The 57,671-nt window shown below is 37.9% G+C and carries 50 protein-coding genes (2 of these 50 cut by a window edge); 40 read left to right on the top strand and 10 right to left on the bottom strand.

What is annotated here, in order from left to right; genetic code table 11:
• Both DES38_RS06340 and DES38_RS06335 read left to right on the top strand, forming a co-directional pair.
• Positions 1-1,392: the 3' portion of a S41 family peptidase gene (locus DES38_RS06340; RefSeq protein WP_110251261.1), read on the top strand. Its footprint begins 72 nt before the window's first position; only the last 1,392 of its 1,464 coding nucleotides appear in the window; the start codon falls outside the window, past its left edge; the stop codon is at positions 1,390-1,392.
• Positions 1,393-1,564: 172 nt separating this feature from the next.
• A complete protein-coding gene (locus DES38_RS06335) occupies positions 1,565-2,737 on the top strand; it encodes a PDZ domain-containing protein (protein WP_245881973.1) in 1,173 nt (390 codons plus the stop codon).
• A 69-nt stretch (positions 2,738-2,806) separates the two neighbouring features.
• On the opposite strand, the gene DES38_RS06330 is transcribed toward DES38_RS06335, so the two are convergent.
• The gene (locus tag DES38_RS06330) at positions 2,807-5,974 is read right to left on the bottom strand and encodes a DEAD/DEAH box helicase (protein WP_110251260.1); all 3,168 of its coding nucleotides are present in this window, start codon (positions 5,972-5,974) and stop codon (positions 2,807-2,809) included.
• A 171-nt stretch (positions 5,975-6,145) separates the two neighbouring features.
• Here DES38_RS06330 and DES38_RS06325 point away from each other — a divergent pair, with 171 nt between their 5' ends.
• The 24 genes from DES38_RS06325 to DES38_RS06210 all read left to right on the top strand — a co-directional run bounded on the left by DES38_RS06325 (position 6,146) and on the right by DES38_RS06210 (position 34,253).
• On the top strand, positions 6,146-7,735 hold the full coding sequence (locus DES38_RS06325; protein ID WP_110251259.1) for a peptide chain release factor 3: 1,590 nt from the start codon (positions 6,146-6,148) through the stop codon (positions 7,733-7,735).
• A 143-nt stretch (positions 7,736-7,878) separates the two neighbouring features.
• Complete coding sequence (gene uvrB, locus DES38_RS06320; RefSeq protein ID WP_110251258.1) at positions 7,879-9,861, top strand: excinuclease ABC subunit UvrB; 1,983 nt, start codon at positions 7,879-7,881, stop codon at positions 9,859-9,861.
• A gap of 6 nt (positions 9,862-9,867) precedes the next feature.
• A complete protein-coding gene (gene uvrA / locus DES38_RS06315; protein ID WP_110251257.1) occupies positions 9,868-12,699 on the top strand; it encodes an excinuclease ABC subunit UvrA in 2,832 nt (943 codons plus the stop codon).
• 72 nt (positions 12,700-12,771) lie between these two features.
• Positions 12,772-12,969 (top strand): PspC domain-containing protein, encoded by a 198-nt coding sequence (locus DES38_RS06310; RefSeq protein WP_110251256.1) that lies wholly within the window; start codon positions 12,772-12,774, stop codon positions 12,967-12,969.
• 3 nt (positions 12,970-12,972) lie between these two features.
• A complete protein-coding gene (locus DES38_RS06305; protein WP_110251255.1) occupies positions 12,973-13,314 on the top strand; it encodes a phage holin family protein in 342 nt (113 codons plus the stop codon).
• 98 nt (positions 13,315-13,412) lie between these two features.
• Positions 13,413-15,161 (top strand): aminodeoxychorismate synthase component I, encoded by a 1,749-nt coding sequence (pabB, locus tag DES38_RS06300; protein WP_110251254.1) that lies wholly within the window; start codon positions 13,413-13,415, stop codon positions 15,159-15,161.
• Positions 15,162-15,330: 169 nt separating this feature from the next.
• On the top strand, positions 15,331-16,281 hold the full coding sequence (hprK, locus tag DES38_RS06295; protein WP_110251253.1) for an HPr(Ser) kinase/phosphatase: 951 nt from the start codon (positions 15,331-15,333) through the stop codon (positions 16,279-16,281).
• Between the two features lie 21 nt (positions 16,282-16,302).
• A complete protein-coding gene (gene lgt / locus DES38_RS06290) occupies positions 16,303-17,130 on the top strand; it encodes a prolipoprotein diacylglyceryl transferase (RefSeq protein WP_110251252.1) in 828 nt (275 codons plus the stop codon).
• A gap of 69 nt (positions 17,131-17,199) precedes the next feature.
• Positions 17,200-18,129 carry a nucleoside recognition domain-containing protein gene (locus tag DES38_RS06285; RefSeq protein WP_110251251.1) on the top strand — a complete coding sequence of 310 codons (930 nt, stop codon included), beginning with the start codon at positions 17,200-17,202 and terminating at the stop codon, positions 18,127-18,129.
• A gap of 41 nt (positions 18,130-18,170) precedes the next feature.
• Positions 18,171-18,812: a pyrophosphatase PpaX gene (ppaX, locus tag DES38_RS06280; RefSeq protein WP_110251250.1), complete on the top strand. Its 642-nt coding sequence runs from the start codon at positions 18,171-18,173 to the stop codon at positions 18,810-18,812.
• Entirely contained in the window at positions 18,813-19,298 is a 486-nt protein-coding gene (locus DES38_RS06275; RefSeq protein WP_110251249.1) for an acyltransferase, read from the top strand.
• A 34-nt stretch (positions 19,299-19,332) separates the two neighbouring features.
• On the top strand, positions 19,333-20,904 hold the full coding sequence (locus DES38_RS06270) for an FAD-dependent oxidoreductase (RefSeq protein WP_110251248.1): 1,572 nt from the start codon (positions 19,333-19,335) through the stop codon (positions 20,902-20,904).
• A 72-nt stretch (positions 20,905-20,976) separates the two neighbouring features.
• Positions 20,977-22,014, top strand: coding sequence for a tetratricopeptide repeat protein (locus DES38_RS06265; protein ID WP_110251247.1), 1,038 nt, complete (start codon positions 20,977-20,979; stop codon positions 22,012-22,014).
• A gap of 84 nt (positions 22,015-22,098) precedes the next feature.
• Complete coding sequence (gene trxB / locus DES38_RS06260; protein WP_110251246.1) at positions 22,099-23,055, top strand: thioredoxin-disulfide reductase; 957 nt, start codon at positions 22,099-22,101, stop codon at positions 23,053-23,055.
• A gap of 439 nt (positions 23,056-23,494) precedes the next feature.
• A complete protein-coding gene (locus tag DES38_RS06255) occupies positions 23,495-23,956 on the top strand; it encodes an NUDIX hydrolase (RefSeq protein WP_110251245.1) in 462 nt (153 codons plus the stop codon).
• Positions 23,957-23,970: 14 nt separating this feature from the next.
• Complete coding sequence (rapZ, locus tag DES38_RS06250; RefSeq protein ID WP_110251244.1) at positions 23,971-24,843, top strand: RNase adapter RapZ; 873 nt, start codon at positions 23,971-23,973, stop codon at positions 24,841-24,843.
• Between the two features lie 2 nt (positions 24,844-24,845).
• Positions 24,846-25,826, top strand: coding sequence for a gluconeogenesis factor YvcK family protein (locus tag DES38_RS06245; protein ID WP_110251243.1), 981 nt, complete (start codon positions 24,846-24,848; stop codon positions 25,824-25,826).
• 9 nt (positions 25,827-25,835) lie between these two features.
• Entirely contained in the window at positions 25,836-26,792 is a 957-nt protein-coding gene (gene whiA, locus DES38_RS06240) for a DNA-binding protein WhiA (RefSeq protein ID WP_110251242.1), read from the top strand.
• 91 nt (positions 26,793-26,883) lie between these two features.
• Positions 26,884-27,138, top strand: a complete 255-nt coding sequence (locus DES38_RS06235) for an HPr family phosphocarrier protein (RefSeq protein ID WP_110251306.1) — start codon at positions 26,884-26,886, stop codon at positions 27,136-27,138.
• Positions 27,139-27,329: 191 nt separating this feature from the next.
• A complete protein-coding gene (locus DES38_RS06230; protein ID WP_110251241.1) occupies positions 27,330-28,229 on the top strand; it encodes an ABC transporter ATP-binding protein in 900 nt (299 codons plus the stop codon).
• Positions 28,222-29,487: an ABC transporter permease gene (locus tag DES38_RS06225; protein ID WP_110251240.1), complete on the top strand. Its 1,266-nt coding sequence runs from the start codon at positions 28,222-28,224 to the stop codon at positions 29,485-29,487. Before DES38_RS06230 ends, DES38_RS06225 begins: the two co-directional genes overlap by 8 nt.
• Before the next feature lie 124 nt (positions 29,488-29,611).
• The gene (locus tag DES38_RS06220; protein WP_110251239.1) at positions 29,612-30,838 is read left to right on the top strand and encodes a metallophosphoesterase family protein; all 1,227 of its coding nucleotides are present in this window, start codon (positions 29,612-29,614) and stop codon (positions 30,836-30,838) included.
• On the top strand, positions 30,825-33,653 hold the full coding sequence (locus DES38_RS06215; protein ID WP_110251238.1) for an ATP-binding protein: 2,829 nt from the start codon (positions 30,825-30,827) through the stop codon (positions 33,651-33,653). The genes DES38_RS06220 and DES38_RS06215 overlap by 14 nt, the downstream gene beginning before the upstream one ends.
• Before the next feature lie 48 nt (positions 33,654-33,701).
• The gene (locus tag DES38_RS06210; protein ID WP_110251237.1) at positions 33,702-34,253 is read left to right on the top strand and encodes a GbsR/MarR family transcriptional regulator; all 552 of its coding nucleotides are present in this window, start codon (positions 33,702-33,704) and stop codon (positions 34,251-34,253) included.
• A gap of 230 nt (positions 34,254-34,483) precedes the next feature.
• On the opposite strand, the gene DES38_RS06205 is transcribed toward DES38_RS06210, so the two are convergent.
• From DES38_RS06205 to DES38_RS06195, 3 genes are all read right to left on the bottom strand, one after another.
• A complete protein-coding gene (locus DES38_RS06205; protein WP_245881972.1) occupies positions 34,484-35,713 on the bottom strand; it encodes an HD domain-containing protein in 1,230 nt (409 codons plus the stop codon).
• A gap of 156 nt (positions 35,714-35,869) precedes the next feature.
• Positions 35,870-36,814: a peptidylprolyl isomerase gene (locus DES38_RS06200; protein WP_110251236.1), complete on the bottom strand. Its 945-nt coding sequence runs from the start codon at positions 36,812-36,814 to the stop codon at positions 35,870-35,872.
• A gap of 202 nt (positions 36,815-37,016) precedes the next feature.
• Entirely contained in the window at positions 37,017-37,499 is a 483-nt protein-coding gene (locus tag DES38_RS06195; protein ID WP_245881971.1) for a GbsR/MarR family transcriptional regulator, read from the bottom strand.
• Positions 37,500-37,844: 345 nt separating this feature from the next.
• On the opposite strand from DES38_RS06195, the gene DES38_RS06190 reads away from it, so the two are divergent.
• From DES38_RS06190 to DES38_RS12055, 3 genes are all read left to right on the top strand, one after another.
• Positions 37,845-39,041, top strand: coding sequence for a quaternary amine ABC transporter ATP-binding protein (locus DES38_RS06190; protein WP_110251234.1), 1,197 nt, complete (start codon positions 37,845-37,847; stop codon positions 39,039-39,041).
• Positions 39,034-39,876: an ABC transporter permease gene (locus tag DES38_RS12060; RefSeq protein ID WP_211305835.1), complete on the top strand. Its 843-nt coding sequence runs from the start codon at positions 39,034-39,036 to the stop codon at positions 39,874-39,876. The genes DES38_RS06190 and DES38_RS12060 overlap by 8 nt, the downstream gene beginning before the upstream one ends.
• Before the next feature lie 69 nt (positions 39,877-39,945).
• Entirely contained in the window at positions 39,946-40,857 is a 912-nt protein-coding gene (locus DES38_RS12055) for a glycine betaine ABC transporter substrate-binding protein (RefSeq protein WP_211305834.1), read from the top strand.
• A gap of 202 nt (positions 40,858-41,059) precedes the next feature.
• Here the strand turns inward: DES38_RS12055 and DES38_RS06180 are convergent, their stop codons facing one another.
• From DES38_RS06180 to DES38_RS06170, 3 genes are all read right to left on the bottom strand, one after another.
• Positions 41,060-41,416: a YtxH domain-containing protein gene (locus DES38_RS06180; RefSeq protein ID WP_110251233.1), complete on the bottom strand. Its 357-nt coding sequence runs from the start codon at positions 41,414-41,416 to the stop codon at positions 41,060-41,062.
• A 249-nt stretch (positions 41,417-41,665) separates the two neighbouring features.
• A complete protein-coding gene (locus DES38_RS06175) occupies positions 41,666-42,184 on the bottom strand; it encodes a tryptophan transporter (RefSeq protein ID WP_110251232.1) in 519 nt (172 codons plus the stop codon).
• Between the two features lie 107 nt (positions 42,185-42,291).
• Positions 42,292-42,717 carry an HIT family protein gene (locus DES38_RS06170; protein ID WP_110251304.1) on the bottom strand — a complete coding sequence of 142 codons (426 nt, stop codon included), beginning with the start codon at positions 42,715-42,717 and terminating at the stop codon, positions 42,292-42,294.
• A gap of 281 nt (positions 42,718-42,998) precedes the next feature.
• On the opposite strand from DES38_RS06170, the gene DES38_RS06165 reads away from it, so the two are divergent.
• Together DES38_RS06165 and DES38_RS06160 are read left to right on the top strand one after the other, a co-directional pair.
• Positions 42,999-43,742: an ABC transporter ATP-binding protein gene (locus DES38_RS06165; RefSeq protein ID WP_110251231.1), complete on the top strand. Its 744-nt coding sequence runs from the start codon at positions 42,999-43,001 to the stop codon at positions 43,740-43,742.
• On the top strand, positions 43,739-44,953 hold the full coding sequence (locus DES38_RS06160; RefSeq protein ID WP_110251230.1) for an ABC transporter permease: 1,215 nt from the start codon (positions 43,739-43,741) through the stop codon (positions 44,951-44,953). The genes DES38_RS06165 and DES38_RS06160 overlap by 4 nt, the downstream gene beginning before the upstream one ends.
• A 306-nt stretch (positions 44,954-45,259) precedes the next feature.
• On the opposite strand, the gene DES38_RS06155 is transcribed toward DES38_RS06160, so the two are convergent.
• Positions 45,260-46,438 carry a M20 metallopeptidase family protein gene (locus DES38_RS06155; protein ID WP_110251229.1) on the bottom strand — a complete coding sequence of 393 codons (1,179 nt, stop codon included), beginning with the start codon at positions 46,436-46,438 and terminating at the stop codon, positions 45,260-45,262.
• A 409-nt stretch (positions 46,439-46,847) separates the two neighbouring features.
• Between DES38_RS06155 and DES38_RS06150 the strand changes: the two genes are divergently transcribed.
• The 5 genes from DES38_RS06150 (at position 46,848) to lplA (ending at position 52,319) form a co-directional block, all read left to right on the top strand.
• Positions 46,848-47,150: a hypothetical protein gene (locus DES38_RS06150; RefSeq protein WP_110251228.1), complete on the top strand. Its 303-nt coding sequence runs from the start codon at positions 46,848-46,850 to the stop codon at positions 47,148-47,150.
• Between the two features lie 284 nt (positions 47,151-47,434).
• Entirely contained in the window at positions 47,435-48,181 is a 747-nt protein-coding gene (liaF, locus tag DES38_RS06145; protein ID WP_110251227.1) for a cell wall-active antibiotics response protein LiaF, read from the top strand.
• 98 nt (positions 48,182-48,279) lie between these two features.
• A complete protein-coding gene (locus DES38_RS06140) occupies positions 48,280-50,508 on the top strand; it encodes a transglycosylase domain-containing protein (protein WP_245881970.1) in 2,229 nt (742 codons plus the stop codon).
• Positions 50,509-50,574: 66 nt separating this feature from the next.
• Positions 50,575-51,306, top strand: coding sequence for an MBL fold metallo-hydrolase (locus DES38_RS06135; protein ID WP_110251226.1), 732 nt, complete (start codon positions 50,575-50,577; stop codon positions 51,304-51,306).
• Positions 51,307-51,323: 17 nt separating this feature from the next.
• On the top strand, positions 51,324-52,319 hold the full coding sequence (lplA, locus tag DES38_RS06130; RefSeq protein WP_110251225.1) for a lipoate--protein ligase: 996 nt from the start codon (positions 51,324-51,326) through the stop codon (positions 52,317-52,319).
• Between the two features lie 37 nt (positions 52,320-52,356).
• Here the strand turns inward: lplA and DES38_RS06125 are convergent, their stop codons facing one another.
• A complete protein-coding gene (locus tag DES38_RS06125; protein ID WP_110251224.1) occupies positions 52,357-52,809 on the bottom strand; it encodes a DUF3939 domain-containing protein in 453 nt (150 codons plus the stop codon).
• Positions 52,810-52,985: 176 nt separating this feature from the next.
• Here DES38_RS06125 and DES38_RS06120 point away from each other — a divergent pair, with 176 nt between their 5' ends.
• Positions 52,986-53,528 (top strand): competence protein ComK, encoded by a 543-nt coding sequence (locus DES38_RS06120; protein WP_110251223.1) that lies wholly within the window; start codon positions 52,986-52,988, stop codon positions 53,526-53,528.
• Here DES38_RS06120 and DES38_RS12260 read toward each other — a convergent pair.
• A complete protein-coding gene (locus DES38_RS12260) occupies positions 53,465-53,884 on the bottom strand; it encodes a YhjD family protein (protein WP_110251222.1) in 420 nt (139 codons plus the stop codon). The genes DES38_RS06120 and DES38_RS12260 overlap by 64 nt on opposite strands.
• A gap of 186 nt (positions 53,885-54,070) precedes the next feature.
• On the opposite strand from DES38_RS12260, the gene DES38_RS06110 reads away from it, so the two are divergent.
• The 3 genes from DES38_RS06110 to addB form a co-directional block, all read left to right on the top strand.
• Positions 54,071-54,721, top strand: a complete 651-nt coding sequence (locus tag DES38_RS06110) for a TVP38/TMEM64 family protein (RefSeq protein WP_245881969.1) — start codon at positions 54,071-54,073, stop codon at positions 54,719-54,721.
• 13 nt (positions 54,722-54,734) lie between these two features.
• Positions 54,735-55,250, top strand: coding sequence for a signal peptidase I (lepB, locus tag DES38_RS06105; protein WP_146206357.1), 516 nt, complete (start codon positions 54,735-54,737; stop codon positions 55,248-55,250).
• 108 nt (positions 55,251-55,358) lie between these two features.
• On the top strand, positions 55,359-57,671 hold the 5' portion of the coding sequence (gene addB / locus DES38_RS06100) for a helicase-exonuclease AddAB subunit AddB (RefSeq protein WP_110251219.1). It continues 1,149 nt past the right edge of the window; only the first 2,313 of its 3,462 coding nucleotides appear in the window; the start codon lies at positions 55,359-55,361; its stop codon lies off the right edge, out of view.

The raw sequence follows: 57,671 nt of genomic DNA, 5'->3' as shown, positions 1-57,671 counted from the left end.
CTGTTAACTGAACAATTAAACAAGGCAGTTCCAGTAACAGAAAGTACCGGTATAACAGAAGAACGCTATGAAGAGATGTTAAATGAATTAGCAAGTTCTGTGGAATTACCGAAGATTGTTCAAGCTTATAATCTTATTCAAGAAAACTATGTTAATGAGGTTGAAGAAAAGCAATTGATCGAAGGGGCTATTTCAGGGATGCTCAGATCTTTAGACGATCCTTACAGTGAATATTTAGATGAAGAAACAATGGAACAATTCACAGAACAACTTGAATCATCTTTTGAAGGAATTGGCGCAGAAGTCAGCATGATTAATGGTGTGGTGACGATTGTTTCGCCAATCAAAGGCTCACCGGCTGAAAAAGTTGGTCTAAGACCCAACGATAAGATCTTAACAATTAATGGTGATTCAACTGAAGGGCTGGACTTATTAGAAGCCGTCTCAAAAATTCGTGGTGAAAAAGGAACGACTGTTGAAATTGAAGTTGGGAGACAAGGCGTAGAGGATCCTATTCCATTTGAAATCACGCGAGATACGATTCCATTAGAAACAGTTTATGCAGAAACAATCGTAGAAGCTGGGAAAACGATTGGTTATATAGAAATTACGTCATTTTCTGATCAAACCGATGAACGATTCTTAGAAGAAGTAACGCGATTTGAAGCAGAAGGTATCGATGGTTTAATTCTCGATGTCCGAGGGAACCCAGGTGGTTTGTTAGAAACCGTTGAACCGATGCTGAAACAATTTATCCCGAGTGACCGTCCCTACATGCAGTTAGAAGATGGTGAAGGCGAAATTGATCGTTTCTTTTCAAGTACTGAAACAGAGAAAGCCTACCCTATTCATGTGTTAGTTGATGAAGGGAGTGCATCTGCTTCAGAAATTTTAGCAGTTTCTTTAAAAGAAGCAATTGATGCAGAAGTTATTGGTACGACAAGTTTCGGGAAAGGGACTGTCCAGCGCTCGATAGATATGGGCGACGGGAGCGCAGTTAAACTTACTGTTTTAAATTGGCTTTCTGCTGAAGGTAATTCAATTCATCAAGTTGGTGTTGAACCAACAATTGAAGTACAACAACCGGCTTATTACTATGTATCACCGATTACACTTGATGGTAAACGCAGCCAAAATGACTTTGGTGATAACATTCGTTTTATGCAAGTGATGTTAGCTGGTCTTGGTTATAATGTTGATCGTGAAGATGGCTATTTCTCTGAACAGACAGAAACAGCACTTAGTGAATATCAAGCAGATCAAGAAATAACAGTTACTGGTGAACTTGATCAGGAGACAGCAGATACCCTTCAAACTGAAATTATTGAACGGATTCGCGAAGGTACGGATGATAAACAGAAACAAAAAGCAATTGAAACAATCATCGAGTAAATATGTTAGGCATCACCATCGTGTGATGCCTATTTTCGTATCTAACTATCTTTTTTTGCTAAATTGTTGTGAAATATCAGAAAACAGCCAAGAAGGATAAATTTTGTGCTATATTAAAGGAAAGGTGCTAAAAAGTGAGACTTAGCTTTTGAATTTGAACGGAGGTTATATTTTGGTAGATATTTTGATTGATTTTTCGTATGAATTTTTAAAAGCAATCGGACGATTATTAATTAACCCATTATTTTATTGGTTCTTTATTCTTACATACTTGGTGTCAGCGCGACGGGTAGCAAAAGAACGGCGTTATTTTGGACATAAAATCTTTTCGATTTTCGATGAATGGTACGGCGAGAAGATCATGGGCCTCTTTTATGGGATGCTCGTTTCTTTACTGCTTATGGTGGTAGGTGTAGTGATCCCTCCCTTAATGTTGACAAGTCTAATTGTAGTGACATTTATTCTTTCGTTTCCACGACGGATTAAGTACTTATCAAGTGTATATGTATTTGGTACTGCTGCATTTGTTCTCCTGTTTTTACCGCTTTATGAATCGTATCTACCAGATTTGTTAAGTGCCCCAATTGAAGTGATTGATTGGGTTAGTTTCACAACACTAATGGGTATTTTCTTAATCATCGAAACCGTTATGTTGCGTCGCGTAAAAGAAGATCAAACATTTCCAGAAACATTTATTGGTGCCCGTGGTAAAACCCTAGGCCAGCATCGGATAAAACGGATGACCCTGATGCCGTTACTGTTACTATGGCCAACGGGAGATTTGACAATGATAACAGACTGGTGGCCTCTAGTGGATAGTAACCCAGGGGAATTTGGACTTATCCTTTTCCCTGTTATTTTAGGATTTAATTATGTGGTTAAATCGCAATTACCATTGAAGTTTGCAAAACGATATAGCAACCAACTGATGATTTTGGCCTTAATTATTATTAGTGTAAGTTTAGTTGGTTACTTCATACCGATTTTTTCGTTAATCAGCATCGTTATCGCTATTTTAGGGCGAGCACTTCTCGATTACCGTGTAAAAGTTAAAGATCAGCAACAACCGATATATTTCCAACCAACCCCACTAGGCCTCCGGGTATTAGCGGTTGTTCCGCAATCGCCTGCAACAGATATGGGTATACTTGCTGGTGATGTTATTCGAAAAGTAAATGGTGTTTCTGTGCATTCAACCAATGATTTTTATCATGCCTTGCAACGTAATTTAGCTTTTTGTAAGTTAGACGTCCTAGATGAATACGGTGAAGTTCGATTTTGTCAGCGCGCCTATTATCAAGGAGAACATCATAAATTAGGCATGGTGTTTGTTGAAGCAGAATAAAGCAGTTGCGAATAAAAACGTTCATCCATTGTGGATGAACGTTTTTCGATGGGATAGAACTTTCTGTCATTACTTTGGATCAAAAGCGAGTAATGATTGTAACTCTTCTTTAGTTAGCGAAGTAAGCAATGTTTCACCTGGGGCAATTACATCATCAACAAGCTTTCGCTTTTTTTCTTGTAATTTAAAGATTTTCTCTTCAATTGTCCCTTCGGTAATCAGGCGAATCACTTCTACTTTTTTGGTTTGACCAATGCGATGGGCTCTTCCAGCAGCTTGCGCTTCAACAGCAGGGTTCCACCATAAATCGAATAAGATAACCGTATCGGCGCCGGTTAAGTTTAAACCGGTCCCTCCAGCTTTAAGCGAGATAAGAAAAAGATCTCTTTCTCCTTGATTAAAACGTTCACTCATTTCAACCCGCTCTTTTGATGGTGTTTGTCCGTCTAAATAAAAATGGTTTAAGTTTAATGATTCGATTTCTTGAGTGATAATCTTTAACATACTTGGGAATTGGGAAAAGATAAGCACACGTCGGTTTTCCTCTTGTAGTTGTTTTAAAATCGTCATAAATAATTCAAGTTTGCCTGAATGCCCCTGATAATTATCTAAGAAAAGTTTAGGATGACAACAGATTTGTCGTAAGCGAGTGAGTCCTGCCAAAATCTCTAGTTTATTGTTTTCGTTTCCAGGTTGGGTAAGTTTCTGTTCAATTCGTTTAACATAACCAAGGTAGACCTGCTTTTGCTCTTTCGTTAGTTCAGCATACTTTTCAAATTCGAACTTCTCTGGAAGGTCTTTTAACACATCAGTTTTTAATCGTCGTAGAATAAAGGGTCGAATCATTTTTTTCATTAAGTCGCGCTCTAAATGAATAAACTGCTTTTTCGAACCTAAAAATCCCGGGGATAAGGTTTGGAATATTGACCAAAGTTCTTCAACGCGATTTTCAATTGGCGTTCCGCTTAAAGCAAAGCGATATTTAGCCTTAATTAATCGGGTGGCTTTTGCTGTCAATGTTAAATGATTTTTTATCGCTTGAGCTTCATCGAGAATAAAATGATCCAACAAATGTGTCTGATAAAAACTAATATCTTTTCTCAGTAGTGGGTAGGATGTAATCCAAACATCTACTTTCTCACTGTTTAATTGTTCAAGTCGTTGTGTTTGTGTGCCACTAATCACTTTAACAGTAAGCGTGGGTGCGAATTTTTCAAATTCTTTTTTCCAGTTATAGACTAGCGAAGAAGGTGAAATAACCAAACTTGGTCGAGAATCATCCAATGCTTTCTCACTTAACATAAAAGCGATGGCTTGCAGAGTCTTACCTAAGCCCATTTCATCAGCTAAGATACCACCTAACCGGTACCGTGCCAAGGTTTTAAACCATTGGAACCCTGTGTGTTGATAATCACGCAAAGTCGCTTGTAGCTCCTTAGGAAGAGGCTCAGGATCGTGCGTGTTTAATTTTAAATCGTTAAGTAACAATTTGAACGAATCAGAGTATTGTTTCCGTTCTTCAAATACCTCTTCAACCTGTAAGGTACGATGAGGACTGACGGATACCCCTTGGGCTGCAAGGTCTTGTTTTTTTAAATGTAATTGTTCAGCGAATTTTTTAAATTGTTCAAAGGCATCATCATTTAAGTCAATGAGGCGTCCCTCTTTCACATGATGATAACGTTTTTTCTCAATTAAGGCAGCTAGAATATCACTAACCTCATCATCGTTGATGCCTTCGATATCAAAAGCGATGTCAAGCATGCCGGAATCATCATTGTAATTAACTGATGTGAAAAATTGTAAATCATCATCGTTGATCATGTCTTCGACAGGTTGCGATAAGTGCACGGTGTAACGTTCCTTGAAGATCGGAATCAATTCAATGATAAAATGATAAATTGCTGATTGTTTAAAGAGTTGATAGCGTTGATTTAAGTAGTGGAAACCAAGGTGGTTAAGGGTCTGTAATAAACTTTGTTCTTCTTTAATATTACGGACATAGGTTTGATCACTATGGCTAACATCTTCATTCGGATGAAAAATATGCTCACCGTATTTAAAGGTCAGATCCAAACTAACACTTTCTCCAATCAATTCGATGTTCATGATAACTTCAAGCGCGTTAATCTCAAAACTATGGAGGGCGCGCGTACTGTAAGTAACGGTTGCAACCTCCTCAAGTTTAGGAATAACAAAGCTTCGAAAGTGACTAAACTTATCGCGAGAAAGTTTAAATTGATCGCGTTTACGGTAAGGAAGTAAGTCGTATAAACGTTCAAGCGTTTCCGATTCTTGGTCTGTCAATACATAAAATTGGTTATGCTTAACGAGAAGGTGATAATGTGTTAAGTAGTGATAAGCAAATAACGAAGAAAAGTCAATAACATAAACACCTTCATCACTATAGTCAATGGTTACCTCGATGCCTTGATCAAGGTTGTGACATTCAATGGTAGAGAAGCTTTTTTGGGCGACATTAGTAAAGGTTAGCGTTTGGCTTTCGATGCTTCTGAGTAACTCGGCCATAAGGAATCCAGGGATTGCCTGAACCCGTTGTTTTTGCGTTAGGTAATCAGACAGGTATTGTTGATCGTGCTGCATGGCTTTATTTAGTAATTGGAAAATATGCCAGTCTCTATTTGTAAAGGTATCACTACTAGGGTTATACTTGAACTTGTCAGTGATGGTGTGTTCTTTATTATTCAGAACATCATGAATGAAAGTGTGAATATCTTTGACGATGAAAGGCTGAGCTTTTCCTACCTTTAACTCGAGTTCAAATTGACTTTCTCGACTCATGGATTGGTGAACTTCTTTCAGGAAATAATGAACCTCAAGGAGCTCCTTTTCGTTAACTAATGGTTCAAGTGATTGAAAAGCTTCAATCATCCGCATGGGGAAAGGATCAATCGGTTCGGAATCGACGGTTGCCAATTGTTGATCAGGTTGCTGATGTTGGCGAATCGCCAATAATACAGCAGCAATATGCTTACACGTGTAATGCGTCAGATAAGCTGGACACGTACAACTAGCTTCTAAGTCGTCATCTTCAAAGAAGAAGATACGAACGTCATAAGCGTCGCCACCTTTAATTGAAGCACTAAATGATTGAATCGATGAATTATAAGTTAAGTTCTTGACGCGTCCTTTTTTAAAGTAATCAAGACCACGTTTATAAAACCGCTGGCCTGTGATTTTAATGATATCTTTTGTTTCTAAATGGAAATTTAACATAAGTAAAGACTCCCTCATAAAAATAGCTATTCTATCATTATAACAAAAATAGTAATGGATTGATTCATTTATGGAAATAAAAGTTGACTTTAAATCACAAAGTATGCTACTTTCGATTACGTTAACACTGAATAATATATAAAATTGCAAGATAAAGGATTGAGGCAATCAATGAATATAAAACAAGAAGTAGATAAACGAAAAACATTTGCGATTATTTCTCACCCGGATGCGGGTAAAACGACGATGACAGAACGATTACTGATGTTTGGTCAACTGATTCGAGAAGCAGGAACAGTAAAAGGGAAAAAATCTGGGAAATTTGCGACGTCTGACTGGATGGAAATCGAAAAACAAAGAGGAATCTCAGTTACTTCCAGTGTAATGAACTTCCCTTATAAAGACTACAAAGTGAATATTCTTGATACCCCTGGGCACGAAGATTTTAGTGAAGATACTTACCGGACGTTGACGGCAGTAGATAGCGTAGTAATGATTATTGATGCAACAAAAGGAATTGAAGCGCAAACGATTAAGCTTTTCAAAGTGTGTAAAATGCGTGGTATTCCAATCTTTACCTTTATCAATAAATTAGACCGTGAAGGCCGTGATCCGTTAAGTCTTCTCGAACAAATTGAAGAGGTATTAGAGATTGAAACATATCCAATGAACTGGCCAGCTGGTATGGGGAAACGATTCTTAGGGATTTTTGATCGTTATCATGATCAATTCATTAAATTTAATGGTCAAGAAGAAGAAACTTATCTACCGTTAGAGGAATTACGTCAAGGAAGCAATGAAGCCTTGACGAATCATCCGACTTATCAAGAAACCGAAGAAGAGTTAATGCTGTTGAATGAAGCTGGCGATGATTTTAATTTTGATAAAGTCTTGCGCGGAGAGCAAACGCCAGTATTTTTCGGTAGTGCTTTGGCGCCGTTTGGTGTCGAATCTTTCTTTGATACATTTATCGAGATGGCTCCAAATCCTAAAGCAAGACGGACAACTGAAGGTCTGATTTCACCAGATAACGAAACGTTTTCTGGCTTTATCTTCAAAATTCAAGCGAACATGAATCCACAACATCGCGATCGTGTCGCCTTTTTACGCGTTTGTTCTGGTAAGTTTGAACGCGGTATGACAGTGACCCTTCCGCGAACAGGTAAAACAATTAAATTAAATCAAACGCAAGAATTTGTTGCTTCAAGTAGGGGCACAGTTGATGAGGCTTATCCGGGAGATATTATTGGTATATACGATCCAGGCGTCTACCGAATTGGTGACACCTTACTTGAAGGAAAAGCTTCCTTCCAATATGATGAACTCCCTCAATTCCCACCAGAATTATTTAAGCGTGTGACTGCAAAAAATGTCATGAAGTCAAAACAGTTTAAAAAAGGGATCGAACAGTTGGTACAAGAAGGCGCGATACAGTTATTCACAACATATCCTATGGAGAATTATATTATTGGAGCCGTTGGTGAATTGCAGTACCAAGTGTTTGAACATCGTATGAAATACGAGTATAATGTAGATGTTGTCTTAGAGTCGATTGGTGAGCGGATTCCACGCTGGTTGACCAATGATAAAGTTGATTCTTCGTTATTTGATGAACGTAATATGTTGGTAAAAGATCGTGAAGGACAATTTTTAGTTCTCTTTAAAAACCAATTTGCTTTAAACTGGTTTAAAGATAAACATGATGATATTGAATTGATTGATTTATTTGAAGTAAATACTTATGATCAAGCATATGAGTAAAGACTTTAGGACCAAAGGTCCCAAAGTCTTTTTCTTCATCCTCTGCAAGAATGTTTGTTCGCTTTTTTTGGACGCATTGTGTATAATAGGTTTACAATTAAACGGATAAGGAAAAAGGATAGGTAGAGAACGGAGGAATGTAGATGGGACAATCATTTGAACTTGTATCAAATTATCAACCAGCTGGGGATCAACCTAAAGCGATTGAAGCATTAGTAAAGGGCGTAAATGACAATAAGCGTGCACAAACATTACTTGGTGCCACTGGTACAGGGAAAACATTTACCGTATCGAACGTCGTGACAGAAGTAAAGAAACCGACGCTTGTTATTGCACACAATAAAACGCTTGCCGGGCAGTTATACAGTGAGTTTAAAGAATTTTTCCCTAATAATGCGGTCGAATATTTTGTTAGCTACTATGATTATTATCAACCCGAAGCTTATGTTCCTTCAACAGATACATTCATTGAAAAAGATGCATCAATCAATGATGAAATTGATAAATTACGACACTCAGCGACATCCTCATTATTTGAACGTGAAGATGTGCTCGTTGTCGCAAGTGTATCGTGTATATATGGTTTAGGTTCACCAGAAGAATACCGTAAACAGGTGCTTTCACTTCGAACGGGAATGGAGAAAGAACGGGATCAACTGTTAAGAGAACTTGTCGATATTCAGTACGCGAGAAATGATATCGATTTTCAGCGTGGGACATTTCGGGTAAGAGGGGATTCAATTGAAATTATTCCGGCATCACGTGAAGAGCAGTGCGTGCGGATTGAATTCTTTGGCGATGAGATTGACCGGATTCGAGAAGTTGATGCATTAACAGGTGAATTACTTGGTGACCGTGAGCATATTGCAATCTTTCCAGCATCTCACTTCGTAACAGGTGAAGATAAACTAAAGATTGCGATGAAGAATATTGAAAAAGAACTTGAGGAGCAACTCAAATATTTTCAGGATCATAATAAATTGTTAGAAGCACAACGGATTGAACAACGAACCCGTTATGACCTAGAGATGATGGAAGAGATGGGTTTTTGTAGTGGAATTGAAAACTATTCGCGCCACTTAACGTTAAGAGAGCCAGGCTCAACACCTTATACATTGATTGATTATTTTCCAGATGACTTTTTGATTGTTGTTGATGAGTCGCACGTGTCGCTACCACAAATTCGAGGCATGTTCAACGGGGATAAAGCAAGAAAGCAAGTTCTTGTTGACCACGGCTTCAGGCTACCTTCAGCATTAGATAATCGTCCGTTAACTTTTACTGAATTTGAAGAAAAGGCACACCAGATGATTTTTGTTTCAGCAACGCCTGGACCATATGAACTTGAGCATACACCAGAAATGATTGAGCAAATCATTCGACCAACGGGATTATTAGATCCAGAAGTTGAAGTACGTCCAATTGAAGGACAAATTGATAACCTTATTCATGAAATACATCGAAGAGAAAAGCGTAATGAACGCGTCTTAATAACAACACTAACGAAAAAAATGTCAGAGAATTTAACGGATTATTTAAAAGAAATTGGTATTAAAGTTGCTTACTTGCATTCTGAGATTAAGACACTTGAACGGATTGAAATTATTCGTGATCTTAGAGTCGGTAAGTATGATGTATTAATCGGAATAAATCTGTTAAGGGAAGGTATTGATTTACCTGAAGTGTCGCTTGTAGCAATTCTTGACGCAGATAAAGAAGGTTTCTTACGATCAGATCGAGCGTTAATTCAAACAATGGGTCGAGCTGCAAGAAATCAGAACGGTCAAGTGATCATGTATGCGGATCGGATTACAGATTCAATGCGTCGAGCGATTGATGAAACAGAACGGCGTCGTGAGAAGCAAATCGCATACAATGAAAAACATGGCATTACACCAACGACAATCAACAAAGAAATTCGTGATGTGATCCGAGCGACGATTGAATCAGAAGATGCCGAAAGTCGCCCGGCGATAGACAAAAGTGTTAAGGATATGACAAAACAAGAGATTAAGCAGTTGATTGAACAAATGGAACATGATATGAAACAAGCAGCAAAAGATTTAAACTTTGAAAAAGCTGCAGAGCTAAGGGACTTAGTTCTTGAACTGAAATCAGGGGAGTGAAAGTAAGTGGCAACGAAGAATATAACGATAAAGGGCGCGCGCGCCCATAACTTAAAAAATATTGATATTGAAATCCCAAAAGAAAAACTGATTGTTTTAACCGGTCTATCAGGATCAGGGAAGTCATCACTTGCTTTTGATACAATCTATGCAGAGGGCCAACGTCGCTACGTCGAATCTTTGTCTGCTTATGCACGTCAGTTTTTAGGGCAGATGGACAAACCAGATGTGGATTTAATCGAGGGGCTATCACCGGCTATTTCAATCGATCAAAAAACAACGAGTAACAATCCACGGTCGACCGTCGCAACTGTCACCGAAATATATGATTATATGCGTTTGTTATGGGCGAGAATTGGACATCCGATTTGTCCGATTCACGGGATTGAAATCTCTTCGCAAAGTGTCGAAGAGATGGTTAATCGTATTTTAGAACTTGAAGAACGCACTAAGATTCAAGTTTTAGCACCAGTTATTTCAGGGCGCAAAGGTGAACATACAAAAGTACTGGAACAACTGCAAAAAGAAGGGTATGTGCGTTTGAAAGTAAACGGAGAAATGATGGAAATCACAGATGATATCGTGTTAGAAAAGACTAAAAAACATACGATTGAGGTTGTCGTCGACCGAATTGTGATTAAAGAAGGCATCCGAGCCCGGTTAAGTGATTCTGTTGAAGCGGCACTTAAATTAGGTGATGGCCAGCTTATCGTTGATGTAATTGACGGTGCTGAATTGAAATTTAATGAACGCCATGCTTGTCCAGAGTGTGGCTTCTCAATAAGTGAACTCGAGCCGCGACTCTTTTCTTTTAATGCTCCTTACGGTGCATGCCCAACCTGTGACGGACTTGGTCATAAAAAAGAAGTTGATGAAGACCTTGTGATTCCAGACCGTTCTTTATCTTTAAATGAAGGTGCTATTCTTGCGTGGCAACCTACAAGCTCACAGTACTATCCGCAACTGCTGAAGAGCGTGTGTGATCATTATGGAATTGATATGGACACCCCCGTCAATGAATTAGCAAAAAAAGATTTAAAGAAAATTTTAAAAGGTAGTGGCAGAGAAAAAATTCACTTTAAATATGAGAACGACTATGGGATGAGTCGCGATACCCATATTAATTTTGAAGGTGTACTCAACAATATTGAGCGTCGGTTTAGAGAAACGTCATCTGACTTTATTAGAGAACAAATGGAGAAATACATGTCGGAGAAAGATTGTCCAACGTGTGCCGGGTATCGTCTTAACGAAGAGGCGCGCGCTGTATTTATTAATGGAAAACACATCGGGGAAGTGACACGCTTTTCAGTAACTGAAGCACTCAACTACTTTAATACCCTTGAATTATCAGCACAAGAAGCAGAAATCGGTAAGATGATTCTTAAAGAATTAGATGCTCGCTTAACATTTTTACTTAATGTTGGCCTGGATTATTTGACCTTAAATCGAATGGCAGGTACGCTATCTGGTGGTGAGGCACAACGGATTCGCTTAGCTACACAAATCGGTTCAAAACTAACAGGGGTACTTTATGTCCTTGATGAGCCATCAATTGGATTACATCAACGTGACAATGATCGATTAATTGCGACCTTAAAAGGTATGCGTGATTTAGGGAATACCTTGATTGTCGTTGAACATGATGAAGATACCATGTTGGCAGCGGATCACTTAATAGACATTGGGCCAGGGGCTGGTGAACACGGTGGTGAAATTGTAGCTCAAGGGACACCTAAGCAAGTCATGAAAGTTAAAGAATCTCTAACAGGTCAGTATTTAGCTGGTAAAAAAGAAATACCGTTACCGCAAGCGCGCCTCAAACCGGATGAACGTTTATTAGTGGTGAAAGGTGCAACTGAGAATAACTTGAAGGATATTGACGTGTCAATTCCGATCGGTATCATGACTGCTGTCACAGGTGTGTCTGGTTCAGGGAAGAGTACATTAGTTAATCAGATTATTCATCAAAAACTTGCAACTGTTTTAAATCGTGCAAAGCGAAAAGCCGGTAAACACAAATCGATGACTGGTTATGAACACCTAGAAAAAGTGATTGATATTGACCAGTCACCAATTGGACGGACCCCACGGTCCAACCCAGCGACATATACAGGGGTTTTTGACGATATACGTGATGTCTACAGTCAAACAAACGAAGCGAAAATACGTGGATACAAAAAGGGACGCTTCAGCTTTAACGTGAAAGGTGGGCGTTGTGAAGCATGTAAGGGTGATGGTATCATTAAAATTGAGATGCACTTCCTGCCTGATGTGTATGTTCCTTGTGAAGTTTGTGATGGGAAGCGGTATAACCGTGAAACATTAGAAGTAAAGTATAAAGGGAAAAATATTGCGGATGTGCTAGCGATGACAATTGAGGAGTCCGTTGAGTTCTTTAAAAATATTCCGAAAATTAAACGTAAGTTACAGACCCTTTACGATGTAGGTCTTGGTTATGTTAAACTCGGACAGCCAGCTACGACACTTTCAGGTGGTGAAGCTCAGCGAGTGAAGCTTGCTAGTGAATTGCACAAACGTTCAAATGGTAAGTCATTCTACATTCTTGATGAACCAACAACGGGATTACACGTCGACGACATTTCTCGACTTTTAAAAGTATTGCAACGTATTGTTGATAATGGTGATACTGTGCTTATCATAGAACACAACCTTGATGTAATAAAAACATGTGATTACATCATTGATCTAGGACCTGAAGGTGGCGATCGAGGAGGAACAATTGTTGCTACAGGAACACCTGAGCAAGTAGCGGAGGTTTCTGAGTCATACACCGGCCAATACTTAAAGCCGATTTTAGCTCGCCAACAAAAATAGGTTTCAAGTCGAGTGAAACAAGGAATAAATAGAAGTAGAAGTAAATGCTATTGAAAAAACGGAGGGATTAATATGTCTAAAAAATTATATCGTTCAAATAATGATGTGATGTTAGCTGGTGTGCTAGGTGGTTTAGCTGAGTATATGAATATGGATGCCACGTTATTACGGTTAATCTTTGTAGTCTTGCTTATATTCACTGCTGGCCTTCCATTCACAATTTTGTATATTGCTGCAGCAATGATTATTCCGAAAAGTGATGTGTATTAATTTATGAAATGGATTATTTCATTACTCTTAGACGGATTAGCTATTGTAACAGCTGCTTTCCTTTTTGACGGTTTCTATATTGAATCGTTTTGGATAGCAGTGCTAGCGGCCTTTATTTTATCGGTATTAAATGTGATTGTTAAGCCGATCTTGGTTGTATTGACACTACCGATTACAATTTTATCACTTGGATTATTTATGTTTGTGATAAACGCAATTACCTTAATGCTCACGCAAGCAATTCTTGGATCAAGCTTTGTCATTGAAGGGTTTGGCGTAGCAATTTTAGCAAGCATTGTGATCTCGATTATCCATATGGTGTTAGAAAAAGGATTAAACGATTAAAAGTGTGGAGCAAATGCTCCACGCTTTTTTATGGTGGATAATTAAAACTTTTGGTAATATCAGAGATGTAGTATTATTTTACTAAAGAGGTGTTTGGTTTGGTTGCAACATTAATATTTGATTTTCAATCAATAAATAAAGAAAAACGAGCATTATCCTTTCGAGATCCTGTTGAAGTTTTCACAACAAATGATATTAACGAGGTAAAGCCTTTATTAAAAAAGATGCATGCAGCTACAGAGTCAGGGGATTATCTTGCAGGATATCTTTCCTATGAAGCAGCGCCGGCATTTGATCAGCACTTGAGAGTAAATCATGAGCCATCCATGCCTTTGATGTGGTTTGGACGTTTTAAAAAGCCAACAGAAGTAACCGCTCATACACTTGATGATGGTCAAGCTTATCAAGTAAGTGATTGGAAAATAGCGATGAGTTATCAACGTTTTCAAACGCGAATTGATGCCATTAAAGCGGCCATTAAAGCTGGTGATACGTATCAAGTAAATTATACAACGCGTATGAATGCTCAATTTAAGGGGAATAGTTATCGGTATTACCAACATTTGAAATCTAAACAACAGGCGCACTACTCAAGTTACTTAGATTTGGGACGTTGGAAGATTCTTTCTTTATCACCGGAGCTTTTCTTTGAAGTGAACCAACAAATGCTAACGACGCGTCCAATGAAAGGAACAGTAAAACGGGGAAAAACAGAAGCCGAAGATGCCTTGAACAAGGCATTTCTAGTTAATTCTGATAAAGAGCGTGCAGAGAATTTGATGATTGTTGATCTACTAAGAAATGATATGGGACGTATTGCTAAAGAAGGATCGGTGCATGTAACTAAGCAACTTACGGTTGAATCTTACCCAACGGTTCATCAGATGACTTCGACAATTGAAGCGACTCTTAAGTCAGAAACAACACCGTTTGACTGGTTCGAAGCATTATTTCCTTGCGGCTCTGTTACAGGTGCCCCGAAAATTAAAACAATGTCGATTATCAGTCAATTAGAAGAGGGATCACGTGATGTTTACTGTGGTGCCATTGGTTATATCACACCTGACAACGAAGCAATATTTAATGTGCCTATTCGGACTGTTGTGATTGATGAAGAGAACCACACGGCGACCTATGGTGTTGGTGGAGGTATTACCTGGGATTCAACCAGCGCGGGAGAATATGAAGAACTGCGCACGAAAGCAAAGGTGTTAACAGTTAGAGAAGCGCCGGTGCAGTTATTGGAGTCGATAAAGCTTGAAAATGGTACTTATACACTTTTGAGTGAACACTTACATCGATTGAAGGTGTCAGCCAGCTATTTTAATTATCCATATGATGAAAAACTTGTTTGTAAACAACTCGAAAGCTTTAAGCAACCTTTCATCAAAGGCGACTATAAAGTACGCCTCTTGCTTGACCAATCAGGCAAAGTAAACATAGAAGCATCAGCGTTAGAAGTGACACCAACACAAGTGAAGTGTTACTTAGCAAAGCACCCCATTGATAAACATAATATTTTCTTTTATCATAAAACGACTAAACGCGATATTTATCAAAGTGTTGCACGGGATGAAGCTGGTAATTATGCTACACTTCTCTATAATGATGCAAATGAGGTGACAGAGTTTACAATCGGAAATCTAGTTATTAAACAAGGCGATCAGTATTTTACACCACCCGTTGCATCAGGTCTCCTTGCTGGTGTCTATCGACAACACTTACTTCGGGAAGGTAAAATTTCCGAAAAAGTCATTTCATTTGATGATGTAAAAGAAGCTGAGGCTATTTATTTAATTAATAGTGTAAGAGAATGGATCAATGTGCAAATTGTAATCGATTCTTAAAACAAAGAGACGTGTCATCCGTCTAAAAACATGCTACAATTAAAGAGGTTTATTTTCTTCACAAAATACCTGGAATATAACGATGTAAGACGTTCAACACAGATGTATTAGGCTAAAAGAGAGAAAATAAAGCGTAAGGGATATTTCAGATAGTTAGGAGGATAAATAAATGGCTAAAGTACAAGCTAAAGATTTATTGGAACAATTTAAATTAGAACTTGTAGCAGGTGAAGAGGGACTTGAGCGTGAATTTATTATGAGTGATATTTCACGACCAGGTATAGAATTAACAGGTTATTTTAGATATTACCCAAAGACACGCTTACAAGTGTTGGGAAAAACTGAACTTTCGTACTTTAAAGACTTATCAGAAGAAGAGAAAAAGGACCGTTCGCATAAATTATGTACCCGAGTCACGCCTTGTATTGTCGTGACGAGAGGCATGGACATTCCCCAAGAGTTAATTGACGCTGCAAATAAGCGTGGTGTACCTCTGTTGCGCTCACCTTATAAAACGACGCGTGTTGTTAGTCGGTTAACAAACTTTTTAGAAGCGCATTTTGCACCATTTACTGCCATGCATGGGGTGCTAGTCGATATCCACGGTGTGGGTGTCATGATTACTGGTCAAAGTGGCGTGGGTAAGAGTGAGACAGCTTTAGAACTTGTTAAGCGCGGTCACAGATTAGTGGCTGATGATTCGGTAGAGATTAGACAAGAGGATTATGATCGTTTAATCGGAACATCACCAAAATTGATTGAGCACTTACTTGAAATTAGAGGATTAGGTATCATTAATGTTATGACCTTATTCGGTGCGAGTGCCGTAAGGTCTCACAAGAAGCTTGATTATGTAATTAATCTAGAAAATTGGGATGAGAAGAAACAATATGACCGAATTGGTATGGATGAGGAAACGATTAAAATTATAGATGTTGATATTCCGAAAGCAACAGTACCTGTCCGTCCTGGGCGAAACTTAGCGGTAATTATTGAAGTTGCCGCAATGAATTTCCGTCTGAAGCGTTTAGGTGTTAGTGCAGCAGAGGAATTTTCAGCACGTTTAACGAAGCAAATTAGTCAAGAAAAAGAGAACATCGGTCATATTGATTATGATTAGAATTGTTAGGGGGATCGACGTATGTTTACATTAAATCAAGCGTTTAGTCCAATCTTTTTAGAAGTTGGACCCATTCAAATTTATTGGTATGCAGTGATTATCGTGACAGGGGTAATCATTGGTCTTGTGATGGCGACAAAAGAATCAAAACGCTTAGGCTTACATAGTGAGACGTTTAGTGATTTACTTGTTTGGGCATTACCTATCGCAATTATTTCAGCTCGGATATATTATGTGATTTTTGAATGGGATCGCTATAATGATGGCAATTTCATGGATGCTTTTGCGATTTGGGAAGGTGGTATAGCGATTCATGGTGCTCTTATCGGATCTGTGATTACCGCTTATATTTTCACGAAAAAGCGAGGCATTCCATTTTATAAACTAGCAGATATTGCGGCACCTGGAATAATTGTCGGTCAAGCAATTGGGCGTTGGGGCAACTTTATGAACCAAGAAGCACATGGGGGGCCAGTGTCAACAGCTGCTTATGAGAACTTCTTACAATACTTACCACGTTTTATTGAAGAACAAATGACCATCGAGGGCGTATTATATCATCCAACATTCTTATATGAATCGGTTTGGAATTTACTTATTTTAGGCTTATTGCTTTGGTTGAGACGACGTAATCCATTACGTGGCGATGTTTTCTTAACATACGTGGCAGGTTACTCAGTGGGACGGTTCTTTATTGAAGGTATGCGAACAGATAGCTTGTATGTGGTAGGAAATTTAAGGACGGCACAACTTATTTCAATCGTTCTAATTATAGTCGGGACTGGTTTAATGTACTTAAATCGCCGTTACAACTGGGTGAACACCAGATACAATGGAAAAAAAGCTTAGTTTAAAACCTGTTGATGAAGGAACTTCTTCAACAGGTTTGTTTAACGAAAAAATTGGTAAGGAGTTTTTATGAAGAATATCGTTATCAACGGTTTTAAGAAAGGTTTCTCAGTAACTTACACATTGAGTAAAGTTATATTTCCGATCACGGTGTTAATCACTATCTTAAGATTTACGCCGGTGTTATCGTACGTAATTGACCTGATTAGTCCATTGATGGGTTTAATTGGCTTACCCGGGGAGGCAAGTCTGCCTTTGGTTTTAGGGAGTACATTGAATCTATATGCCGGCATTGCTGCAATTATCTCCTTTTCTTTTACTGTGAAAGAAGTTTTTATATTAGCAGTTATGCTTTCGTTTGCACATAATTTAATTATTGAGTCAACTGTAGCAGCAAAGGTAGGGGTGCGTTGGCAAGTTGTTGTTGGTGTCCGTTTAGCATTGTCATTGATGTCAGCGGTATTGATTCATTGGTTTGTTCCTTTAAGCGAGGCCAATGCTGAATATGGCTATTCAGTAAATGAAACAGTTGTCCCTGCAGGGTGGATTGAAATTATTACCCAGGCAATAATAACAGCACTATCGAGCATTGGACAATTGGCGATGATTGTTATTCCGTTGATGGTAGTGATGCAGCTCTTTAGAGATTTAGGCTGGCTGGATATGTTATCAGAAGGTTTATCGCCTTTTATGCGCGTGTTAGGCATTAAAAATAATGCAGCAATGACATTAGTTGCCGGTTTAACCATTGGTTTAGCTTTTGGTGCGGGTGTGATGGTGCAAGCAGTAAAAGACGATCATGTTGAAAAGAAAGACATGTACCTTAGTTTGATATTTTTAGTGAGTTGTCACGCGGTTATCGAAGATACATTAATATTTATTCCTTTAGGTATTCCGGTTTGGCCCTTACTTTTAATACGACTAACAACAGCTATTGTGCTAACGCGTGTCGTTAGTTATTTCTGGCTTAAGCAAGATCGCAAACAATTAACCACATAATTAATAAAAAGTTATTAGATAAAAAACGAAGGGTGATAACATTGGCAATCCGAACTATATTATTTGATTTAGATGGTACTTTAATAGATACGAATCCATTGATCTTGGCATCATTTCGTCATACCCTACTTAAGCATACGGGACGAGCATATACCGATGAAGAAATTTTTCCGTTTATCGGACCACCATTAATTGAAAGCCTAAAGGATGTTGATGAAGATCAAGCCGAGGCGATGATGCATACCTATCGCACACACAACATAGCGAACCATGAGGCTTATGTGAAACCTTATCCAACTGTTATTGAGACAATTAGAAAATTACATGCTGAAGGATTTAAGCTAGCGATTGTTACGACAAAAATCACTGAAACCGCAAGGCTGGGTTTAGATATTACTGGGTTAAGTCAATACTTTGATGTCGTTATTGGATTAACAGAAGTTGAACACGCCAAACCTCACCCCGAACCAGTACTTAAAGCACTGGATGCCTTGGGAGAAACCCCAATTGATGCATTGATGATTGGAGATAACCATCATGACATTGAAGCGGGTCAAAATGCTGGAACGAAGACGGCGGGTGTGAGTTGGTCAATTAAAGGAAAAGAAACATTAGCAGCACTAGAACCAGACTATATGCTAGAAGCGTTGAGTGATCTACTAACCATTTTAGAGGTGGAATAAATGCGACGAACAAAGCGTTACCCAGTTACTGGTCCGAACAGTTTATGGCAATTATACACTACCGTATCTTTTTTTAAGGTGATGAGAAATTTTATTATTATTCAAATTGCCCGTTACATGCCGTTTTTATCAGTCAAGAATGCTTTATATCGGCACGGGTTAGGGATGAAGGTTGGCGAGACAACCGCATTTGCTTTAATGGTTATGGTCGACTTGATGTTTCCTGAACGAATTGCTGTCGGAGATAATGCAATTATCGGCTACAACACGACGTTGCTTACCCATGAATATTTAATTGAAGAATATCGCATCGGTGAGATACAAATCGGAAATAATGTTATGATTGGCGCAAATTGTACGGTACTGCCAGGTGTATCGATTGGTGATGGTGCTGTTGTGGCAGCTGGTACAATTGTGACAAAAGATGTCGCAGCAAACACTTTCGTGGCAGGGAACCCGATGCAAGTCGTTTCTAAAGATAAATAGATACGTGTGAGGACGTCCTTTGGAGGGGTAGACAATGGCAATATCAAATCAAAACAGAGAAGAATTGATACGTCAATTAGCAAAAACACACTATGATGTAATCATTGTTGGTGGGGGAATAACGGGCGCGCGTTTGCTTTATGATTTACAAAGTCGTGGCATGCGGGTGTTACTTGTTGAAAAAAATGATTTTGCGAATAATCAATCAAGTCAGTTTGAAGTCATTGCTGAACAAGAACAACTTTCAGGTAAGGAAAAAAAGCGCTTTACCCAAGAGTTACAATACTTAGAAAGAAACCTTCCGACACGAACGAATTTCATGACTTTTTTAAACATACACAACCGATATGGTGTGACAGATAGCTTGACTGATAGAATTAAAGGGACATTTAAACCACGCTTACACCCTACGTCAAAAGTGCTAAGTCGCAAAGAAGTAGTAGCGGAGCACCCACATCTTGAATTAACGGATGATGTTAAAATTGAACAGGTAAGTGTGCCAGTTATTGATCCAGTAAGAATAACACTTGATATATTAAAAAGCGCTCATGAAATGGGAGCTGATGTGATTAATTATCAAAAAGTAACAGATTTCATCTATCAAGATCAGATGATTAGAGGTGTACGACTTGAAGATCAAATGACTGGGGAAGAAGCTGTGATTCAATCAAGAATGGTCATTAATGCGACTGGACGTGATATAAATGAGTTGCATCAGCTTGCTACGTTCACAAATAAAAACTTTATTCATTTCCTAAGTATGCGAAGTGGTCAATGGATGATTAAAAAAGAAGCACTAACGCTAGGGTGTGCATTGTCCATACAAGGTGATTTACAAATGTATCCGATTACTCTCGTGCCAATGGAAAATGTATGGGTGTTAACTGTGAAAGAACCCTTTCACATGGGAGAAAGTGCGAAGTATTCAACGAGTGAATCAATGTTTAATCGCGCGCTCGACCTCATTACACATCGTTGCCCTGCCTTTAACGTAACCTATCAAGACGTTTTCGAAGGGAAAAGCATTAATCAAATTGATTTTTCTCACCATCAAAAAATCGCTAATGATATGTATGTAACAGACACAGGTTTAATTTCTACATTAGGTGTGCCATTTATCTATGCTCGATCCCATGCAGAAAATATTGGGGATGTTGTCTCAAAACGTTTCAAAAAAGAAGCGGGAATTTTATATCAAACCTCAGAAACAAAGACACGAATGATTCAAAAAGACATTAGTGGCACTAAATTAGAAATTAATGAACAGAAAGATCCGCGATTTTGGTCCGTCGTTGACCAACTGGGATTATCTTTGAATGAAATTAATAAATATCAAGCGAAAATAAATCAAACCGCTATGACCAGTATGCCTGAATATCTTTCGCTTGCCTTACTTTATACGCTTGAACATGAAGGGATATATAAACCAACAGACTTTCTCTTTCGAAGACTACGATTGGTAATGGTGAATACACCACTTTCTCTAGAAGAGATAGACGAGTTGTTTGCGTTCTTTACTTACCACCTGGCCTGGACCAAGGAAGAACGTTCATATTATGAACGTGATTGTCGTTTTTGGTTAAAACAACTTCAGGTAATTCAATAGTTAATTGTCGGCAGTGTATAGTGGATGTGTTATAATCACTATATATTTCTTTAAAGATTGAAGGGGAGACAGATGAAGACAAAATCTAAAGGTTTTAAACCCAATGATAAATTAAATAACGTCATCCCTTATATTCAAGAAGGTGATTATTTCTTTACAAAAGGTGTCGAGGCTTTTTATAAACGTAAGTTTGATCTCGCATTGAAGTTCATTAAAAAGGCGCAAGACATGGATCCAAAAGAAGCCTTATACCCTTCACAAATGTCAATTGTTTATACAGAGATTGGTGCGTATCATGCTGCTAATCAAATATTAAATGAAGTGATTGAGCAACATGGTGATGATTATGTTGATAGTTATTACTTAATTGCAAATAATTATGCCCATTTAGGATTATTAAATGAAGCACAAAAATATGCGAATTTATATATGGAAAAGGCGCCTGAAGGCGAATTCTTCTCAGAAGCTGAACAGTTACTTACAGTGTTAGATATGACACTTGAAGAGGAAGAAGAATTTTTTGATGATGAAGATGATTTAATCATTTATCAAGAGACAGCTTTCTATCATCTGCAACATCAAAATTACAAAGAAGCAAGACAGTTGCTCGAAGAAGCGTTGGTTGTGTATCCGGATTTTGAAAGTTTTCAGTTGCAATACCGTTATTGTTTATACTTTTCTGGTGAAAAAGAAAGAGCACTACAATTAGAAAAAGATTATTTTGAGAAGCACCCACATGCCTTTCTATCGATGGTCAACTTGATCGCTTTTTATCATGATCAAGGTGCGATAGAAAAAGCTAAAGACCTGACGAGCCAATTGAAAAATGTACATCCGATTCATCAGGAACATCTTTTAAAAATCGCTTGTAGTCATGCCATCGTTGGTGAACTAGATGAAGCGTATGAGCGGTTTAAGTCATTGTCCAAACAAAAGGTGAGTCATCACTTGGTCTATTACCGAATTTACGCACGCGTGTTATATCGACTAGGAGAAATTGAAGCAGCGAAACAGTTATTTACTGAAGGACAACAGCGTCACAAAGGTCTATCTACTGAAGCTGAGCCGTGGTTAAATATCTCTGAGAGCAAAAAACTAGACGATGAATAAAAAATATACCATAATGGGTATTGTAGATAATTGAGAATCATTACGATTCATTGAGAATAGGTTTTAGGAAAGGATGAACAAACGATGACTGAAGAGAGAATTTATGATGTAATTATTATTGGTGCAGGACCTGCTGGAATGACAGCTGCTGTTTACGCATCTCGAGCTGATTTAGATACGTTGATGATTGAACGAGGTATTCCGGGCGGTCAGATGGCTAATACTGAAGACGTTGAGAACTATCCTGGTTATGAAAGTATTTTAGGACCTGATTTATCTAATAAAATGTTTGAACACGCAAAAAAATTCGGTGCAGAGTATGCCTATGGAGATATTACTGAGATCGTTGAAGATACACCGTATAAAGTCGTAAAAGCTGGAACAAAAGAATACAAAACAAAAACAATTATCATCGCAACAGGTGCTAAATACAAGAAATTAGGTGTACCTGGTGAAGAAGAATTGTCTGGACGTGGCGTATCTTACTGTGCGGTCTGTGATGGTGCCTTCTTTAAAGACAAAGAGTTAATCGTTGTCGGAGGTGGTGACTCCGCAGTCGAAGAAGGGGTATACTTAACACGCTATGCTAAAAAAGTAACGATTGTTCACCGCCGTGATGAGTTACGTGCTCAGAAAATTTTACAGGACCGTGCCTTCAAAAATGAAAAGGTGGACTTTATTTGGGATACGGTCGTGACTGAAATTAATGATAAAGACAATAAAGTTGGTTCAGTAACCTTGAAAAATGTGAAAACAGGTGAATTAACGAATAAAGAAGCAGACGGTACATTTATTTATATTGGTTTAGAACCCCTGAGTGCGCCGTTTATTTCGTTAGGTATTACGAATGATGATGGCTATATTCCAACTAATGATCAAATGGAAACTGACATTCCAGGTATTTATGCTGTAGGTGATATCCGCGAGAAAACATTACGCCAAATTGTGACAGCGACCGGTGATGGAAGTATTGCTGGCCAAAATGCACAGCACTATATTGAAGAATTAGAAGAGGCAGAGAAAGTAGTAAATAATTATTAATAATCACAAAAACCCCGCCTAAAGCAATGGTGGGGTTTTTTGATATGACTTAACAAATTAATCAACTACACCAATGATCTGCAATAGAAAAGTGGGAACAAATAAGCATCAAATATTAGTAAGCAATCTGTTTTCCCTCCAAGCCTTCTTGGTAATGACAGAGATAAAGCGTTAGTACTTCGTTATTCATAGAGTGACATATCCGGTCATACCATGTGTGACAGCGAACCAAATTACTTTACTTGATCTTAACCTGACTGTAACACGTTTGAAACATCACTCGGGTATACTTAAAGTAAGTTATTAACCCCCTTTTTTTAATATATTTATGGCGCAAATCATAATGGATTTGTGTCTTTTTTTTGCGTTTGCATCGATTGATAGACTAGAATTTGTTATAATAACTAGAAGAGTGTATACAAGAAATGAGTGAATATAAATGCAAAGAGTAACGAATTGTTTAGTACGTCAAGATAATAAGGTGCTCCTTTTAAAAAAACCTCGCCATGGTTGGTATGCAATGCCAGGTGGAAAAATGGAGGACCAGGAATCAATCGCACAAGCGGCTATTCGCGAAGTGTATGAAGAAACTGGTCTTAAGATTGAACAGCCTAAACTAATGTCTGTAGCAACCATGAATAAAGCAGGTGCTTTACCACCGAAAGATGAATGGATGATGTTCACTTTTGTAGCTGATAAGTTTACAGGAGAATTGGTAGATTTCTGTCGCGAAGGTGAATTGGAGTGGATAGCATTAGATGAAATCGGAAAAATCCCGACAGCACCAACGGATGCTGTTATTCATGACTATCTTTTAAAACAAAATGCACGTGTTTATGCACGCTTTGATATGGATGAAAATGAACAGATTATTAATCAAGTCATAGACATTGAAAAATAGAGAGGGTGTAAGTCATGAGAGAAACAAATTTGGTTATAATCACAGGGATGTCAGGTGCTGGGAAGACCGTAGCGGTTCAAAGTTTTGAGGATCTAGGCTATTATTGCGTAGATAACTTACCACCAGCTCTCTTGCCAAAGTTTTTAGAGTTGATGAAGGATGCAAGTAATAACATAAATAAAGTTGCTTTGGTAATTGATCTAAGAGGACGAGAATTTTTTGATACCTTATTCGAAAGTTTAGATATCTTAGCCGATCAAGACTGGGTTGATGAACATATTCTGTTTCTTGACGCAAAAGATGAAATGTTAGTCTCTCGCTATAAAGAAACACGGAGGCAACATCCATTAGCACCCGAAGGTTTACCTCTAGATGGAATTTTACAGGAACGTCAAATGTTAAGTCAGCTGCGCGGACGTGCTCAACACTTTATTGATACCACCAATTTAAAGCCAAAAGAATTGCGAGAGAAGATTGTTGGGAAATACGGTGAAGATGAACAACAAATTTTTTCGATTCATGCAATATCATTTGGATTTAAATATGGCATGCCGATAGATGCGGATTTAGTGTTTGATGTCCGATTTCTTCCAAATCCTCATTATGTTGATCAACTTCAACCATTGACTGGTCTTAATCAAGATGTACGTGATTATGTCTTTAAGTGGACAGAGACACAACGTTTCCTAGAAAAATGGTTAGATTTATTAAGTTTTATGCTGCCACAATACAAAAAAGAAGGTAAATCACAACTTGTGATTGCAATAGGCTGTACCGGTGGCCAACACCGTTCAGTGGCACTAGCGGAACACGTCGCTAAATATTTTTCTTCTCAATACACAACGCATGTATCCCATCGTGATATTGATAAGCGGAAAGGACATTAGCGATGATTGAAGAGGAAAGAAAAAAAGTTACGGTACTCGGTGGTGGTACCGGAATGCCAGTTGTACTAAGAGGATTGAAACGATATCCCGTTGATTTATCAGCAATTGTTACCGTTGCCGATGATGGGGGATCATCAGGCCGCTTGCGTCATGAAATGTCGATCCCTGCACCCGGAGATATTAGAAATGTGATCGCGGCTTTATCAGAAGTTGAACCGATGATGGAAGCTCTACTTCAGCATCGGTTTGTTAATGGTCATGGTCTCTCAGGTCACTCAATGGGCAATCTGATTTTGGCGGCAATGACCTCAATTACAGGTGATTTTTATTCAGGGATTAAAGAAATTGCTAAAGTATTTAATGTGCGAGGGAATATTTATCCTGTTGCAAATCAAAATTTGCATCTTCATGCTGAAATGATGGATGGCGAAATTATTTATGGTGAATCAAATATTCCTAAAGCACAGAAGCCTATCAGACGTGTATTTGTTGAACCGAAGTCAGCAGAGCCCTTATCAGAAGCAATTGATGCGATATTAGAAGCAGATTTAATAGTGATCTCACCAGGAAGTCTGTATACCAGTACGTTACCCAACTTGATTATGCCTCAAATCGCAGAGGCTTTGCGGCAAACGAAAGCGGATGTCGTTTATGTTTGTAATGTGATGACGCAAAACGGAGAAACAGATAAATTTACAGCATTTGATCATGCGCGGGTGATATTAGAACATGTGGGTATTGGTGTGATTGATACAATCATGGTCCATGACAGTGATATAACTAAAGATGTATTAGCGCGTTATTTAGAAGAACAAGCTCAACCGGTGGTATACGATAAAGAACGTTTGAAGACTTTAAGTCTGGAAATAATTGAAGCAGATATCGTCAATGACGAACATCATGTCTTACGACATGACAAAGATAAAGTGGCGGCAATTTTATGCCAGTTAATTAATGTGGAAGCTGCAGAAATAGAAAGGTGAGTGTGTGTCATGTCTTTTGCTTCAGAAATAAAAAAAGAAATGACGCAACTTGATAATAAAAATTGTTGTCAAGAAGCGGAATTAGCGGCATTGATTCGGATGAATGGGGCAGTGTCGATTGCGAGATTCTCATATGTACTCGATGTGCAAACGGAAAACGCAGCCATCGCAAGACGTATTTACGTCATGATTAAGGCACTTTATCCGCATCCGATAAAACTATTGGTACGAAAAAAAATGAAATTAAAAAAAAATAATGTATACATTGTTCGAATAGAAGATGGAGCTAAAGAGATTTTGGAGGATCTGGATATTTTAAGAGAACCTTTTCAATTTGTTCGTACCATATCTGATAAGTATTTAAAGAAGAAATGTTGTAGACGAGCTTATTTAAGAGGCGCCTTTTTAGCGGGAGGTTCAATTAATAATCCTGAAACATCCTCTTATCATTTAGAGATTGCAAATAGTTACGAGGAACACAATGAAGCGCTTTGTCAGTTAATGAATGATTTTGATTTACATGCTCGAATTTTAGAACGGAGAAACGGTTATATATCATATATAAAGGAAGCCGAGAAGATCACAGAATTCCTTAACTATACAGGTGCTCACCAAGCATTGCTCAAGTTTGAAGATGTTCGAATTATGCGTGATATGCGAAATTCAGTGAACCGTTTGGTGAACTGTGAAACAGCGAACTTAAACAAAACAATTGGGGCAGCCTTTCGACAGGTAGAAAACATTAAATTCATTGATAAAACAACGGGACTTCAAGCGTTACCCGATAAATTGCAAGAAATCGCACGCTTACGTGTCGAACATCAGGATGTGTCTTTGAAAGAGCTGGGGGAATTAGTGAGTGGTTCAAAAATCAGTAAATCAGGTGTCAATCACCGCTTGAAAAAAATTGATCAATTTGCTGATCAATTACGTGGTGAATTTATTGTTGAAAAGGCAAAGGACTAGCAAAACACGGAGATTAATGTTTAGCGTTTATGGGTATACTACGAATATGTTAGCAGGTACGCTGAATGATGAGCCGAAGGGAGCTAGTGGGATGATTGAAAAAAGAGTAGTCGTTAAAGTTGAACCTGGATTGCAAGCACGATCAGCTTCAGAATTCGTTCAAACAACGAATAGCTTTGCGTCAGAAATCTTTCTGGAAAAGCGTGAACGTCGTGTGAATGCGAAAAGTATAATGGGCCTTTTAAGTTTGGCTATCACAAGTGGTGAAACAATTACTCTGACAGCTGAAGGTGCAGATGAAGAAGAAGCTATTGAAAGATTAGTTGATTTTTTAGAGAAAACGTAACTGTTTCGTAATATTTTTCGTCTTAATCAGTAATACCGTAATCGGTATTACTGATTTTTTACATATATGAAAATATGTAGGAATCCACTAGTTATTTGAATTCGTTTCCGTTACAATAGAACGTGTGCGTAACAGACGATAACGGAATAATTAAAGGCGTAAAACGCCGATAAGATGAGAGGAGCAATGTTATGGTGCTACAGATTGACAATGTCACAAAGAAATTCGGAAAATTTACCGCTGTAGATCAATTGTCGCTTAAGATCCCAGAAGGGGAAATATTCGGCTTCCTTGGAGCAAACGGGGCAGGTAAAACAACGACTTTTCGAATGATTTTAGGATTAATTGATCAAACAGAAGGGAAAATCCGTTGGAATGATGAAGTAATCGATTATTCTAAAACGGATTACATTGGTTATTTGCCTGAAGAGCGCGGATTGTATCCAAAAATGAAAGTGAAAGAACAAATGGTATACTTGGGAAGACTGCGAGGTATGGATAAGAAAAAGGTAATAAAAGAACTCAATTATTGGTTAGAGCGTTTTAAAATTGAAGGCTATTTAGAGAAAAAGGTTGAAGAATTATCAAAAGGTAACCAACAAAAAATTCAATTTATCTCTAGTGTAATTAATCAGCCTAAATTACTTATTCTCGATGAACCATTTTCTGGGCTTGACCCGGTTAATGTTGAATTATTAAAAGATGCAGTCATTGAGTTGAAGAACAAAGGTACGACAATCGTTTTTTCATCACATCAAATGAGTACGGTTGAGGAATTATGTGAACATTTATGTATTATGCAAAATGGTCGACCAATCGTGCACGGTGCTTTGACAGACATCAAACGTGGTTTCGGTAAAAAGAATTTATTAATTCATGCTGATTTCAACTTGGATTTCTTAAGTGAGATTCCGGGTGTATTAAAAGCAAAAGAAGTCACAGAGGGCGTCCGTTTGCAGATAGAAGATGAATCTGTTTCACAAACTATTTTAACAGCTATCCAAGATAAGGGATTTGTGCGCAAATTTGACTTATTGGAGCCTTCATTGAACGATATCTTTATTGAAAAGGTAGGTGAGAGCTATGTTTAAATTTTGGGTTGTTTTAGCACAAACATTCATGACCAGATTTAAATCAAAATCGTTTATGATCACAACGGCAATTTTTCTTGTGTTTATATTTGCAATTGGCAATATTGATCGCATCATCAGTTTATTTGATTCAGGTGAAGAGGAGACAGATGTTGTTGCGATTGTAGACGAAACGAATCGTGTCGGAACAATGTTAATTGAAATGACTGGTGAAGAGTTCAGTCATTTTCAATACCAACAGGTTGATAATGGACTTGAAGACGTACAGACACAAGTCATTGATGGTGAGTATGCAGCAGTATTGCATATCACGGAAGGTGCCCCTTTTCAGGCAACTTTTTATACTGAACAGCTATTAAATAATAGTTTAGAGTATGATATTAATCAACAGCTCCAACAAATCAAAGTTGTTGCACTAACTGAGGAAGCAGGGATCAGTCAAGCTGTTATTAACGAAATTTATGAACCGGTCAATTTTGAAACAGCAGCGATTGAGTCACCTGGCGGTTCAGAACAACGCACTGAAGAAGAAGTAAGTGGTGCACGGGGACTGGTCTATGCGATGTTATTCTTACTTTACTTTGCTGTGCTGACATATGGACAGATGATCGCAACAGATGTCGCTAACGAAAAGACATCACGCGTCATGGAAATTCTTATTTCGAGCTCGTCACCTGTGTCACAGATGTTTGCCAAAATAAGTGGGATTGCACTGCTAGGGTTAACACAAATTAGCATCTTAATATTAGCGGCTTTCTTTATGATCGAACAACGTCAAGCAGATCTTGATGCAGAATTCTTTGAATTCTTTGGTTTTAATGATATTCCAGTCGCAACCTATATTTATGCGATTGTATTTTTCTTGTTAGGTTACTTATTGTATGCCACACTTTCAGCGATGCTCGGTTCTTTGGTAAGTCGAATGGAAGATGTTGGACAATTAATGTTCCCGGTGATTATACTTGTCATTATCGCCTTCATGCTGTCAATGTTTGGTTTAGATATGCCGGATTCTGAGATTATTAGAATCACATCATTCATTCCATTCTTTGCACCACTGGTAATGTTTTTACGTGTGGGGCTACTAAATATACCATTCTATGAAGTTATGTTGAGTATTGGAATTCTTGTAGCGACAATTGCAGTGTTAGGTTATCTCGGTGCGAAAATATATCGTGGCGGTGTCTTGATGTATGGTACAGGTGTTAAATTGAAAGACTTTAAACATGCGTTACAACTTGGGAAAAAAGATAAGTAAACGAAGGTACTAAAACGGTGCATGCCTCGACAGGGGGCATGCACTTTTTATTAGGTTTTTTTGAAACGTTCTGTAGAAAACATGTGTTCTTTGGTACAATATAGAAAGGAAGGGAGATGAAACGATGCGACCTACTGTCCGATTTATTCATACGGCTGATCTACACTTAGACCGACCATTTAAAGGGATACAACGTGTATCACCTTCAATCTATGAAGCAATCAAAAACAGCACCTTTATTGCACTAGAACGATTAATTAATTTAGCAATCGATGAACAAGTTGACTTTGTCTTATTTGTTGGTGATATTTTTGATCAGGTCTATCCTTCGTTGTATGCTGAGGTTCGCTTTAAACAACTATTACATAAATTAAGTGAGAAAGAGATTACGTCATACATTAGTTTTGGTAATCACGATTATAATCAAACAATCAAGCAGCACTTTTCTGATATTGAACATTGTCATGTCTTTTCTCGTCAAAAAGTTACTTCTTTTTATTATCAACGTAATCAAGAACCACTTGTGAGAATTCATGGCTTTAGCTACGAAGAACGCGCAGTGAAAGAAAACATGGCTACTGAATTTAAATACGCTGATCATGTTCCTTATCATATTGGCATGCTACATGGTAGTGCAGGTGGCTATGAAGAACATGCCCCATATGCACCGTTTCAACTCCAACAATTAAAGGATGCCGGTTTTGACTACTGGGCGCTTGGTCATATTCATAAACGGCTGACATTAAGTGAAAATCCGTTTGTTGTTTATCCTGGTAATATTCAAGGGGGTTCAAAGAAAGAAACGGGAGAAAAAGGGTGTTATATTGTTGAACTAACAGATACGACAACAACACTAACGTTTCATCCACTACAAGTGCTAAAATTTGTTAACGTTGACATTGCAGTTGACGAGATGACTTCTTTTAGTCAGCTTTATAGTATTTTGCTAGAAAATATACCTGAGTCACAGGAGAAGACGTTGTACACGATCACATTAAAAAATGTGACAGCTAATCTTTTTCAAGGTGATGCTTATACAGATATTGAAGATATCATCAATGTATTCAATGAGGGTCAGATCAATCGAGAAGATTGGTCGTACATTATTGATATTAAACTAAACGTCCATGCTGAAAAAAACAAAACAGTTAATGATCCTTTTTTAAAAACTTTAGGAGAGAATATTAATACAGACTTGCTAAATGAATCAAAGGGATCACTCTGGCGCCATCAACGGGCCCGGCATTTCCTAGATGAGTTAACGACTGAAGAAGAAATTGAAATAGAAGAAGAAGCTTTAGCTGTAGTTAAAGCGATCCTTGTGGGGGAGGAAATTAATGAGAATAACTAAAATTAAAATATACGGTTTCGGTAAGCTGTATCAACAGTCTTTTGAAATTGATGATTCCCCGCTCGTTGTCTTTAAAGGCATGAACGAGTCAGGGAAATCAACCTTGCGATATTTTATGACCTATATTTTATTTGGGCTGACAAAAGCTGAGTTAATAAAATATCAACCGTTAGTGAAAACGATTTTTGGTGGGAGCTTAACTGTAGCAGTAAATGGAGAAAAATATGTGTTAGAGCGTACCGAACGTGATACACACCAACTCGTTGTGACGGATCAACATGGCACCATTTGCAACGATTTCTATAAGAACCATTTGCCCGGTGTCAGTCGGGAACTCTTTGATCGTGTTTATCATTTTGATGTGTTTGCTTTACAACAAGACACAAATATAAAACCTGAAGATATCGGTGAATTACTGCTGAGTATCAGTATGTCAGGAACGGATGCGATTTATCACGCAGAGAAGAAACTAAAACAAAAAATTGATGATTTATTTAAAAAGCGAGGGACGAATCCAGTCCTCAATCAGCACCTATCTCAACTTGAAGATGAAAAGCTGCAGCTAGAGCGGTTGGCGAGTGAGGAAGAAGCATACCAACGCTACCTGGATGATAGACAGGGGTTGGACCGTGAGTTGAAAGAAACATATCAAGCATTATCAGAAAAAAAAGAGGCGCGTGAAACGGCAGAAAGTTTGTTAAATGCTTATGGTCTATTTGAGACATACCATATTAATAAAGCGAAAATTGAAAGTCTAAACATAAAAGCCATCTCAGAAGAAGAAAAAAAGGCTGTTGACGAGTTAGTTGAAGCGATCGAGCCGCTTGAAACAGAAAGGCAATCTCTCTTGCATCAACAAGCTGCAGTCAAAAAAAGAAAAACATTACTTGAAAAAGAGCAGGTATCAAAAACTCATGAAGCGGCGTTACATAGCTATGTTAATCAGGAATCTGAAATACGTGAGTTATTGGCAACTAAACAATCAAAAAAAGCAGAATTAGCTGAGGTCACCAGTCGAATAAACCAACAGATGGAGATACTATCTGTCGATCTAACTGTTGAAGCGATTGCTGAACTTAAACTAGATTATGGTATTGAAAAAGATCTCGAACGTTTAGACCAAACGCATCGGCAATTAAGTGATAATTATGCTGAAGTTATTTCGGAACTGAAGAATTTGGCAGTGACGGGTGATACAATCACGCATCAGATCCACGAACTAGAACCCCTCGTGTTAAGTGAAACGAGAGAACGATTATTGGAAAAGCATCTGAGTCAAACTGAATCACAGAGAGATAAACCATTTCTAAATCAACGGCTCGATCTAGCGGTGGGTTTATTGTTTGTCATTATATCGAGTCTATTGTATGCATTTGAATATTTGTCACCACTGGTGATGCTGAGTTTGCTGGTTTTTTATGGAATAATCAACCGTGTTCTTGCGTATCTTTCTACGAGCAATGTTTTTGCAGAAAAAAAATCGGAATCAATCGAAAAAGATAGGTCAACTCATGATTTTGAGGTTTTGGAACAGCATAAATCGGCTAAACCTAAACTAGAGCGTCTAACTTATGAATGGGAAAGCTTTGAACAAAACCTGCAACAAAAAGAATTAGCGCTTGAAATTATTAAAGAAAAACAAATGCGACTTAACGAAGCAATCACGGACTATTTAACCCGGTTCCCTTTTTTAAAGGCGACGCCAATTGGTGCACGGGCAGAGTTGATGGCGGTTTTGAAAACAGTTCAGCAAGATCATGAGAAACTTATCAATCGATCATTGGAACTTAAAACAATTGATGAAACGATAGAAGCCTTTCTTGATGACAGTAAAGGATGGGTTGATAACTATCCCACTGAATCTGTCACCCATCACCTAGAAATATTACGTCGCCAATGGGTGGAGCTCGTTCATAAAAAGCAGGAAGAAAAGGAAGTTGTTGCACGTCTAGAAGCGATAAGCAATGATTTAAATAGAGTAACTACAGAAGTTACTCCACTAAGTCAATCATTAGACGATTGGTTTGCGAAAAAAGCCGTGCACAACGAGCAAATGTTTACCCATCACTATCAAAAGACAAAAGAAAAAGAAGAACTTTTGGAAAAGCAACGCGACATTGAAACGCGGTTGTTATTAAGGTTGAGTGATGAGAAGGTAGAATCACTGTTAGAAGATTTTTCGCTGAATGAAGCGGTTTTAAAAACAGAAATACAAACATTAAAAAATGATACAATTGTTTTAGAAGAAATGATTGATCAGCTTAGAGAAAAAATTGCTAATCTTAACGTTAGCATTAATCAATTGGAAACATCATCAGCGATGCGTAACCTGAAATTCAAATATAGTGCCCATCGTGAAGCATTTAACCAACAAGCAAAACAATATCTTGTCTATAAGTTAAGCTATGATGCACTGTTAAAAACAAAAATTGCATTTCAAACGGCTTACTTACCAATCATTCTTGAGTCAGCGAGCGATTTGTTCAAATGCATGACTAAGGGACGTTACCAAGCAATTCAATTTGATGATGTTAGTCAACAATTCGTCGTAATTGACGGTGAGAAGAAGCTAGCTGTTTATGTATTATCACAAGGAACGCTTGATCAGTTGGCAACGGCCTTAAGGTTTTCTGTTGCCTATGCACTAAAAGACCAGATGCAGCTGCCAACGTTGATTGACGATAGTTTTGTTCACTTTGACCCAGAGCGAAAGAAAGCACTAATAAACTATTTATCGACATATACGACTCAAATTTTTTATTTTACTAATGAAGAAGTAAGCAGCGATTATTGTCAGCTGTTTGAATTAACTTAAAGTTATATTTTTTGGGATGAGTAGGTCGTTTGAAATGGAGGATTGACAATGAACGATACCCTTGATCAAGAATATGCGTTGTATGATGAAACAATTGATCGGTTTATTCAGGTGATTGCGAAGAACATAAATTTATATGGGATGACGCCATCCATTGGTCGGTTATATGGAAAGATATTTTTTAGCGATGAGCCAATGACACTTGATCAAATGCGCGAAGCGCTAGGTATGAGCAAGACAAGTATGTCAACAGGTGTGCGAGCGCTCACAGAAATGAAGATGGTTGAGCCTGCATTTAAAAAAGGTGAACGTAAAGATTTATATAAATCAGAAGAAGATTGGTATAAGTCATTTACCTCATTATTTAGTAATCGGTGGCGCCATCACACGGAATCAAATATTGAAGAAGCGGAAGAAGCAATTTCCGCACTACGAAAGATTCAATCATCGATTCATGATACAGTCCTATTAGAAAAAATTGACCGAGATATTGATCGGTTAAAATATGCGCAGAATTATTACCGTTGGCTGATGCGTTTTATTAAAGTTGTCGAGTCAGGCGAAATATTTGAGTTGATTCCAAAAGAACTTGACGAGTGATTGTATGGATCGATGAATACTAGTTACGTAAAATCATTGTTTCCTTGAATCAAATCGTATTACAGCCTTTGGGTTGTGGGAGAAGAACAATATGAACGGTTGGATAAAATCGGTAAAAATCATTATAAATAGTTGAGCAGAATAGGAATAGACCCGAAAACAACGGCCAGTTAAGGTCCACGCTTTCGGGTCTTTTTTAATATATTCGTGTGTTTTGGTATGTTTTGTGATTAAGTTGATTGGGTAACCACATTTTCATAACGACTGTCTAAATAATCAACAATATGAATCAAAAACCCTTCAGCTGTTTCAGGTTGTCTAACGCAAGAACCCCATTCGGGCAAGCCGTGATGACAAAGAATTAAGTGATTAATCCGGTGAATATCAGTCAGTGTCAGGTTAACCTGAGTCTGTTCGAGCATCTTTTGTAATAAGAGCACACCGTAAGGGATATGTCCGACTAGTAAACCGATTGCATCCATGCCAATTCCGCCTTGTAAGCGCGATTTAAGTTCCGTACTGTCGGCGTGAGGATATAAAAACGAAAAAGCATGATAGCTTTTTCCTGCATAATCATATTCTAATAACTTGCCCAAATCATGATAAAGTATCGCCGTGATCAGATGATTTAAGTTTATTGCGTCTGATCCTAACGCTTGCAAACCATCCAACATCTTGTATAAGTGATCAATGGTATCTTTCCAAACAGGACGGTTTATTTTTTCTGGTGCGTTATATGAATCATAAATTTCTTTTTTATATGCTTTTTCGACAAGTTGAATCAAGGTGAGAATCGCAGCTACAGGACCTTTGGCATGATTCGTGATGTAATGTGTGAACCGCAGTAGACCTACTGTATGTTTCAGCAGGCCGCCAAGATAGTTATGATGATATCCTTTGGCAGCAGGGGCGAGAACAAAATCATCCCAAAATTGATTAAGTGTCTGATGAGCAAAAGTTTGATAGGGCTGTTCTATCTTACTAATATGAAATAGAAGTTCTGTAGCTAATGCTTCTAAAGATTCGTCTGTAGAAGGTAATAAGCTGAATGGCTCAATTGAAGCTTCTACAGGTGAAAGCTTATTAATTGTTAAGGACTTGATGTTATTATACTCATCGACAACACCTTCGACATCAAAGACACGATGTTGCGTTAGTGCAGGCAGGTTTTTATCAACAGCGCCGTTATTATCCCACATTTTAGCTTGAACCATCCCACCAGCGTTACTTAATGATACTTTTAAAAATTGTTTATTTGTTTTGGTTAATTTTACAGCATGCTCATTAATTAAAAAGCGTTCTTCAACACGGTCTCCAGCTGATAAATTATCAATTGAAAATAATCGTTCTGTATTTGGCAACTTAGGGATAGACAGTTTATCGCGTTGCAGCTTAATGTCATCAGTTAACTCAAAATCAAAAGCGATATGTTGATAGAAATAGTCGATATGTATACTCACGGTCTCACTCCTCTTATATGATTAGTCATTATAGCTTAATCTGATACCATTTTAACTGAAGTGTTTAAGACTGTACAGTAGCCTTTGGTTTCAGTTCATAGTAGCGCAAAAAAAGAAGCATACCAACTGGTATGCTTCCGAAATATCTGAAGTGTTTTATTCTTCTGTTGTATCTTCTGTTGATTCTTCCGTTTGTTCATCAGTAGTTCCGTTGGTTGCGTCTTCTGCGACATCTTCAATGTCTTCGAATGCGAAAATATCTTCGAATTGTTCGATTTGAACATCGATATCAGCTTCTTCAAAAAGACGACGGAACGTTTCTTGTGCTTTTGTATCATCTATTTTAGTGCTTGCAATTTCACGTTCGAGTTGATCGCGAACATCTTCAAGTGCTTCAACATCACCTTCAACATCACGAACATCAGTAACATGAATGATATGGTAACCATAATCAGATTGTACGGGTTCTGAAATATCGCCAATCTCTAAGTTATATGCAGTTTCTTCGAAGGCAGGGACCATTTGACCACGAGAAAAGTAACCAACAGAACCACCCTCAACAGCTGAACCTGAATCCGTTGAATATTCTTCTGCAAGCGCTGCAAAATCTTCGCCATCCATGACACGTTCATACAATTCATTTGCTAATGTTTCATCTTCTACTAGAATATGACTTGCTTCAACTTCCGTTGTCATGCGCTCATATTGCGCTTCGATTTCTTCTTCAGTTACTTCAATATCTTCGGTTAATGCCTCTTGTTGAAGCAGTTGCATCCGTAATTGTTCTCTAAATGCTTCTTCAGAAGCGATACCTTGTTGTTGCAGCAACATCTCAAACATGTCACCGTATTGTTCTTTATAAGTATTAAATTGTTCCTCTACAAGATCTTCATCAATCTCGTATTTGCTTTCAAGGATTGTTGTTAAAACCATTTGCTGAAGGGTTGCTTCACCAGCTGTATCTTTTAACTCCTCGTAAAATGCTTCTTTTGTGATGTTTCCTTGTGCTGTCTCTACAACAACCTCTGGGTCTTCGTTTGAACATGCAGACAATCCGATTAGTCCAACAGAAATCGTTGCTGCGATTGCTAGTTTTTTCATTAAACACACTCCTACTATTTTTTAAGGGCATCCCTTATTTATTCTCAATTGTTAATATATCATATTTTCACTTTAAATGAGACGAAGATTGTTCTTTTCCTATGTTTTTACATAATATTTTCGAACTTTTTATCAGAATAGAGGGATCAGAATAGTCACAAAAATAAAAAACACCTATTTGATTGTATCAAATAGGTGAGGGTTAGCGTTCTTCCATATGTTCACAAGTTTCTTTTAATCTAGAAAAAGATGTTTCGAGTAACTGATGAAAATCGATCATTTTCTTCACTTTATCTTCTATAATATCCCCTTGAGGTCGTGTTTCAATTTCTGATTCAATTGCATGTAAACGACGCTTTTGCATTGTTGTGTGTGAGATCCATTTGTCTAAGTAATAATGCATGAAGCGTTGGAATAAATCATCATTTGTTGTGTATAAATCTTTTCGGACGCCCTTTTTCCAGACTTGCTTAACGAGGTTTAAATCGGATAGTGTACGGATGCCAGTATTTACTGAAGTTTTACTTTTTCCAGTGGTTTGACTCATTTCATCCAATGTCATTGGTTGGTGATTTAAAAATAAAATGGTGAAAAGTCGGGAATCACTCGGGGATAAATCAAAAAGTTCAATTGTTTTTGAAAACTCATTTACGAGTTCATCTGTAATGTGTGATTCAGTTGCCATGTCAATGCTCCTTTCTCTTCTATATAAGTAGCTATTTATAGCATATCTGATATCACCAAAGAATGGAAACGTTGGGCAGGGTAGAAAAGCAGAGGAAACAAGAGCATTTGTAAGTATCAGTTACGATTTGTTTGTACAGTTTAAACTGTACGTATAATACATACATATTCAACCGAATTTGACGTTTGAGTTGTTGACACAAAACAGGTTAAGATAATAGAGTAGTTCAATGCGGACAAAAAGTAATTATGTTGAATGTGTTTATAAACAACCCTAGCGGGTACAAGTAAATGAATTCGTTCAATTACAAAGTCATAATATATCTATTTAAGAGAGGTGAAGAATATGCCAGTAATTGAGGTAAAAAATTTATCGAAGATATTTGGTAAAAATGTTAAAGATTCTTTGAAAATGTTGGACCAAGGTAAGAAGAAAGATGAAATTCTAGATAAGACCGGCGATACAGTAGGTGTTAACCGTGCCAGTTTTGAAGTTGAAGCTGGAGAAGTCTTCGTTATTATGGGACTTTCAGGTAGTGGTAAGTCAACACTGATTCGATTAATCAATCGCTTAATTGAACCAACAGAAGGTAGTGTAATGGTAGACGGTGAAGATTTAGCACAGATGGATAAAGATAATCTACGTCGTGTTCGTCGTGAAAAACTAAGTATGGTTTTCCAGAACTTCGGTTTATTTCCGTTCCGGACGATATTAGAAAACGCAGAGTACGGACTTGAAGTACAAGGGATGGACAAATCAGAACGAGCTGAAAAAGCAAAAAAAGCACTTGATTTAGTTGGTCTAGGAAGTTATATCGACCAGTATCCGAGACAACTTTCAGGTGGGATGCAGCAACGTGTTGGTTTAGCCCGTGCGTTAGCAAATGATCCTGAAGTACTACTTATGGATGAAGCATTTTCAGCACTTGATCCACTGATTCGTAAAGACATGCAAGATGAGTTACTAGATTTACAACAAACAATGAAAAAAACAATCATTTTTATTACGCACGATTTAGATGAAGCGTTGCGTATCGGTGACCGTATTGCATTGATGAAGGATGGTTCGATTGTTCAAATCGGGACACCGGAAGATATTCTTACAAATCCAGCAAATGATTATGTAGAGCGCTTTGTTGAAGATGTTGACCGTTCTAAAGTGTTAACAGCCGAACATATTATGGTTCGTCCTGAGACAATTAATATTGAAAAACACGGCCCGCGTGTTGCCTTAGAGCGTATGGGTGAAGAAGCCTTATCAAGCATCTATGTTGTCGATAGTAATCGTCAACTTAAAGGGTATGTTACTGCCGATGATGCATCTGAAGCACGCAAGAAAGAAATTAAAGATTTAAAGGAAATTCTTAAAACAGATGTTCCAAAAGTTAAGCGTGACACACCCATGCAAGAAATTATTGCTATTGTTTATAATACACCGGTTCCAATTGCAGTCGTTGATGATGGTAAATTAGTAGGTATTATCATTCGTGGTTCAGTATTAGCTGCTATTGCTGGTGAAGGTGAGGTGAATACAGATGTTTGATTTTATTCCTGAAATTCCATTATCGGATTGGGTAGATGAGTTAGTCGATTGGATTGTTGAAACATTCGCTTTTATTTTTAATCCACTTAAAAATGAATTCGGTGATTTTATTGAATGGGTAGCTGAAATGCTTGGCGCCATTCCACCAATCATTATTATGGTTATTGTAGTTATAGGTGCCTTCTTTATAACCGGAAAAAGATTTGGGTTAGCAGCGTTTGCTTTAGTTGGACTTCTGTTAATTCAAAATCAAGACTTATGGACTGAAATGATGTCAACATTTACGTTGGTATTAATATCGAGTTTACTATCAGTTATGGTAGGTGTACCCGTTGGTATTCTGATGTCTAAGAGTAAAGTAGCAGAACAAATTATTTTACCGATTTTAGACTTTATGCAGACCATGCCAGCATTCGTTTACTTAATTCCTGCCGTTGCGTTCTTTAGTATTGGTATGGTGCCAGGGATTTTCGCATCACTTATTTTTGCGACACCACCAACCGTACGTTTTACGAACTTAGGTATTCGACAAGTATCGCAAGAGCTTAAAGAAGCCGCAGAGGCATTTGGTTCTACTGGCGCACAAAAATTATTCAAGCTAGAGCTTCCAATGGCAAAAGGAACCATTATGGCTGGTATTAACCAAACAGTTATGTTAGCCTTGTCAATGGTGGTAATCGCATCAATGATTGGTGCACCTGGTTTAGGTAACCCGGTCGTATCTGCTCTACAGCGCTCTCAAGCAGGAGCTGGTTTCGTCGCAGGTATTTCAATCGTTATTTTAGCGATTATTATGGACCGTTTCACGCAAAATATCTACAAGAAAGAAGAATAATCTTATTGGCAACTTTTCTTCATTGAAAAGCTAACCATAAATAAACTTTTAAAAAGGGGAGATAGTCAAATGTTTAAAAAATCATGGAAACATATTGGTTTAATGTTAGTTTTAGCTCTTACACTTGTACTTGCTGCATGTGGGGACGACAGTGCAGATACTGATGGTGATTCAGACGAAGATACAGGTAACTTAGGAGAAACAGAAATTGAATTAGCTTACGTTGAGTGGGATTCAGAAATCGCTTCTACAAACGTTCTTGCTTTAGTATTAGAAGAGGCTGGTTATGATGTAGATGTTACAGGTCTTGACAATGCTATTATGTGGGAAGCTGTAGCGAATGGTGATGCTGATGGTATGGTAGCTGCATGGTTACCAGGAACTCACGGTGATCTTTATGAAGCTAACAAAGATAGCTTAGTTGAACTAGGTGTTAACCTAGAAGGTGCGAAAATTGGTTTAGTCGTACCAGCTTATATGGAAGATGTAAACACAATTGGTGACTTAGCTGATCACACAGAAGCTTTTGATGGTAAAATCACTGGTATTGAACCAGGTGCTGGTGTTGTACAAGCAGCTGAGCAAGCTTTAGAAGATTATGATTTAGCTGATTGGGAAGTGCAAACTTCTTCTAGTGGTGCGATGACTACTACTCTAGATCAAGCTTACAGCAATGAAGAGCCAATCGTTGTTACTGGTTGGACGCCACACTGGAAATTCGCTGCATATGATCTTAAATATTTAGAAGATCCAGAAGGTACATTTGGTGGTGCTGAAACAATCGAAACAATGGTTCGTGAAGGTTTCGAAGAAGATTCACCTGCCGCATACCAAATCATGGACAACTTCTACTGGGAAGCTGATGATATGCAATCTGTCATGCTAGAAATGTCAGAAGGCGCTGATCCAGAAGAAGCTGCAGCTAATTGGATTGAAAACAATCGTGACGCTGTAGACGAATGGTTAGAAGGCGTAGAATAATTTAAACGAACAAAAGTTAAATGCCTGTAAAGAGCAACTGCTCTTTACAGGCATTATTTTTTGATCTCTTTAACAAATGTATGATTTGCGTAATTTGAGAAGCAAGAGGTCATATATAAGCAAAGTAGACTTTAATATAAGAGAGGTAGTTATGCCGAAATAAAAAGCGAGAGGAGTCTAATTAGGCGCCTCTCGCTCAATGCTATTGTGTGGTTTGTTCTTCAAGTTCTTTTAATCGATCTTCAATCTGTGTTAAATAAATTTGAATGTTTTCTTGATGAGGTTCCATCGTTTCTTTCCAATGATCAATCGATGTTTTCATTTCTTTAGAAAGATCTTTGATTAATTCAGCGCCTTCTTTTGAAGTTGCTTTTATTTGTTCTGAGAGAATTTGTCCATTAATTTTTACTTTTTCGATGGATGCTTTTATGTCATCCATTTGTCTTTTTATACTTTGACGTGTGTCTTTCCCCGATTGTGGTGCACTTAGTAATGTCCCAGCTGCGCCTACTGCGGCACCTGCTAGTAAGCCAATCAATACTGATTTTGCTTTACCCATAGTTGATACACTCCTTTTCTCTTATCTTTATTATGTTTTCTCTTTTTCCGTCCCTTTTAAACCTATAATTACTGACTTTTTTATTGTCTAGAAGGATTTATTCATCAAATTTATGATTTCTGAGGATTAAAGGGACAGAAAACGCAATCAAAAACTGGGTTTAGTTAAAAAGAAGGGAGATCAGCAAATAACTGGATCTCCCTTCTTACAGATTTATTTGTTTGAATGCTTTTAAAATCTTAGTTATTTTTAAGCGAATGTCATCTGTGAACGAGCCAAGATGTTATTAATGATTGGGTATAAAATGATTGTAAAGACAACGTTGAATAAGGTAGCAGGTAAGACAACGGCAACAAATAAAGCAAGAAATGAGCCACCCATTTGACCAATCACGAACAATGCCATCGCAAGGAAAACTGAGCCGCTCACAATGGTTCCGATTGCTACAAGAATAGGCGCAATAATTTTTTTGTTAGCCTGTTTTGGAATAATCATTAATAGAAAAAAGAACACAAAGGCTGTAATTGGTTTTTCAACTAAATTTGAAATTTGTCCACCGGGTGCTGATGTAGTTAATGCTGAAATCGCACCAGTTGCAACACTTAGAACAAGTACGTAATTTGCTTTAGGGAATAATAGTATACCTAGAAACATCATCGGTAACATAATATCTGGTTTCATACCGAATAAAATCGGTGGGGCAATAATATGAAGCACGGCACCAATCCCCATAAATAATGCGAGTAATACTAAATCTTTTGTTTTCATAACTAAACTCTCCTCATCTCTACTCAACTATTTTATTCCGTTTGTGTCCTCATGACCAAACGCGAATATTTCTATAAAGTATAACATATTATCCTTTATTGTAAAGTTTAAATTTTTTCACTAATTGTTTTAGCCATCGTTGCTAAGTCTTCTGATGAATAATCTTCACCATGTGTAATCCACTGGGATTTAAATCCGTCAGACTCATCATAGCGTGGAATGAGGTGCAAATGCAGGTGGAAAACAGACTGACCAGCAAATTCGTTTGTATTGCTTAAGATGTTAATGCCAACGGGATCAAAGGCTTCTTCAAGTGCCCGCGTAATCTTTGGTACACGACTAAACAAGGCACCCGCAATATCTGCGTTGGTTTCATAAATGTTTTTAACGTGTGTCTTTGGGATCACTAAGGTGTGGCCTTTTGTGACTTGACTAATATCTAAAAAAGCAAAGACATCATCATCTTCATAAACTTTAGCAGCAGGAATATCTCCGTTTAAAATTTTGCAAAAAATACAATCTGAGTGTGTCATCATTAATCCGCTCCCTTTCTGATTTGTTCCTTCTTATTTTACCATGAATTAAAGTGTTATCAAATGGTGAGCTTTCAGGTAAGAACGAAATGTATGAATTATGATTAAGAACGTCGAACATGTGCAAGGGGGTGTATTACTGAAGATTGTATTTGGTTGCATTTCAATAACAAGATGGGTAAACTTTGGTTAAGGTGCAGCCTTCGTTTATCTGAGTTTGTTGCCGTTTACTATAATTTATTCATTATTTGGTTATTAACGATAGAGTTGGGGGAAGAAACATGCAATCACTATTATCAATTCAAAACCTAGTGGGTGGCTATAATCACCGTGATGTGTTACATGATTTGTCTTTTGAGATTAACAAGGGTGAAATTGTTGGTTTAATCGGTCTAAATGGTGCAGGGAAAAGTACAACGATTAAGCACATCATTGGTTTAATGGAAGAAAGAATGGGATCAATTGAATTGCTTGGTCAAACGTATAGACAAAACAAAGCACGTTACCGCAGTAACTTCACGTATATACCAGAAATGCCTGTGTTATATGAAGAATTGACGCTAGCTGAACATTTACGTATGACAGCAATGGCCTACGGACTCGATGAAAAAATGTATGAAGAACGGTTACCGGGCTTGTTAAAAGCTTTTCGGCTAGAGAAACAGTTGCACTGGTTTCCAATTCATTTCTCAAAAGGAATGAAGCAGAAAGTAATGATTTTATGTGCCTTTTTAGTTGAACCTGCACTATATGTTGTTGATGAACCGTTTGTGGGATTAGATCCATTGGCAATTCAATCATTTTTAGATTTAATGGTCAAAGAAAAAAACCGTGGTGCGGGTGTGTTAATGTCAACGCATATTTTAGCAACTGCTGAAAAGTATTGTGATCGCTTTATCTTGCTCCACGAAGGTAAAGTGAAAGCAGCAGGGACGCTTTCAGAATTACGTGAGTCGTTTCAGCAGCCAAACGCTTCATTAGATGATTTATATTTAATGCTGACCAAAAGCGAGGCGGATGAATGATGGATGGTGAAAAGTTGTTTAACGATCGTTTTAAAGATCATGTTAAGCAGTCAGTCCGTTATTTACAATATATCTTTAACGGTCATATTGCGATTGCTTTAATTTTTCTTGTAGCGGCTGGTGCTGTTTTCTATCAATCATTTTTAAATGCATTACCCGATTATTTTCCGGTTGCAGCTGTTATTAGTATTATTTTAAGCTTAGTAGTTCTTTATAATCCGATGCAGTTTATGTTAAAAAAAGCGGATATTGTTTTCTTATTGCCAGCACAAGAACAACTGACGGGTTATTTTATCAGAGGATTACTATACAGTTTGATGGTGCAAAGTTATTTATCAATTTTGGTTATAGGTGTGCTGGCGCCTCTTTTCCATATCAGGGAACATGCGGTATCGTTTACAGCACTGATTAGTCTATTTGTTATTACGAAGTTGATTCAGTTTACAGTCGATTGGTTTATTCTACGCATTCGTCATACAGAGGTACAACGGTATCAACGCTTTTTGAGGTTTTTCGTTCAAGTTGCTATCTTTTATAGTGTGCTTTCAGGGATAACACTTGCTATCATATTTAGTGCTCTCTTATTCGGGATACTGATCATCAGTTTACTTAGCTATAGTCTGAAACATGTCTTAGCACTTGATTTATTGATTGAGAATGATCAACGGAGAAAAGAAGTCTTTTACCGAATAGCGAGTCTATTTACTGATGTACCCGAGCTTGCAACGACGGTTAAAAAACGGAAGTTTATGGTTCGTCTATTTACACAGCATTTTCCTATCAGACAAACACATACGTATCGCTACTTATATCAACTGACCTTTATGCGTTCGAAGGATTATCTAGGCATTTTTGTGCGTTTATCATTTATTGGTGGCTTAGCGCTTTACTATACCACAATAGCATGGCTAGCTGTGGTACTAAGTTTATTATTCATTTATTTGATTGGGATTCAACTGTTGTCTTTATGGTATCATCACCGCACCTTAATCTGGCTAGATCTTTATCCAGTAAGTGGCGAACTACAACGTCAGGCTTTAGCAAGCCTTATCTTGCGCTTGCTATCAATCACGGCCAGTGTCTATCTGGTCGTCACAATGGTGCAGTTAAGTAGTTGGTCAGGACTAATTGTTGGTATCAGTTCGTATGTATTCGTTTTTCTATTTGTGAACATGTACTTACCGAGAAAGTTAATCTTGAATAACACCTGAGGGATATTGAAGACATACAATAATAACAAATAGTAATGATTTAGCATGGATTGCCTGCTGAAAGTTGCCAGTCAGGTAGCTATTTCGTAACAAAAAGACCCATTGCATGAAGCAGTGGGTCTTTTGGTATGCCGTTGTAAGTGGCCCTCGTAGAGTATCTGCAAAATAGATCGCTGTGCAACTTTTTACATAAGATAGCTTTAGAGGAAGTGATACAAGCACCTCGTCATTCACCAAATTTGTTCGTGAGGAGGTTTAGTACAACGACTGCTTACAAAGTGATCTTACGTTCACCTTATGAACCTATTAAGCATGGGTACTCATTAAATAATGATCGACTAACTGCATAAATGTTTTCGCCGCAATTGACATCGCTCGTTCATCAAAATCAAAGCGAGGATGATGATGTGGATAAAAGTTATTTTCGATTTGAGCACCTGTAAAGAAAAACGCACCAGGTTTTTCATGGAGATAATAACTAAAATCTTCACCAGTCATTGTTGGTGTCGTGAAACGTGCATCCGTTACCGTGTCGACTTTTTTAGCACAAGCAATCGCAGTTGCTGCTTCATTTGGATGATTAATTACGGGTGGATAGCCAGTGGTGTAATTAAACGTTGTTGTCACCCCGTAACTTTTATCCATCCCGGCGATAATTGCTTCCATTTCGGAAATGATTTTCCTTTGCACATCATCGTTAAAGGTACGAACCGTTCCCTCGAGCTTTGCTTCACCACTAATAACATTGAAGGCACTCCCAGAGTGGAAGGTGCCGACGGTAAGGACAGCTGTATCAATTGGGTTGAGGCGCCGACTAACAATTTGTTGGAGCTGACTAATCAGGGCAGCGCCAATAACGGTAGCATCTTTTGTTTCTTGAGGCATCGCGCCGTGCCCACCGACACCATTAATGGTTATCTCGAAGCGGTCAGCACCAGCCATGAATGCTTCTTTCGATGTATGCACGGTCCCGACGGGGAGACCAGACCAGAGGTGCGTACCGAAAACGTAGTCAACATTAGTTAGACAACCCGCTTCTATCATCGGTTTTGCACCGCCTGGTGCAAGTTCTTCTGCTGGCTGGTGAATGAACGTGATTTTTCCGTTGAAAGCATGTTTATGTTGATGCAAGATTTTTGCTGTTACTAATAAGATTGCCGTATGACCATCGTGACCACAGGCGTGCATGACACCCGCTACTGTCGATCGGTAATCAACAGCCTTTTGGTCTTGAATCGGTAACGCATCAAAATCCGCACGAAAAGCAAGGTGTGGCCCGTTTCCAGCACCTTCAATCGTTGCAACAACACCATAGCCACCTACGTGGGTCTGATGCGTAATATTTAATCGCTGATAATAGTCGGCGATATACTTTTGCGTCTGTTCTTCTTTAAATGACAGTTCTGGGTGTTGATGAAGAAAGCGGCGAATCTCAACCATTTCATCATAAGCTTGATCAACCGCTGAAAGTAATTGTTCAATCATTAAAAAAACCCCTTCACAAATAGAATATATTTACATTAAATGTTATGTTGTTCATATTATAACACGAATACCACTGTCACTTCATTTCTCATACCGTTTCAAGAAATATAAAGTTTATAACTTTTTTATTTTGAAATATTAAATTGTTCTTCAAGTTTATTTTTATGAAATTCTGTTTTCCCGTCTTTTTGTGTTAAAAGAATAGCATAAGCTAATAATTGCATTTGATTTAGAGGTAAACCACGATTCGTCTTAGCGATAGATAGCTCGTTATAAAGTCACGATAAATGACATCATTATAAAGAGGGATTTATTCCCAAGTTTCGAAACCTATGATACACGGAGATTATCTAGTTGTGAATTCATTATAGATGATAACTCTGTCTAGTCGAAAGGGGGATGGATATTAATGGCTCAAGCTTATATGTTTGAATCAGATTTAGTTAAAGTCATAATTGGAGTTATTACAGTGACGCTAACCGCTATCATTAGCTATTTAGTGCTTTATAAAAAGTTCAACCTTTCTAAGGAATTAAGTATGCTAATCCCTTTTAGTATAGCATTCCCCATATTGTTCTTATTTTCTCTTATTCATAATGAAAATCCGCCATATTTCTTGTTTGCTCTCGCGCTTACATTAATGGCACGTCTCTTATATCGAGTGAATAAACAAAAGTCATTAAAGAAAAATTCAACAAACAAAAGTGAATAAAGATTATAAAGGAAGAGTTATGTGGTCGTTTATGAAAATAAAACGTGGATAATAGAGTTTGAAATTAAACATAACCAGGTAGGATTGGAATGTTTACGTCAAGCATTTCAGTGTACTTAAGATTAAATTATTTTTGAGGCTACAGGTGTTTAATCAGAACCTTCACGATAGATGCTGCATTTAGTAAGAAACGTACAGCAACCCTTCACCATCTTTGTGTATAATTCCCCCAAATCTCGGGTATACTAGAAAGAGAAAAATTATAAATGAAGGATGTGACATGAATGAAAAATAGCCTGTTTAAATCATTAATTGCTTTGGTGTTAATTGGACTGGGTATCGTGATGTTACTCGTTAACTTGAATGTACTTACGTTTGATTTAGATCGTTGGTGGCCTTATGCGTATGCAATCTTTTTTATTGTTTTAGGTGTTCATTGGCTAATCAAAGCCTTTAAAGGATTTAATGGCTTTAGTGTGCCGATTTTTTTAGTTGTCTTTGGGAGTGCATTAGTGGCCGGTGAAATCGGTTATATTCGCTTTGGCTTCTTAGATGTCTACAAACTATGGCCACTGCTGTTAATCTTTTTGGGCTTTGGTGCACTTGGGTTCACCAAACGTTATAAGAAGCGTTATCATCATAAGAACATGAATAATTATCGATTTCATCAAACCGATGCGGACCTTGGTGAGACAACATTTAAAGGCAGTTGGAATGTGAAACCCATCCAAATCTGGCAAGCAGTCGGTGAACATCATTACGACTTCACTAAGGCCGTGATGCCAAACGAAAATATTCCGATAACGATTGAAGGTCTAGCTGGTGAGGTGTATTTTATCATGCCTAAAGACTTGGCGTTTAAAGCGGAAGTAGATGTGAAGGCAGGAGAAATTCATGTTGCTGACCAACACACCGAAGGGGTAAATCGTAAGCTGTCTTATGAATCAAGTGATTTTGGTGACGCTGAGCAGAAATTAACCATCAACATTAAATTAAAAGCAGGTTCGGTTCGAATTGAGCAGGTGTCATAACGGATCTAAAGTAAAGACTTTTAACTTTTTCTTTTCACTTGACTCCCGTATAATAAGTAGTAATGTCAACGTATGTTGGTTTGAATTGGGGTGGAGTTATGCAAAAGAAAGTTAACACAGTAATGAAGCAAATCAATCAGTGGTTAAGTAAGCAAAATAAATACATGCGACAAGGCTTCAGTGCATTAATAAAGCATACATGGCTAAAGTGGTTATTTGTCATGTTGATGTCGATTACACTCTTGAGTGTGATTGGTTTTAGTCTCATTATATATGGTGGAGGCTTAGTCGTAAACGAGCGTGATATGGTTCTTCCTGCAACAACTACGGTTGTGACAGAAGAAGGAGCATTCGCAGGTAGATTGTATACCGAGAACCGAATGTTGGTGTCGTTAGATGACATCCCAGACCATGTTGTGACAGCCTTTTTAGCGACCGAAGATGAACGTTTTTATGACCATGCAGGTGTGGATTTCCGTTCAGTCTTACGAGCTGTCTACCGAGATATCATAGCCCTTGATAAAGTTGAAGGGGCAAGCACGATTACGCAACAGTTAAGTAAAAATCTATTTCTTGATCAAACGCAGTCCTGGATGCGGAAGACAAAAGAAGTCATGGCAAGCCTATATTTAGAGCGAAACTATACCAAAGATGAATTACTTGCGCTGTATTTAAATGAAATTTATTTTGCGCACGGTATTCATGGCGTTGGGACAGCAAGCAACTACTTTTTTGGTAAGGATGTTGAGGAGCTATCAATCACCGAAGGTGCAATGCTTGCCGGAATGATTAAAGGACCGAATCTTTATTCGCCCTATATTGATGAGACGCGAGCACTTGCTCGCCGCAATGTTGTCCTTGGTCAATTGGCGCGAGTTGGTTATCTTGATACCGAAGAGTTATTGCGTTTAGAAGGGAAAAGTCTGGGTGTGCAGACACAGCCAACGGCTATTGCGCCCTACTTAGATGACTATTTAGAAGTAGTGATTAGAGAGGTAGAAGCACGCTACAATATTACTCGCAGTGAGTTACAGCGTGGCGGCTATACCATCACGGTACACATGGATGAAACAATGCAACAAACAGCTTATCAAGAAGTTCAAAAGGCATCGTATTTCAAAGGATCAAACGATGCGATTGAAGCTAGTGTTGTAATGCTTGAACCGAGCGAGGCTAAAGTAAAAGCAATCGTTGGCGGTCGTGATTATACCATTGGTGAAACACATCAAGCCTTAACGCGGCGGCAACCAGGATCGGTGATTAAACCGCTAGCAGTATACACACCTGCGCTCGAAGAAGGTTTCCACCCATACAGTCTGTTATGGGATGAACAAGGGGCTATTGAAGGCTATACTGTTCGAAATGCAAATGGTGAGTATCAGGGTGAAGTTTCAATGGTTGAAGCACTCACACAATCTAAAAACACCTCAGCGGTTTGGTTATTGAATCAGCTCGGGATTGAAAAGAGTAAACAGTATTTGAGTCGCATGCACTTGTCACTGCCTGATGACGGGCTGGCAATTGCTCTTGGCGGCTTAACCGAAGGGTATACACCAATTGATGTTGCTAATGCATACAGTGTGTATTTAAACGAAGGAAGTTTCAACAAAGCAATGACTATTGAGAAACTAGTGGACAGAAACGGGAAGCAAATTGACACAGTCGATAGTGATTCAACGAATGTATTTAGTGCACAGTCAACATGGTATACTTTAGAAATGTTAGAGCGAGTCGTCAGTGAAGGAACGGGTTCAGTCGGTGAATATTCTGGCGCACTTGCAGGCAAGACCGGAACAACACAACATCCAGTTGTGGCTGGACAAGCAAAAGATGCATGGTTTGTTGGTTTAACACCGGAGCTTGTAACAGCAACGTGGATTGGCTATGATCGCAGTGATGATGCCCACTATTTAACGGCAGGAAGTAGTCAAGCAACGGAACTAACAAAAGGTATTTTAACACGTGTAAATGAAATAAATCCTTTTGGTGTAGAATTCGTAAAACCACAAGGTGTTGAGGATCTGCCTGAACCAATTGAACTGCCCCGGATTCAAGATTTATCCGTTGATTTTAGCTTGGGTGGTTTTAATCTCTTTCAAGCAGAGTTAACATGGTCGATTAGCGATGATGACCGGATTATTTATCGGATATATCAAGTGACTGAAGAAGGTACACGTTTAGTAGGTCAAACAGAGGGAAAAGGGAGTTATACGATAAATCGTCCATCAATTCTACAGATGACACGTTTCTATGTTGAACCGTTTAATCCTTTAACAAATGAAGCTGGCGAACGTTCAAATGTGGCGATGTTATCGCTCTTTGATTAGCGTTGGAAGATGCTGTGTCTTCTCTTGAAATATGTTAAACTATTACCAAACTAAGGAGGGGTATGTGTGAAGATTACAGTTATTGGTTTTTGGGGTGCTTATCCTGAACAAGATGAAGCAACATCTAGTTATTTAGTTGAGAAAGATGGTTTTAAGTTGTTGGTTGATAGTGGCAGTGGCGCGTTAGGTCAACTACCAAAATATACAGATCCATACGATCTTGATGCGGTTATCATTTCGCATTATCACCAAGATCATATTGCCGATGTAGGTGTATTGCAGTATCAAATGCTTGTGCAAAATGGCATTAGGAATGGTAATAAGCGCTTACCGATTTACGGACATCCTTATGATGAAGCGGCCTTTGATAAACTTTCACATGAATTTACGGATGGTCGACGCTATGATCCGAATCAAACGCTTATGATGGGTCCTTTTACGATTACCTTTATGGAAACTGATCATCCCGTACGCTGTTTTGCGATGCGAATCACTGATGGAGAGCATACCTTTGTTTACACAGCCGATTCAAGCTTTAAAGAAGAGTTTCAGACTTTTAGCGAAAAAGCAGATCTGTTAGTAACAGATTGTAACTTCTATGAAGGTCAAGATGGCATGAAAGCAGGCCATATGAATAGTCAGGAATGCGGCTCAATTGCTAGTGCTGCTGGGGTTAAAACGCTTGTCCTTAGCCATCATCCACATTTTGGTGAGCGTAAGCAGTTAGTTGAAGAAGCAAAAAAATACTATTCAGGAAAAGTTGTACTTGCTTCATCCGGTTTAACAGTGAATTTATAAAAGTGGAGGCTATGTAAATGAAATTTATTGATAATGAAGGCATTACAGATCCGTACATTAACTTAGCGATTGAAGAGTATGTGTTAAATAATTTTGGTGAAGAAGATACGTATTTATTATTTTATATAAATCGTCCTTCTATAATAATTGGACGTAACCAAAATTCCGTAGAAGAAATTAATACTAAATACGTTGATGAAAATAATATTAAAGTTGTTCGCCGTCTTTCTGGTGGTGGCGCGGTTTATCACGATGAAGGAAATTTGAATTTTAGTTTTATCACGAAAGATGATGGCGATAGTTTTCACAATTTCCAGAAGTTCACTGAACCAGTTGTTGAAGCACTAAAAGACTTAGGTGTACCAGCAGAACTCAGTGGTCGGAATGACTTACTTGCCAATGGCCGAAAAATTTCTGGGAATGCACAGTTTACCACACGTGGGCGTATGTTTAGTCACGGAACATTAATGTTTGATTCAGAGATTGAAAATGTCGTATCTGCATTAAATGTAAATGCCGAAAAAATTAAATCTAAAGGGATTAAATCTATTCGTAGTCGGGTAGCTAATATTGTTGAATTTCTAGAAGAAGACATGACGATGGAACAATTTAAAGCGCATCTTTTACAACATCTATTTAATGTGGATAATTTGGAGAATATCCCTCGTTACCCACTTACCGAAGAAGATTGGAAAGCTATTCATGAAATATCTAAAAAACGTTACCAAAATTGGGATTGGAACTTCGGCAAGTCCCCGAAATTTGATATCCAAAAATCACACAAGTTCCCTGCAGGATTGGTAGACGTACGTTTAGATGTATCAAAAGGTTTTATTAAAAATTGCAAGATTTATGGTGATTTCTTTGGCATTGGTGATGTTGAAGTAATTGAAGAAGCATTGATTGATACGAAGTATCAAAGAGAGTCGATAGAGGATGCTTTAGCTGATGTTGACGTACCATATTATCTAGGGAAAATTTCAAAAGAAGAACTGATTGAATTAGTATATTAACAGACGTGAGACTTACAAGACTTATCTTGTAAGTCTTTTATTTAGGTCGAGTAGTTGTGACTAGATGGTCTTTTCCGTTTATAAAAAATTCGGCATGGGGGCGATAACTGATGAGTCCACGTTGCATTAATTTATGATAGCTCACCTTCAAATAAGGGTCTCCATGTATGACAGGTAGTTCACTTGAAAGTCCAATATACTGATCAACAGCTTTTTGAATATAATCATGATCTTCTGCAAGGTGTTTTTCATCTTCATCAAATAAATCATAAGTTTCCTTAGACATGTAGTAGGTTTTAATTGGAATGCCTTTCAAAAAAGGGGCTAATTCTTGATAATTTATACTTAAATCGTCTTTGATTAATGTACTCAGTGGAACGTGATCGGGGAGTTGATCTATATACTGTCTGATTGCTTGTTTTAATTCATGCATTGAGATGTCTTTAACGGGATATTCAATGTTTTTGGGCTTTTTAAATAGCTTCCACATTGTGTTACCACCCTTCAAGTTAGGTCTATTCTGATTATACCAAAAAAGCGCTTTCATTGCGATTGAAATGTTTTTAAGATTATTCTGAATTTTAGTTTGATTATTATTCGAAATTATGTATAATGTAAAAGAATAGGGAATTAATCCTATAATATTCTTAGAAGGGAAAGTTGTTAATGGCATTGATTAAAAATAAGACGTATCTTCTTTCTGACTCGACTATGGCACTTATTCCGGTTGAAATTGATGGGAAGTGGCAGACGATGATTTATGATGAAGAAAATGAGTCAACAGTCACGGTGGAGGAACCACCACATCGATTAGTGCAGGAAGCATGCCAATCATACGGAGAAGAAATGATTTCCAGAAATGATGGCGCTAAATTATTATGTGACTTCACCAGTAAAGCCCCTATTGCAGTTAGCTCACTCTACAACATGTTCTTCTTCCCAAACGAATCACCCACAAATACATCATGTTCTTGGTTCTCACACTCACATATTAGAAAAGTTTTAGATGGCGAATTTGGAGGTACTCGATTACTCTTTAGAAACGGAAAAGAGATATATGTTCCAACTTCAAAAGGCGTCATGAACAATCAGGTGCATAAGACAGCTCAATACCGATTCATCTTGTCTGAACACTTAAAACAAGGTCAACAAAAAGCAGCATTAGAAATGGTATTCAAAGCTTTAGGACTGTGGAAACAACCTTTATAAGTTATTGAAGTTTCCTTAATTTCTAAAAAAGCAAGATTGATTTTTTGTTCTAATACGGGATTAAAATAATCTCGTTGTTCGTTATGACCATTGAAATTAAATAGATATGATGAAAAGACGTCGTTTTGTTTTAATAGAACGACGTCATATTCGTGTGTGCTTAAAAGATTTATTATTTGCCGTCGTTGTGTTCTTCCGATATACTCGCAATTCTCCAGCCAAATATTGTAGGGGGTTTTAAGTTCAATTTCATTCGTGAATTCAATTGATCTTAACTCGATTTTTATCCTATCCAAAGTTAATGATAAAAATAAGTAGTCTGAGAGTAGTTTTTTCGCGTTAGTATTTGTCAGCATGATAGTTCCTCCTCTTAAGAACTTATAGCCCTATTTTAACATATATATAACCGTAATAAGAACCTGTGTTCTTATTTTATAAAAAGAAATTGTATTAATCTTTAAGCATTTCGGGAATAGGTAACCATAAAGCTGAAAAAAATGTCTATTCTATTGAATGAACAGAAGATAAAGGGGGAGTTTGACTTGGCAGAACCGTTACCAGATAGCATAACATGGGATCAAATAAAAGAACTCCTCAGTAGTGGGGAATATCAAGAATTGTTAGATAGGTTATTATTTATTTATGAGGGCTTTGGACCATTGCCAGGTATTTTATTGCCAATGATTGAAGCTTTCTTACCCTTTTTACCAGTGACCGTTATTGTTGTGACAAATGGTGCAGCTTACGGTTTATTTCGGGGGTTTCTCTATTCCTGGATTGGTGCAAGTTTAGGCGCGATTATGGTCTTTTTAATCATCCGTCATTTCAAGCATTCAGCATTGCTCGAATGGATTCATACAAATCGACAAGTTCGACGTATTACAGGTTGGGTAGAGCGAAGGGGGTTTGGTCCGTTATTTCTAATGTTATGTTTCCCGTTTTCACCTTCAGCAGTTATTAATCTTGTCGCAGGTTTATCACGAGTCAGTTTAATTCAGTTTGTATTAGCCATTCTATTAGGTAAAACCGTTATGATATTTTCAGTTGCATATGTAGGCAGCAGCATCGCATCATTTGCAGAAAATCCAACCCGTTCGGTATTGGTTGGGGTAGGTATTGCACTATTCTGGGTTTTAGGTAAACAAATCGAAAAATTCTTATTTAAAAAAGGTGAGATTGAAATTAAAGATTAAGGGTGTGCTGCAGGTGAAAGAAAAACATGAGTTTCATACTTTAAAAGTATTAATGACTTTCGTCATATTTATTTTATTTATGAAAGTATATGTTTTAACCGTTTTTACGGTTGATGGCGCATCGATGGACCCCACCTTGTCTGATGGAGAGCTAATCATTGTTGATCGCTTTGGCTATAACTATCAAAAGGTTGAGCGATATGATGTTATTGTATTCAAGCATAAAGATGGGACGTACTTTGTCAAACGCGTGATTGGATTGCCTGGTGAACATATCGCCCTTCAAGAAAAAAGCATTTATATCAATCAGGAGCGTTTGGCTGAAAATTACTTGATTGAACAAGGGCAACCGTTTACTTTAGGAGAAGTAACAGGAAAGAAAAGATTGCCATCACAAAGTTATTTTGTACTGGGTGACCACCGAACACATAGTCTAGATAGTCGCAATTTTGGTTATATTCATAGACAGCAAATCGTGGGTAAAGTATTCATGCGTTATTTTCCAACGGTTAAATCAATAAATAAATAAACTTTCACGGCTTTTCTTTTAGAAGAAAGGCCTCTTTAATTGCCCGGAAAAAATAAATATGTGATAAAATAGAACAAATGCTCGTTTACAGAAAAGGACGGTGAGAAGATGACGGTCACAGTCGTATTAGGTTCCCAAACAACTGATAAAAGTGGGTATTGTATTGAAGCAATTACTGAACAATTACAAAAATCCCCTCACGGTAAACCAATAATTTTTATAACGCCTGAACAAATGACTTTTCAGCAGGAATCAAGATTATTAAAAGAAGGTGCGAGTGGGAGTATTCGTGCCCAAGTGTTAAGTTTTTCTAGATTAGCACTTCGTGTCATGGAGGAAACTGGCGGAGCGAAAAAAGCATTGATTACCTCGACAGGGATTCAGATGATGCTACGAAAAATTATTGAACAAAAGAAAACCGATTGGCGCATTTTTCAAAAATCAGTAACAAAGCGTGGCTTCATTGAACAATTAGAAGTGATGATTACTGAATTTAAACGCTATCAAGTCACGCCGGAAATGTTGAAAGCGCAAATTGAACTAGAACACGCCAACAAACAGTCAGGCTTAACAGATAAGCTCGAAGATTTACATTATATCTATCAACAATTGACGAGTAGTTTAGCAAATAATTATATTGATAGTGAAGACCGCTTACGTCTCTTGGAAGAAAAGATAGAGCAATCCGCTTATATTAAAGATTCAACCATCTATATGGATGGTTTTCATCGTTTTACACCGCAGGAACAAGCGGTAGTAGCTAAATTAATGAAACAGGCTACTAACCTTACAATAACGCTGACTTTGCCGAATGAGAAAGCAAAAGCGATTGAACCATTTGATATTTTCACACAGACCAAAGATACATACGATGATATTCTTGCTTTGGCAAAACAAGAACAGCAAAAAATCGAAGTAAAACCTCTTATTGAAAATAAAAAAATAGAGCCGTTTTTGCGACACTTAGACCGCTATTTCGACCAACGGCCACTCCATTCTTTTAAAGCAGATACACCAATTACACTTGCGTATGGTGTTCATCCACGTGCGGAAGTTGAGGGCGTTGCTCAAGAAATATTAACGTTAGTCAGAGATCATCATTATCGATACCGTGACATCGCGCTCTTAGTGAGAGATGGAGACGTCTATCATGATTTAATTCGAACCATTTTTGAGGATTATCACATCCCCATCTTTATTGATGAGAAAGAACCGATGCTTAACCATCCCTTGATTGAACTGATTCGTTCATTGTTTGAGGTTATTCAAACCAACTGGCGTTATGATGCGGTCTTTCGATTATTAAAAACAGGGTTTATTCCTCAAGGAAAAGCCCCGCATTTGCTTAATGCTGATGCGATTGATACGCTAGAAAATTATGTGCTTGAGTATGGCATCCGTGGTAAAAGCCGGTGGGTCAATGATAAGCCCTGGCTTTTCCAGCGGTTTAAAGGTTTTGACGCAGCAGCGCAGACAGATCATGAACAAATCATGCAAACAGCAATCAATGCCTATCGGAGCCATATTGTCGACTATCTTGCCCCGATTGAAGAAGCACTGCAAAGTGAAGCGACAGTTAAAGAAAAGTTAACGGCGCTTTTTCAATGGTTAGAACGTCTAGGGATTGATGAACAGTTAGAGCAATGGCAAGTAGCCTTAGAAGATCAAGGTTTAGTGCAAGTTGCTCGGAATCAAGAACAAGTCTGGAAAAAATTGGTGAATTTATTTGATGAAACCGTTGAAATAATCGGTGAGGAAATGATGTCGAAAGAGGTATTGTTCCAAACCCTTGAAGCTGGTTTAGATACTCTAACTTACCAGCATGTGCCACCAACGCTTGACCATGTTATTGTTGCTTCAATTGACCGTTCACGCTTACCGGATGTCGCAGTCAGTATGCTACTTGGCGTAAATGAAGGACAGTGGCCGAAAAAACCTAATCAAGATACGGTACTCACTGAGGAAGAACGTCATCAATTAGAAATGGCGGGTATTCAGTTGGCTGATAGCGAAACAGAACAATTAATCGATGATTGGTTTTATATTTATTTAGCCGTCACCTCAGCGAAAGAGCGATTATGGATTAGCTACCATTTGAGTGATTCAGAAGGGAAAGCAAAAGCACCTGCTAATTTAATTAAACGCATGCAGGCAATCTTCCCAAACATAACAGACCCAATGATTTTACAAGATCCCGAGGAAATGTTAGAGTCGAGCCGTTTTATTACAACACAGGAAAAAACACGTTCAGCGCTTACAGCGCAACTGGCGAAATATCGGCGACATTATCCGATAGATTCTATTTGGTGGAGTGTATTGAACTGGTATTTGACAGAAGATGACCAAGCAAAAACCCTTCCGGTGCTAGCCAGCCTGTTTTATCAAAATAAGCCAGCACCGTTAAAACAAACAACGGTAGAT

This window comes from Streptohalobacillus salinus (assembly GCF_003201605.1).
Classification (GTDB): domain Bacteria; phylum Bacillota; class Bacilli; order Bacillales; family Amphibacillaceae; genus Streptohalobacillus; species Streptohalobacillus salinus.
The sequence above is the reverse complement of the archived record's forward strand: the minus strand, read 5'-3'. Positions and strand labels throughout refer to the sequence as shown.

Bases quoted from the DNA above. Each gene is read 5' to 3' on its own strand.
- DES38_RS06150 (WP_110251228.1), top strand. From the start codon at position 46,848: ATGGCTCAAGCTTATATGTTTGAATCAGATTTAGTTAAAGTCATAATT.
- DES38_RS12055 (WP_211305834.1), top strand. From the start codon at position 39,946: ATGTTTAAAAAATCATGGAAACATATTGGTTTAATGTTAGTTTTAGCT.
- DES38_RS06215 (WP_110251238.1), top strand. From the start codon at position 30,825: ATGAGAATAACTAAAATTAAAATATACGGTTTCGGTAAGCTGTATCAA.
- DES38_RS06175 (WP_110251232.1), bottom strand. From the start codon at position 42,184: ATGAAAACAAAAGATTTAGTATTACTCGCATTATTTATGGGGATTGGT.
- DES38_RS06285 (WP_110251251.1), top strand. From the start codon at position 17,200: ATGAAGAATATCGTTATCAACGGTTTTAAGAAAGGTTTCTCAGTAACT.
- DES38_RS06220 (WP_110251239.1), top strand. From the start codon at position 29,612: ATGCGACCTACTGTCCGATTTATTCATACGGCTGATCTACACTTAGAC.
- DES38_RS06210 (WP_110251237.1), top strand. From the start codon at position 33,702: ATGAACGATACCCTTGATCAAGAATATGCGTTGTATGATGAAACAATT.
- DES38_RS06330 (WP_110251260.1), bottom strand. From the start codon at position 5,974: ATGTTAAATTTCCATTTAGAAACAAAAGATATCATTAAAATCACAGGC.
- DES38_RS06120 (WP_110251223.1), top strand. From the start codon at position 52,986: ATGGCATTGATTAAAAATAAGACGTATCTTCTTTCTGACTCGACTATG.
- whiA (WP_110251242.1), top strand. From the start codon at position 25,836: ATGTCTTTTGCTTCAGAAATAAAAAAAGAAATGACGCAACTTGATAAT.
- DES38_RS06235 (WP_110251306.1), top strand. From the start codon at position 26,884: ATGATTGAAAAAAGAGTAGTCGTTAAAGTTGAACCTGGATTGCAAGCA.
- DES38_RS06140 (WP_245881970.1), top strand. From the start codon at position 48,280: ATGCAAAAGAAAGTTAACACAGTAATGAAGCAAATCAATCAGTGGTTA.
- DES38_RS06160 (WP_110251230.1), top strand. From the start codon at position 43,739: ATGATGGATGGTGAAAAGTTGTTTAACGATCGTTTTAAAGATCATGTT.
- lgt (WP_110251252.1), top strand. From the start codon at position 16,303: ATGTTTACATTAAATCAAGCGTTTAGTCCAATCTTTTTAGAAGTTGGA.
- liaF (WP_110251227.1), top strand. From the start codon at position 47,435: ATGAAAAATAGCCTGTTTAAATCATTAATTGCTTTGGTGTTAATTGGA.
- rapZ (WP_110251244.1), top strand. From the start codon at position 23,971: ATGAGAGAAACAAATTTGGTTATAATCACAGGGATGTCAGGTGCTGGG.
- DES38_RS06190 (WP_110251234.1), top strand. From the start codon at position 37,845: ATGCCAGTAATTGAGGTAAAAAATTTATCGAAGATATTTGGTAAAAAT.
- DES38_RS06225 (WP_110251240.1), top strand. From the start codon at position 28,222: ATGTTTAAATTTTGGGTTGTTTTAGCACAAACATTCATGACCAGATTT.
- DES38_RS12060 (WP_211305835.1), top strand. From the start codon at position 39,034: ATGTTTGATTTTATTCCTGAAATTCCATTATCGGATTGGGTAGATGAG.
- DES38_RS06245 (WP_110251243.1), top strand. From the start codon at position 24,846: ATGATTGAAGAGGAAAGAAAAAAAGTTACGGTACTCGGTGGTGGTACC.
- DES38_RS06155 (WP_110251229.1), bottom strand. From the start codon at position 46,438: ATGATTGAACAATTACTTTCAGCGGTTGATCAAGCTTATGATGAAATG.
- DES38_RS06255 (WP_110251245.1), top strand. From the start codon at position 23,495: ATGCAAAGAGTAACGAATTGTTTAGTACGTCAAGATAATAAGGTGCTC.
- hprK (WP_110251253.1), top strand. From the start codon at position 15,331: ATGGCTAAAGTACAAGCTAAAGATTTATTGGAACAATTTAAATTAGAA.
- DES38_RS06170 (WP_110251304.1), bottom strand. From the start codon at position 42,717: ATGACACACTCAGATTGTATTTTTTGCAAAATTTTAAACGGAGATATT.
- DES38_RS06180 (WP_110251233.1), bottom strand. From the start codon at position 41,416: ATGGGTAAAGCAAAATCAGTATTGATTGGCTTACTAGCAGGTGCCGCA.
- trxB (WP_110251246.1), top strand. From the start codon at position 22,099: ATGACTGAAGAGAGAATTTATGATGTAATTATTATTGGTGCAGGACCT.
- DES38_RS06200 (WP_110251236.1), bottom strand. From the start codon at position 36,814: ATGAAAAAACTAGCAATCGCAGCAACGATTTCTGTTGGACTAATCGGA.
- lplA (WP_110251225.1), top strand. From the start codon at position 51,324: ATGAAATTTATTGATAATGAAGGCATTACAGATCCGTACATTAACTTA.
- DES38_RS12260 (WP_110251222.1), bottom strand. From the start codon at position 53,884: ATGCTGACAAATACTAACGCGAAAAAACTACTCTCAGACTACTTATTT.
- DES38_RS06125 (WP_110251224.1), bottom strand. From the start codon at position 52,809: ATGTGGAAGCTATTTAAAAAGCCCAAAAACATTGAATATCCCGTTAAA.
- uvrB (WP_110251258.1), top strand. From the start codon at position 7,879: ATGGGACAATCATTTGAACTTGTATCAAATTATCAACCAGCTGGGGAT.
- DES38_RS06275 (WP_110251249.1), top strand. From the start codon at position 18,813: ATGCGACGAACAAAGCGTTACCCAGTTACTGGTCCGAACAGTTTATGG.
- DES38_RS06325 (WP_110251259.1), top strand. From the start codon at position 6,146: ATGAATATAAAACAAGAAGTAGATAAACGAAAAACATTTGCGATTATT.
- DES38_RS06270 (WP_110251248.1), top strand. From the start codon at position 19,333: ATGGCAATATCAAATCAAAACAGAGAAGAATTGATACGTCAATTAGCA.
- DES38_RS06310 (WP_110251256.1), top strand. From the start codon at position 12,772: ATGTCTAAAAAATTATATCGTTCAAATAATGATGTGATGTTAGCTGGT.
- DES38_RS06195 (WP_245881971.1), bottom strand. From the start codon at position 37,499: ATGGCAACTGAATCACACATTACAGATGAACTCGTAAATGAGTTTTCA.
- DES38_RS06230 (WP_110251241.1), top strand. From the start codon at position 27,330: ATGGTGCTACAGATTGACAATGTCACAAAGAAATTCGGAAAATTTACC.
- DES38_RS06165 (WP_110251231.1), top strand. From the start codon at position 42,999: ATGCAATCACTATTATCAATTCAAAACCTAGTGGGTGGCTATAATCAC.
- DES38_RS06265 (WP_110251247.1), top strand. From the start codon at position 20,977: ATGAAGACAAAATCTAAAGGTTTTAAACCCAATGATAAATTAAATAAC.
- DES38_RS06305 (WP_110251255.1), top strand. From the start codon at position 12,973: ATGAAATGGATTATTTCATTACTCTTAGACGGATTAGCTATTGTAACA.